The organism is Clostridium sp. YIM B02569, assembly GCF_022320765.1.
Lineage (GTDB): Bacteria > Bacillota > Clostridia > Clostridiales > Clostridiaceae > Clostridium > Clostridium beijerinckii.
On the sequence record NZ_JAKJJX010000032.1, the window covers coordinates 1 to 57671 of the forward strand.

Below are 57671 nucleotides of genomic sequence, written 5' to 3' on the forward strand. Positions count from 1 at the left end.
AGCCTGTGCTCCCTTCATTTGATAATTTATTATATCATTCTAATGAAGTTTACACAGACTATTTTACACTCTCCTACATTTTGGAATTTATATCCACAATGTAGCCTATCTTTACACATTCACTAAACAAAGCCCGTCGTGTAATTCCTCAGAGCTTATTTTTATCCTATAACTTCCTTTGCCATATTGATCATGTCATCCTTGCTTAGTTCAGTATAATCCATATTAATAATGCAATAAGATAGTCCATCTTCATACCACATAACTGATTGATTTTGACTAACCTTTATTTCATCTTTTTCACTTCCATATCCAATTTCAAGAAGCCCTTTATCTTCTAAGTCTTTTTCTTCGTCTGTTGGTTTATATCCTTCTGGAACTGATTTGTATTGACTGTTAGTGTATATGATTTTAACTCCATTATATTCTACTTCAGAAGCATTTTTGGGCATGTTTCCATAAAAAGATTTCTCATCTGTTTTTTCAGCAGACATAGCTAAAATCTGGCCTTTTTTAGAACCATCTTTTTTATAATCAAAATCTGCGCTCTTGTATTTTTCAGTAGCGTCTCCTTTTTCATTACGTACTTCATTGTTTGAATAATTAAATGTATCAAATTTAAATCCATTATTAAAGAATTCAACATATTTAGGTGTAAAGCCAACAGTCTCTTTTACTTTATCTTTACTTGGAAAAGTTTTAATTTCAGTTAAATGAGATGTTGAACCAAATATTCCAGAAAGATTAGTTGCTGCAACACATGTTACGGTTGTTGCAATAATGACCATTCCTGCAATTATGAATGTCTTTGGATTTAATAATTTATGTTTCATAGTAAAAACTCCTTTATTATCTTTTTCTCTTAATATTTCATTTCTAATTTTGAAAAACATATTTTCAGGTAATGAAGCATCATCTGCTTTATGAATTAAGGCCTCTTTAATTTTTTGATCTATATTTTCATCAAAATTTTTATCCATCAAGTCCCACCCTCTTCAAATTTCTATGATTATATTCATCGTCACATTTAATTAAACTGCTTTTTAATTTTTTTCTTGCACTATGAAGTCTCGATTTGACCGTTCCTTCAAAGCATCCCATTACTTTTGCAATTTCGCTAACTGTAAGACCATTAAAATAATATAGAACTATTACTGTTTTCTGTTTTAAATCAAGCTTTTCAATTTCTGCATAAAGATTATTATTTTGCTCTTTTCTTAAATATTGCTCTATAGAAGTATCAATATTTTTTTCATCTAATTTTTCAAAAATGTTATCAACTGGCAGTGATTTTTTATCTTTTTTTGCATATCTCCACGCAATTCTCGTAAGCATTTTAAAAAACCATGATTTAAAAAATTCAGGATTTTTAAGACTTTTTATATTTTTATAACAGCTTATGAATGCTTCTTGTACAATATCTTCACTTGTATACTTGCTACCTGTAATAAGATATGAGTATTTGAATGATTCATTTTTATATATTTCAAACAATTCACCTAATGCGTTCATATCACCAGACTGGATTTTTATGACAAGTTCTTCTTCAGACACTTTGCTCTCTCCCTTCGATTCTTATCGATGCATCTATATATTAGAGACATTAAGTTACTAATTGGTTCATTTTAAGAAAAAATTTTTATCGCCTCAATTTATACTATTTATAGTCACAGTTTTATGAAGATTAGCATCTGACTATAAATAATAAATAGAGTAGCATATTGATCTATTATTTTCTAGTTTCTCACTATGAGAATTATGGTAAATTTAAGATGAAAATTTTGAAGAAATGGTATACAATACCATTGAAGACAAAATTTCTTACAAAGTTTTACATACAAACTATAGTAAAGGAGATAGATATTTATGATAAATAAAAAATTGATCAAAACCCTTGGTCCTATATTTGGAATCATGACATTTATGTTAGCTTCCGGTATAACTTATACGTCAGCTTTTGCTGATGATACTATAGCAGCAACAGCCGCCACTACTGCTACAACAACTAGTGCCAGTGCTACTTATACAGATAATACAGCTACACCAATTAAAGATTATTCTATAGCTATAAATAAAAGTTCAGAAGAAAATGGGATTAAGGTGACTGTTAGTAGTGCACTAGCTACAAAACATAATTTAAGGGTAACTCTTAAAATTGAAGGAATCACTGATCCTAAAGCAATTGAACATAATAATTCGCTTTTTCAAGTATCATATGGGGACAAAGATTATGGCTTTAGCTCTACCTCTTCTAGGCAATATGCAGATGATAAAACTATGTTTTTAACCTTAGAAAAAAATAATTACGAAGGTGAATATTCTGAAAGTGGAAACCTAAGAGTTGATGTAGTCCTTTCAAATTATAAAGTTAATATTGGCATGGATGTACCTGTAGATTTCACTAATTCTATTAATAAAGTATTTACTAAAAATATTTCAGGAACAATACCTGAGATTAATTATACTTTGAAACAATTAGATTCAGATTCTATGGGGACAACCATAAGCTATACTCGTCCTAAACACAATGAAGATGAAATTGATGGCAATAATGATTTTTGGGATTCACAAATATTATTAAAAGTTGATAACAATTTTTATAAATTAAATTCTAGAATGAGTAGCCTTAGAGACGACGGAACATTTATTGGGTATTATGCATCTAAATTGCCAGATTATGATACTGTTAAAAATGGAAAGGATATAAGTGTAATTCCAATACTTTATAAAGTCTCAATGGATGATTCTCTTATGATATCTAATAATAGTAATAAAAACACTACCACCGACTCTGCAAACAACTTAACTTATGAAAAAGAGTTCAGCTCTTCTAGAGGATTGAAGGGTACAATATATAATGTCGAAAGAAATGATAATAGTGTAAAGGTATATTGCAAAGGGCAGTCTGAATTAGAAAGTTTAATTATAGCAAGCAATATTTCTTTGAACTACAATCATCTTAAAGGACAAAATGATCCTACTATTTATAATTACAATAAGTTTGCAAGCTTTTATAAGGATCCAAAAGATTCCCTTGGCTACATTGTAGAATTTGATAATGTTGATAAAAATAAGGCTGCTACTTTAAATATTAGTCCTACGATAAAAGAAATTACTACTTATAAAATGAGTGATGAAATAAAACTATCAAATTAATGAACTCTATATTAAATTTATGGAAAATTATATCCATATAAAAAATTATTAAAGTGAGGAGATTTTATGATAAACAAAAAAACAAATAGGTTATTAAGTTCCATGCTAGGAGCTGCTTTAATTATCGGACTTATTCAAATGCCTGCCTTTGCTGTTGATAATGTACAAGCTCAATCATCCTATGCAGTTAACTCTGGATTAATTGGAAATAACAATTCTGTTGAGCAAAATGGAGTTAAAATAACTCTAAATAGTGTTATTGGAACAAAAAATGACCTCAAAGCTACAATCACGATCCAAACCCCAACGCCTTTTGATAAAGATGACAGAGAAGAAGCAAATGTTTTATTAAATTATGGTGACAATAAATTTAATGGTGGAAGTACGTCATTTAGGCATACAGATGACAAGACATTAGTTATAACCATTGAATATAGATTGAATAAATCTGTATTACCTGAAAAAGGCCCTTTAAGAATTGATGTAGTAATGCAAAAATACAAGGTTAATGTTGGATTAGATGCAAACGTTGATTTTTCAGACTCATTAAAAAATTCAATGGAAAAGGATTATTCAATTAATATTCCTCAATTTGATTCTACATTTAATAAGTTAGAATCCGATATTTTGGGGACTCATCTTTCTTTTACTGAACCGGAAGAAACTTCTTTAATGAGAAATAATGATATATTAACAGAACATTCCTTTATCTTAAAAGCTGGAGATAAAATGTATTCGTTGAGACATTCTAATAGCTATTCATCTAGCAGTGATGAAAATGATAGGTCAATAGTAACTACTTATCAAGCAGAAGGAGCAACTTATGAAAAAATAAAAGATCAAACAGCTATAAGCTTAATCCCTATAAGTTTTACTATTAACTCAAAGGATCAAAAAAACTTATATAAAGAAGAACATAATGATAAAGACATGCAAACTATCAGTAATGTAAGTTATGCCAAGACTTTTGATTTTTCTGATGGAAGTAAAAGCGAAATCTATAATATTCAAAGAGACGATAATAGCATAAAAGTTTATCTAAAAGGTGTAAATGAAAAAGAAAGTTTATTACTTGCAAGTAGTTTGTTTATGGATTATAAAGATGAGAATAGTAAAAAAAATTATTATGATCATGATTATTACGATGGTAACGAACGCACTACTTTTTATAAGGACCCAAATGATTCTTTAGGTTATATTGTAGAATTTAGTGATGTAAAAAAAGACGTAAATACTCAAATAAACTATGACCCAACCATAAGTTTAATTAATGCATTTACTGTTGGAGATGAAATCCAATTATCCAAGTAAATATATCAAATCTATAATCTAAATCTAAACATATAATAATTACTGAAACAAATGAAGCCTCACTATAGTATCCAAATTATAGTGAGGCTTCATTTTATTAAGGATATTAAATTATTATCAAATATATAATTTCTTGCGTCTATTAATTTAAGAGACTCAAGAACATCTTAATGATTCATTCTATGAACAAAGTGTTTAAAACTTTAGAGATAGATTTCTCAAATTCAGATTCTATTATATACTATTAGAATTATTTATTTTAAACTTTAAATTTATTTGCTTCTTCTATCATTTCATTAGTCATATCACTAAGCATTTGTGCAGAAGATGCTACTTCTTCTGTTGAAGCATTCACTTCCTCTGATGATGCTGAAATTTCTTCTGCTGATGCCGAGACTTCTACTGAAATTGAAGATAATCCATTTATTCTATTCAAAATGGCATTCTTATCATTTTCTATGTTATCAGCAGAACTTTTAACTGTTTCAATTTTAGGAATCACTTCATCCACTGCTTGTATTATTTTCTTGAAAGATGCTATTGAATTATCTATAATTTTACCTTGATTTCTCATTTCATCATCCATAGTAGTCGATTCCTGAACTATGATATCAGCATTGTTAGATATTAAACTTATTAATTTACTAATATTTTCAGATGATTCTTTTGATTGTTCAGCAAGCTTTCTTATTTCATCAGCAACTACTGAAAATCCTCTTCCTGCTTCTCCTGCCCTAGCTGCTTCAATAGCCGCATTTAGTGCCAATAAATCTGTTTGCTCTGCAATACTATTTATAAGACTTGTAATCTCATTTATTTCGTTTATGTCTTTTCCAAGTGATATAACTTTACTATAAAACTCTTTAAATGAATTGCTCACATTTATTACTGATTGATTCAATCCTTTCATTTCACTACTGCTATCATTTGCCATTAAACTTATTTCTCTAGAATTCGAATCTACAACTTGTATCTCTTTAACCATTCTGGATAACTTATTACTAAATTCATCAAGAATATCTGTTATATTTATTAACTCTTCAGATTGATTACTTGTCCCTTTCGCAACTTCAGATATTGCTTCTGCAACATTTTGTGATACGCTTGCTATCTCTTCTGATATCGATGCTAGATTTTCTGATTGTGAATTAATATTTGAAGAATTTTCTTTCATTTTTTTAATCATTGTTCCTAAAGATTCTTGCATTGATTTCATTGCATTAGTCATAACACCGATTTCATCTTTTGAATTTAAATACCTAGTAGAAACTTCTTCACATAGATTACCTTCTGCTAGTAATTCCAAGTGCTTTGATGTAGACTTTATTCCTTTAGATATACTATTTGAAATTATGTATATTATACCAAGTCCAATTAATATGAATACTATGGATGATATCGCAACTGAAATTTCCAAAGTGCTTAATTCTGATAGTATTTCATTTTTTGTTATTGTTACCCCTACAGACCAATTAGTTTCTTTTACTGGAGCATAGCTTACAAACTTATCTACACCTTCATATTGATATTCGCCCAATCCTGTTTCTCCAGAGATCATTTTCCTTTCAATATTTGCTAACCCCTGTAAATTAGCATCCTTTTCTGCTGCCTCAATTCCATTATACATTTGAGTAACTAAGTCCCTATTTTTATGGGCTATTACTACTCCACTGTTATTTATCATAAATGAAGCGCCTGTTTGCCCAAACTTAACTTGATCTGTTAAATCACTTAAGTCATTACCATCTTGTGATTCCGCTAATACTCCTACAATCTCATTATTGTATTTAATGGGAACCGCATATATAACTAGAAGAGTTCCATCAGTTTTATTTATTAACGGATCTGATACGCTCTTTGTACCACTCATAGCTTTCTTAAAATAGTCTCTATCTTTTACATTAGATGTTAATCCCAATGTATTTATAAGATTTCCATCTTTATCTATATAACTTAGTCTATTGCAGCCAGTCCTCTTAACTTCGCCTGAAAGAATCGAAAGTTTGTCTTGTAATAAACTATTAGGATTATTTATATCTGGTCTTGCAGCAATAGCCTCTAGTGAATTTAATTCTCCCTCAATTCTTCCTTGAATATTACTTGCAGTTTGCTCTGCAATTCTAGGTAAAGTCTTATTTAAATTTGACTTTAATCCATTTAATGAGCTTATAACAGAAACTATGCCTAATCCAATACATGCAATTCCTATTATCAGCCCAAAGAATACTGTTAATTTTGTTTTTATACTTCTCATAATATCCCCCTTTAATATAATTAATACTTGAACTTAAGATGATTAATCCTCTTTAATATCGATCCTAAATTCATATTTTATACAATTTTTGACCTAATAATATTATTATACCATCTTTTCATCAAAATTCGTATTATTATCATCATTGGTTTTCATGAAATATTTTGTTATTTTAAAACCATTCTTTATATTATTGGAAAAACATCTCTATACATGGTCAAATTTGCTCCCACAAGTCATATTTCTTTAAATATTCCGTAGCAAACCTAAGATTTCTTATTATTTTTTAATAAAATTCATCATTACTGTTTTCATTTAATTCTAAGTTGCAGTTTGCCTATCTATAGGGTTAAAATAAAAAGACTCTAGGTTTAAATCCCTGAGCCTTTTTGCTTATATTTACTTTTTCAATCTAATTTAAGTTTTTTATATATAATACTTGTATTCTTATATTCATTATTATTATATATATAAATACACCTGCTTCATTTTTAATGTAATAAAATATTTATTGATCACTAAAATTAAACCATTCTATTATCTTATTTACATCATTAACATTTGAATGTCCAGCCTTAGGTGAAATATTTATTTGCGCATGTGGAAGTAAATTACCTAAACGCCTTGCAGTCTTATCTGAATGTAACATTATATCCTTTGCTCCTACAAATAACACTGTTGGCATGGTTAATAGCTTTAATTCATTATCAGAAAATACAGGAATTGTCTCTTTTCTATAATTGAAGCTCTTTCCTATAAGCTTTTGATATTTTAACATTTCTTCTGGTATCGGCTGATTTCCATTAACTTTATAATATAATTTATCTATGCCTTTTTCTCCCAAAATCCCATAAGCAATAGCTTTAAAAATGAAAGATTTCTTTTGTGGGCCTACGCCAGATGGGCAAAGCAATACAAGTTTAGATGCCATTTCTGGATAACTTACTGAAAACTTTATTGCCAGCCATGCCCCTAATGAAATCCCAATAATATTTGCTCTTTCAACTGATAAATTTTCAAAAACCTCCTTAAGCCATTCTGCATAAGAAGACCCAATTAATGAAGGACGATTTTCATCACTTTTCCCAGGCTCACCCAACATATCTATAGCATACACTCTGTAAGTTTTAGAATACTCCTTTATATCTCTTAACCACATTACAGAATTCATGCCACTGCCATGCAGTAATATAAGAGGTGGATTACTTTTTTCACCGCTAGCTATAATAAACGTCTTTCCATATCTCGTATTTACATAAAACTTTTCATATGATAGTGCCAATTTTTGAAGGAATTTATCATAAAATTTTATAACATCATTTTTTCCTTCATTTGTTTTAAATACTTTGCCCATCTCCATCTATTTTCTCCTTAGTATCATAATTTCGAAATCCAACTTTCAGCTTCTGCAGTGTCCTTAAAAGTTCTAAAATTGTTTCCTTTGTTAGATTCCATGATCATTTCTTTAAATCTATCATTAAGTTTTTCTTCATTTTCTATAATGGCTGCGACTTTCACGTGATAATTTATAAATTTTTGCAACGCCATACCCGCAATCCCAGTCTTAAGATTGAAAAAATCTTCAGATAATACATTTGAATGAAACATAATTGTATAAACGTCATTTTCCATACAAATAGATATACAATCCACCACATCTTGCTCTGAAGAAAGTTTCCATACTTCAGAAGCAAATTCTATATATTTAACATTATTTTTATTTACCACTTTATAATTCAAAACATTCACTCTCCTCTATATATTAGTTTGTTCCACAAGCATAGAAATAGATTTTAGCATTTCTTCAATGAAGCTTACATTCCCCCATAATAAAACCCTTAGCCTGTTTTCTTTTTCATCATATTTCATATTAATTGTTGATTTCCCCATTTTGGGGTCTTTACAATTCATTACTGCTATAAGCGTATTTGATATTCTAAAGTATTGTTCTTTATCCACATCATTTATATCAACAACAGTAGATACATTTATTTTTTGTTTTTCGTGTTCTTTAACTTCTCCATTAGTAAGAAAATCAATACTTGATTCATCACTAGCTTTTTTATTATTTATATTAACATTATTCTTTTCCATAAAAAGACTTAAATCATGACCAGAAATTCTCCATTGCTTTCCCACTTTACTTGCAGCAAGTTTTCCTTCTGTTATAAACTTTCTAATAGTTTTGTGATGCATACCTAATATTTCTGCTACTTTATCTATTGTATAAAATTGATTCTCCATAAAAAATCTACCCTTTCAAAATTGATCTATGGTCAAATTATAATAATTCTTTTTACTTACGTCAAGCATTTTATTGTATTTTATTATACTTTGTTGCACTTTATTGAACCATAATATAAAAATCTCACTACATTATTGCCTTTTCTCAACTACAATTTAGTAAAATTTATATATACCACAATTCACGATGCACATTTCACAATTACGGCTAAAATTCTTGTAATATTCTTAGAATTATGATGAAGAATTAGTTTTGCAATATATAAATCTTTATATTCACAACATTTATCATAAACTTTCTTGCATAAACAAAATAATAAGAAGGAGAACCTCATCCATAATCCGGACTTGGTTCTCCTCCATTACTTAAATATATTACAATTTATAAAGTAAACTCAACTTGTATACACTCGTTCAGTAGCAACAGCATAAGCCGCCATCATTTAATAACTTCTTTGGTTTTAAAAAATTATTTTAAGTTCAATTTTTCAATTGCCCACTCTGCCATTTCTCTTACCTTTGAATTACTATCATTACAAGCATACAGTATATGTTCTTTATATTGCTCTTTATAGTCATTTACCATTACATTAATAGCATTAACTTTCCATTTCCAAACACTTGATTTATCTATATACCAAAACTTAGGCTGCATAACTTCTTCTAAAAATTTATAATCCATTTTGATTATTTTTTCTAGAGATATCTGTTCGCTTAGCTCCTGCAAATTAGGAAATTCTTCTGTTTCCTGCCAACGATTTTTATTCATAGGACATGCATCTTGGCAGGCATCACAACCATAAACCCAATTTCCTATTTCTTCTCTATATTTTTCATTAGTCATATCTCTTCCCATAAATGTAGTTATACAAGATACACATGCTATAGGATTCATTGTATATGGTTTTGATAATGAAGCTGAAGGGCACGCCTTCATGCATAGATTGCATTTATCAGAACAAGGTCTTACATCTGGTATTTCTACTGCTTCTAATTCCTTATCAATAAGCCATGCATCCAAATACACTGATGAGCCATTTTCAGTATAAAAGAAATTATTCTTTCGAACTATTCCAAGTCCAGCTTTCATAGCTGCAAAACGTAATGGTACAAGACCAAAACCTCTTTCAGTTTCTGCTCTAAGCCCTAACTCTTGCATATATTCTTCAAATTTTACGCTATCTTGAAAATCTTTAGAATTCTTATCTTTTCTTGCATCAACCAAATAGTATTTTGCAATCATGCCTTTTAAATGTTCTGGAATATGATATTTGCCATATCTTCTCACACATATTACAATTGATTTTGCCCAAGGATAAGTATCTTGCAATTGTGTAAAACGATATTGACCTTGATAAAAACCTTTAGACTCTGGAACACGTTCAACACGTTCATCAAGTCTTTCTTTATAGCCATCTATATCAGATATTTTAATGATTCCGCACTTTTCATATCCTAAATTTAATGCTGCGCTTTTTATTTTATCTGCTAATAAAGTCATTTTCTCTACACCCTTTCTTAGGTTAGATAAAAGAATAATAAATTATATATGTTGCAATTGAATTTCTATATTTAACTCTTTATTGAGCTCTTTGTTTACTAGAATAATAAATGTAAGTTTATTATTGCAACATATATAGTATGCTTGCTTGTTATTTCTTTCACATAACCTAATTAATGATTATAATTATTCTCTTTCAACTATTAAGGCAGTCCCTTGACCTCCACCAATGCACAATGTTGCAAGTCCTTTTTTTGCATCCCTTTTTTCCATAGCATGTAGCAAAGTTACTAAAATACGTGCTCCAGATGCACCAATAGGATGTCCAAGAGCTATGGCTCCCCCATTAACATTTACTTTATTCATATCTAAGTTTAAATCTCTAGCTATTGCTATACTTTGTGATGCATAGGCTTCATTTGCTTCGATTAAATCTAAATCCTCAGCTTTTAAATTGATTTTATCTAAGGCAGCTTTTGTTGCATAAAATGCACCATATCCCATTATTGCTGGGTCTAATCCTGCTGATCCATAAGAAGTGATTTTAGCAAGTGGCTTTATTCCTAGAGCTTTAGCTTTATCTGCACTCATAATTACTAATGCTGCTGCTCCATCATTTAATCCAGATGCATTTCCTGCTGTAACTGTACCATTTTCCTTAAAAATAGGTTTAAGTTTTTTTAATGCTTCTATAGTATTACCGAACCTAGGGAATTCATCTTGGTCAAATATTATTTCACCTTTTTTAGTTTTAATTACTACAGGAACTATTTCATCTTTGAATTCTCCACTCTTTATAGCTTTTTCAGCTTTTTGTTGTGATAAAAGTGAAAATTCGTCTTGTTCTTCTCTTGTTACACTCCATTTCTCAGCCACGTTTTCTGCAGTTACTCCCATATGATAATCATTGAATGCATCCCATAAACCATCTTTTATCATTTCATCAATGAATTCTCCATGTCCCATTCTTTGTCCCCATCTTGCATTATCAAGTAAAAATGGTGCACTCGACATGTTTTCCATACCACCTACTACGATAGCATCAGCATCACCAGCTTTTATAATTTGAGCTGCTAAACTTATAGCTCTTAATCCTGAACCACAAACCTTATTAATTGTAAATGCAGGTATTTCTACAGGTAGTCCAGCTTTCACAGCTGCTTGCCTTGCTGGGTTTTGTCCAAGGCCTGCTTGAAGCACATTTCCAAAGATAACTTCATTAATTTCCTCTGGTTTAATATTTGCTCTTTTAACAGCTTCTTTTATTACTATTGCACCTAATTCAACTGCTGGTACATCTTTTAAAGTCTTTCCATAAGCTCCTATTGCAGTTCTTACTGCACTTACTATTACTACATCTTTCATTTCTTATTCCTCCCATATTGAAAAGTTCACTTGTTATTTTTTTAACAAATTTTGATATAAAAAATTTATTCGCATTAATTATTTAAGAGTTTTCATAAAACTTAATAGTTTAATTTGTAGCTGCTCTATGACTTTATATTATCAGATGATTATATATTTGTAAAATTGATATATTCGAATTGACAATTCGATTTTTTCAATATATTATTGAATTAACATAAAGATCGGAGTGAAATTAATGGATATAAGACATTTCAAAACTTTTAAAAGTATTATAGAAGAAGGTAATTTTTCAAATGCAGCAATGAAATTAGGGTATACTCAATCTACTGTTACCTCACAAATTCAGCAGTTAGAGCAGGAACTCTCAATAAAATTATTCGAAAAAATTGGACGTAATATGGTACTAACTCCTTTAGGAAAAGAATTAATACCATACGCCGATGAATTGCTTAATACAGTGAAAAAGATTGAAAGCATTGGTAAATATGGTGATAACATTACAGGAGAATTAAAAATTGCTGTTGCAGAATCTTTAATGTCTTATAAATTACAAAATGTATTAGCTATGTTTAAAGAAAAAGCTCCTAATGTAAGACTTTCTATGGTTGCGCTCAATTGCTATGACATAAAAAATATGTTAGCCAGTGGTGAAATAGACCTTGGCTTGATGTATAATGTGGGAAGTAAAAATGAAAGCTTAAATGCTGTGAAGCTTTCTGATTTTGATGTAGCTTTAGTATGCTCACCGCAATTTGAACAAGAAAAATTAGATTTCAGCACACCTAACCAAAAAATAAATACAAGCCTTATCATCAATGAAGTTGAATCCATTTATCGAAAAATACTTGAAAGTTATTTTTTTGATAAAAATATATTCCTAGATAATACAATCGAACTTGGCAGCATTGAGGCGATAAAAAAATGTGTTGCAAGTAATCTTGGAATTTCGTTTTTACCTCGTTTTACAATAGAGGAGGAGCTTGAAAATGGTAAATTAAAAGAACTCAAAGCAGGCGACTTAAATGCTAAAATCACGGCAATTTATGCTTATCACAAGAATAAGTGGATCAGCCCTGCAATGTCTTTATTTATTGAATTGGTGAGAAAAGATTTTAATATTCAATAACTATAGATAACCCAACTAAGACCTGAACTTATGCATATAACTCGCCGAAATGAATAACATACTTTTGTTCCAGTTTCTAGGTAATTCTGATGGGTGATTCTAAGGCTATAAAGTTGCACCCAAAGTGCTAGCCTCAAAGAACAAGCTTTGAACTAGCACATTTGGAACAACTTATAGCCAAAAAATCACTTCCATCAAAATTGCCAATGAAACATTCCACAAAAGTATATTACTCATTTCTGATTGGAATATATTTCATAGTCTAAGTATAGTTTATAATTATGTTATCTATATCTCTATAAAATGAACCTATCAGAAAATATGAACTTTTCTGGTAGGTTCATTTTATCAATTAGGTCACACTTCAACTACGCATCAATTTTTCTATTCTTACAAATCTTATATTTTTCTTCTACTATATATTTAGATCATTGAGATACTTCCCCTAAATTGAGCCTATCATTATTAATAGTCTACCTAATTTACCATTCAATGTTTTTTATTTTCTAGGTAGGTAATAATATCTTCTACATATCCATCATTAAACTCGTTTTCGCTTAATATATAATAATTATTTTTACTTATACCATCTATATCAACCTTGTCTTTTATATATGGAGATATTAAGAGTAAGGTATCTTCATCCTGAATTAATTTTTTTGGTCCATCATATGTAGAATCAACATAAACTTCATAATCCATATTTTTTTCTTTCAGAGTTTCAGAAAGAGATTTTTTAAAAATATTTAATCCTCTATCCATTCCAAAGGGATTTGGTCTAGCCCCTACTATTACTTTGGCGATGATAATAATATTTTTCAATTTTATTTCCTCCAATATTTTTACATATACTATATAATACCATAAATTAAATTTAATTCCATGCTCTTTATCAAATGTAGCAATGAATTGGAGTATATCCAATCTACTGTTTAATTCACGAATTTACAATCTATAGCACTAACTCTCAATCAAATTATTAGGAAAAATTGGACTTCTGAACTCCAAACAAAAAAATAGTAGCCCCATGATGGCACATGGATAGCTACTAATTTTTTAACTATTATAAAATTATAGTGATACCAGTTGCCTAAGTAACTAGAATTATATGCTATATTGTTTTAAAACATATTACCGTATGTTTATTTGCCAAATTGTTCTTCCGTAATATCAAGTGTCGGAAGGTTACCAGCGCCACTTTACTTTTTAAATTAGTCAACGCATATTCCTCATTTTATCTAAAATCTTTAGTCCAATCATAGTATTATTATCTGTAGCTTTTCATCAGTATTTAGCGAAACGGATACCAACGGTTTAATTATACTAAAGTACCGCCAGATGCTTCAATACGTTGACCTGTAACCCATCCCATTTCATCCGTGCATAGACTAGCGACAACACCTCCAATATCAGAAGCTTCTCCAATTCTTCCGAGTGCAGCATAAGAGCCAATCATATCTTTCAAACCTGGATTTTTAATATAAGTATCTCCACTAAATTCAGTGTTAACAGCTCCAGGCGCTATAGTATTCACTCTTATACCTCTAGCTCCTAATTCTACAGCTAAATATCTAGAAAAAACTTCTACTGCACCTTTTGCAGAAGCATAAAGTCCAGAACCTGGGAATGTAAAGCGAGTTAATCCTGTTGAAGTGTTCACAATTCCACCTTTGTCAGCAATAAGCGGAATTAGTTTTTGTGTCAAAAAGAAAACTCCTTTAAAGTGTATATTAACTATTTTGTCAAATTCCTCTTCTGTAACTTCTAAAATAGGAGTGTGATTTGAGATCCCAGCATTATTAATTAAAAAATCAAACTGCTCTCTATTCCATTTATCCTTTAAAACATCTGATAACTTAGATGCAAAGGAATCAAATGAAGATATATTACTTACATCAAGCTGAATAGCAGCAGCTTTACCACCATTTGCTTCAATTTCTTTTACAACTTCATCTGCTTTTTCTTTTTGATTATTGTAAGTGATAATTACATCTATTCCTTTTTTGGATAATGATATTGCAGAATTTCTGCCAATTCCACGACTTCCACCTGTAACTAATGCAATTTTATTATTGGGGTTCATAAAAACCTCTCCTTTAAATATTTATTAACCATTTAGAAATTAATATCTCATTATTTATACTGCTACTTATATTTCAAAGATAGTATTAGTCATCAGTTTTAATGTTAATCCAAGAAGGTATAAGTTACTTGAAATTTAATTTCCTATGATTTATACTCATGTTAATACCTAGAGATATCTCTAGGTCAAGCTTTTTTTAATAAATTTTAAGGGGGATTTTAAAATTGACTTATACAATAAAAGATATATCAAAAATGTTTGGAATTTCTATATATACAATTCGTTTTTATGATAAAGAAGGACTTCTACCATTTGTCATGAGAAACAAGTCAGGAAACAGAGTTTTTACTGAATCAGATGTAGGTCTGTTTAGAACAATTTGCTGTCTAAAGAATACTGGCATGCAACTTAAGGATATAAAAAAGTATATTGATTTCTGCATGGAAGGTACTAGCACCATAGATTCACGAAAAGAATTACTTTTAGAACATCAAGAAGTAATTTTAAACCAAATAAATGAACTCAATGAAAATTTAGACCTTATTCATTTTAAAATAGAAAGATATTCATCTCCTGACTCAGTCCAAATTATTAACGAAGAAAGAAAAAAATTTTATGATGAAAAACGTGAAAATAACTTGATATAGTAATAAAACTTGCTCCGTTTAAACCTCTTACTTCCTCTAAATATTTATATATGTACTATAAAACAGTTTTAATAGTACATATTTATATTTGAAACTATTCTTCTATAAACATATAATAAGTTATAAAACAGTTCATATGTAAATGCATTGCAATTCTTCATAAAAATTACAATAGATCAAATATTCAATGTCTAACCATTATTTCTTCTACTAAGATTAGCTATTTACAATTTTTCAAGAAGATATTATTAAAACATATACGCTAAATTCTGCTAACTATTAATTGTTATATACTAATTTCACATTACTTATGATACGGTATTTTTACCTATAAAAATAGTCCGAAGCAAGTCATATACATACCTCAGACTATAAATCTTATTTACTTATAATATAATTCACTCTTTATTATTCTAAACTCTTTTTACTGATTAAAAAGTTTGTATAGTCATATAAATTTCTGACTATATAGTTCTTATAATTCTTTTTTCCAGATATAAAATAGTCTAAGTTATTATCATAGGCGCCTTATATTGAAAGATATACATTAATCAAATCTATTAATCTGAAAAAGTTTCAAATCTTCAGAAGCAGTTCCTAAATACAATTGACTAAGCATAATTCCACCCAGTATAGCAAATAAAATACCATTTGCTCCATAACCTAAGCAATACCATAATTTTTTATTGTTTGGGTCCTTTCCTAAAAAGCCTAAATTATCTTGTGTTGATGCAAATGCTCCACAATACCTATAATCTATTTCTATATTCAAGTCCGGAAATAAATTTTTAAGTCTTTGTTCCAATTTATCATATTGTTTTTCACATAATTTCTCATTAAATATGTCTGGCATAAAATTTATATCTTTTCCTCCAATTATTATCCGATTGTCATTAGTAGTCCTAAAATAATTGTATGGAACCTCATTATCTCTAATTACTACATCCTTATAGATTTCTCTAAGGTTTTCTATTGGTTTTGTTGCTATATTGAATGCTGTGGTTTTGATTCCAAATGCTCTTTTTGTAAAAAGTTCAGTATTATATCCTGTTGCTACTAATAAAATTTTACCTCTAACTTTATGCCCATACACGGTTTCTGATATAACTTCATTTTCAGTGTAATTAATACATGTTACTTCTGAGTTTTCATATACTCTTAATCCTTTTTCACAACTTGAATCAAGTAGTGCATGAGTAAATTTATATGGATCAAATTGCGCTCCTCCACCTTTGCTAAGTACTCCAGCCTTTACATCAAAAGAAAAAGGATTATTAGTTTCATCAATAAATTCTACCGGAAATCCAGACTCATATCTAATCTTATATTCCTGCTCAATTTCCTTTATCTCAATCTTTTTATCTGTATACAAGAAACTATCAGTTTTCTTAAAGTCGCATGTATTTCCATACTCATTTATAAATTTCTCTATTTCATTCAATGCTTTTATTCCTAATTTATATGACTTTATAACATTATCTATAGATGTATAGGCTTTTAATTCCATAGCCTTACTATCGAGTTCATATTGAAGAAGTGAAGTAGTTATGCTAGTACTGCCATGGGCTATTCTTGATTTCTCTAGAATAACAGCATCAATATTATTTTTAGTAAAATAATACCCTAAGATTGCTCCAGTGACTCCCCCTCCAACTATTATAACCTCTGTATTAATATCTTCTGTTAGATACTCATATTGTTTTTTAAGTTTATTAATTCTTCTAAAGAAACAATCTCCCTGCACATACTGTATATTCATAATAACTATCTACTCCCTTAAGTTTTAACTAAATTATAATAAAATTATTATTTGCCAAAATACTTTTAATATGTATAACAATAAATTGATACACATAACGTCAGCATCAGAAGTCATATTTCAAGAAATACTCACTTATGTGCTCTTTTTAATGGAGTAGGTAATTTTCTATAAAAAGTATGTCGATATAATCTCCATTGAGGAGTAGAAGCATCGTCTCCAAAGAATTATAAATAGCCTTAAACATTTTATATCAATGTTTAAGGCTATCTATAGCATTTATTTTATATATCATTTAGTAAAACTCTCTATCGAAAGTAATGATACTCCTATAAGAAGGATTAATACCATATATCACATCTTGTATTTGAGCTTGTAGTTCCTTTTTTTCGCTATCTTTAAAACTAGTCTTGTCCAATACCACATCAAATAATATGGTTTTTTCTTCACTTTTTCCAACAACTCTAAAATCATGCATAGATACTACGCCCTTTATTACTTTAATCTTTTCATAAACTTCTTCTTTTAAGGCTGTAATCTCAGGGCTGTCTGTGTTAATTGGGTCCATATGAATTGAAAGATATACATTCATTCGTTTACCAATTTCCTTCTCAGCCTTATCTATAACATCATGCAGTTCCATAATAGATATATTACTTGGAACCTCAGCATGCAAAGAAGCCATATATCTACCTGGACCATAATTATGAATTACAAGATCATGTACTCCGCATATATATTTATAACTTATTACGCTGCTTTTTAGTTCTTCTACAAATTCCTTTTCTGGTGCTTTCCCAATTATAGTACCAAGCATTTCTCTTCCAAGTCCTATACCTGAATGGAGAATAAAGAGAGATACAATTAATCCTATATATCCATCAATGGGAAAGGTTGTAAACTTTGTAATAAGCAAAGAAAATGTAACCATAGATAGAACTAATATATCAGTAAATGATTCTAATGCTGATGCTTTGAGTGCAGACGAATCAATAACATTACCTATATAATTTGTAAACCTGTTAAGAAAAATTTGCAATGGTATTGCACACAGCATGCAAATAAAACTTACTTTATCAAAAGGTATAGTTACAGGATGTAAAACACGCAAAAATGAGCTTCTTAGAAATTCAAATCCTACTACAAGTATGGCACCAGAAAATAAAAGCGCAGTTATATACTCTATTCTTCCATAACCAAAAGGATGCTTATCATCTGCCGGACGATTTGCAAGTTTAAAACTAAATATTGTAACTAACGAAGATAATGCATCTGTTAGATTATGAAAAGCATCTGCCGTAATGGCTATACTGTTTAGAAATAAACCAATAACAATTTCTAGAATAAGAATAGAAGAATTTATTATTATCCCGACATTTCCTCCAAGAGTCCCGTAAGATTGCCTTACTGATTGGGAATTTACATTTTTGTGGTCTTTAACAAATTTTCTTATTAAAAAATCAAAAATAGATTTCATATATTTCGCCTTCCACCGTTTTATCTTATTTATTCCACGTATGTTTATATATGCGTTTAATCAATAAATTAACACTATAAACTAATTCAATAATTCAGCGTATTATTAAATATTATACCATAAAATTCCTTATACAGCATAATAAACAGCTCATATGCTAATGAGCTGTTTATCTTATATATATTTAGAGCAACTGATAGGCAAAAAAACTAATTTATTTAATTAATCCTAGTTTGCTACTACTTGATTATTTTTTATTTTATTATTAAAAATAATATATAGTATTGCTCCAGTTAAAAAGGTAATTATTTCTGTAATGGTCATAGACCATATAACACCATGCAATCCATAGAAATTATTCAATACTATTATGACAGGAATAAAAAGAATTCCTTGTGTAATTCCCATAATTGTTGATGGTATTCCTTGACCTGATGCTTGAAAAATTCCTGTAAATAATGTAGTAAATCCATTGAAAAGTGCGGAAATAAGCATGGCTGCCATGATATAAACTCCGACACTTAATACTGCTGAATCATTAGAAAACAGACGAATAATTACATTTCTAAAAATAAAAACTAAAGTAACAAATCCGCCTGACAATCCTAAAATCCATAAAGCTGATTGTTTTATACTGTCTTTTAATCTCTTAAAGTTTTCATTAGAAAAATTATATGCAATTAAAGGGATGATTCCTAATGCGAGTCCCATTGCAAGAAATTCTGGTACTTGTACAAGTCTCAAGGCAATACCAAAACTAGCTACCACACTTTCTCCATATCTAATTGAATAATTATTCAAAAGAAGAGTTGTAATAATTAGAAAACCAGCTAGGAACAATTCAGAAACTCCAACTTTATATATCTCTATTTTATCTTTAAGGGAAATATTAAAATTCTTAATAAATCCTTTTAAATTCTCACTTTTTGTTTCCAAGTAGTAAATATAATAAATTGATGAAGCTATATTAGCTAAAATCATTGATACTGCTACTCCAATAACATTAAATTTAAATACTAGTATAAATAATGGGTCAAATATAAGACCAAAAATTGTACTTACAACCATTCCGAACATTGATTCTTTTGATGCTCCTTCTGCTCTCACAACTTGCTCCAATGCGAAGTTCATTATAATTGCAAAACCACCAATAAACATAGTTAAAGAATAACTTTTTGTATAATTAATAATAGCGGAAGTATCTGCCCCCAAAATCTTAACAATAGGATTAAGTGCTATTATAGAAATTATTCCAAGCAAAATTCCTATGATAATACTGCTATAAAAAGAATATCCAGCTATCTTCTTAGCTTTCTCTTTATCTTGTTTAGCAATAAGACGAGTTATAAATGTTCCGCCTCCAGCCCCTAACATATTTCCAAAAGCCATTAGTATAGTGAAGATTGGTAGTCCTAAAGTGATAGAAGTTAACATATCTGTATTGTTTAATAGTCCAATAAAAAAAGCATTAATAACGTTATATATTGTACCTACTGACATACCGATCATCATAGGAATAGATAAATGTGCAATTGCCTTAGTAATCGGTGCACTTTCTAAATAATATTCGTTTGAAAATTTTTGTTTCATAATTTCATCCTCCATAATAAGTATTATTAGAATTCGTATTCTTAGAATTCTAAGTTTTTAGTTATAAGTTATTATATTAATAACTTATAGATTTCTATCTACTTTCAATAACAAAGCTAACAAAGTTTCCTTCTCTTGTTCCGTCAAGTTTGCAATAATATTTTCCTCTGCCTCAGCTACCAATTTATTAAAATCTTCTATGAGTTCAGCACCTTTAGGCAGTACATATATATATTTTTGTCTCTCATTTTCTTTAGGAATTCTTCTTTCAATATATCCTTTTTTCTCTAATCCTTGCAGCATACTTGTAATACTTGCTTCTGTACGTTGAAAGACTTTTGCCAAATCTTTTTGAATAATACCACTGTCTTGGTGTTCATAAATATAACCAATCATACGTCCTTGTTGAGAATTCAATCCTAACTTTTTTACTTTTTCATCAGAACTGAGTTTCATTTTTATCGCAATACTTCTAATTACTTCTGAATATGGTGTTTCTATAGAGTATCCAGAATTAGTCATTCAAATCCCTCCTAAACTTCACTTAGAATTCTAACTATTTATAGTTTAACAATTAGAGTTGCAAGTGTCAATATTTATTTCTTATAATTATTTTTATATTTATAATATTTCTTTTTTACATGCTATCTTTTACTTATGATACATTTCACCGTATCAGTAATAAGTGATAACAACTATATCTGTACTTTACAGATTTCTTTTAATTCGTTAATATCATCATTATTCATAGTATAAGTATCATATCCTACTACAGTATCTTTTGTTTCCCAATTTTTTATTTCAAATAACTTTGAAATACTATTAGGAACATCTCTATCATTAGTGTTTCTTCCTATCTTTCTCACAAGATATAATTCCATAAAATATAATGAACCCAATGAATTTAATAGATTTTCAAATTTTCCCACTTCATAATTTTCAATCCTATTGTGCTTTACCTCATTATAATCTCTCCACCAAAATAATTGACTTGAATCAGTACCTCCATCAAAGGACAAATCTGCTTATTTCCGTCTTTTGCAACTTGTATATACACAAACCTAACTTCAAGTGACAACGCTATTAGTCCGATATAAGTTACTTTAAATACATAAATTAGTTTTAAAAAACATTGAGCCAATATCCAACTTATAAAAGTTATGGCACCATTGGTAAATTCAGTGTATAATGTAATAAGTTCTCACGTTACTCGAATTATTTTTAATAGTTGACATTTATTACATAAAAAAGCGTAATGCATTAATAAGCTCAGATGAAAGTTAGTTTAAGTGGATTATAGAATAATTGGTCGAACTAAAATACATAGATTATATCTGACATCTTTTTTACGAGGGGGATGAAGTAATGATAGTTGAGGATTGTAGTAAAGAGAATCTTATGCTTGAATTGGTCAAGTTAAAGAAGAGGAATAATGAACTAGAATTGCAATTGAAAGAAAAAAACCTTCCTAATTCTATTGAAATGGATCATATGGAATGCAGGTTCCATATGAACACTCTTTTAGAAAGCCAGGCACAGCTTGAATCAGAGCTTGAAGATGCCAAACTTTTACAAAGTATAAGCATGGAGCTTGTTTCTGGTGGAGATATTCAATTACTATATGAAAGAATTATTGCTGCTGCAATGCAAATAATGCACTCGGATTACTCAACCCTGCAAGAATTGCATACTGAAGAAGGCGGCGTTGGCAGGCTTAGAATTATAGCCCTTCGAGGATTTGACCCAGAAGATGCAAAATTTTGGGAATGGGTAGACGGCAAAACCGCCTGTACTACTTGCGCAGAAGCCTTACGAAGGGGACACCGAATCGTTGTGTCTAATATGGAAGAGTCAGATTTGCTAAAAGGTAGTGAAGACCTTAAGACATTTTTGGAAGTTGGCATTCATTCTGCCCAGTCAACTCCTCTAATTTCCCGAAGTGGTAAAATGCTAGGAATGTTCTCTACTCACTGGAAAAAACCTCATGAGCCATTAGATCGTGAATTGAGACTTCTTGATGTTCTTGCTCGTCAAGCCGCTGATTTAATTGACCAAAGACAATACGAAGAAAGTCTTTGGAGAGCAGAGAAGGAAAAAAGGGAAACCATTGAAGCTGCAATGAAGTTAAAGGATGAATTCCTCTATCTTATTTCCCATGAATTCAAAACACCAATTGCTGTTATTAGCTCGGCCCTTCAGACAATAGAAGCAGTGCTGAAAGATAGCATATCAGAAAGATTAGGTAGATACTTAAATATTATAAAAGTGAATACAAATAGACAATTACGACTAGTGAATAATCTTCTTGACATTACACGATATAATTCTGGACATATTAAGCTGAATAATAATATTAGAGATATAGTTTCTATTACAAAATCCATCGTAAGCTCAATAGAAATATTCGCAAGACAAAAGCAGATCAACCTAAATTTTATGTCAAGCTTGATAAAGAAGGAAATTTATGTGGACGACGAGAAATTTGAACGTATAATATTAAACCTATTGTCAAACGCCTTAAAGTTTACACCAAATGGTAAGGATGTACATGTGTCTCTTTCGATTACAAATCATAAAAACAAAGAGTTTATTGGTGTGAGTGTAAAGGATGAAGGAATAGGCATACCCATTGATAAGCAAAGAGTTATCTTTGAACGTTTTGGACAAGCTGATACAAGTCTCTCTCGAAGGGCAGAAGGTACTGGTTTAGGCTTGTACCTTGTAAATCTTTTAATAAAAGTAATGGGGGGAGAAATACTTTTAGACAGCGAACCAGGACAAGGAAGCACATTCACGGTTCTTTTACCTATAGAAGAACCAGGTGCGTTTGAAGAAAAAAGCTTTTGTAATGCAAGTAGCCAGTTTATAAGCTACGACGAACGGGTTATCCAAGCTGCATCAATTGAATTTAGCGACATATATTTCGATTAATTGTAAAATATAAATTTAACCCATACACTATAGCATCTACAACATAGAGGAGCAAATAAAAAAGAGCAGATTTTCTCTTTTTTATTACTTAATTTAGGAGCTGCTACCATCATTGGTTCTCCTAAAATAATTTTCATAAAAACCTCATTTACTTATGGTACGCTTCACCGTAACTATTGTAAATGAGGTACTTCTATTCTATTCCACTATATATATTCTACATAGCACTTAAAACAAAAATTCATTTTCCCAATCAAAATCACCAGACTCTTCATAAGATAATGGCCAATGACCACACCACTTAGGCACTTTAGGTTTTTCTACCCTATCTATACTTGGAGTATAAGGCTTTATATCTAAAATACTGCTATTGTTCATTGCATCAATATAAGTAATATAGATTCTGCTATTATCATAATCAATATGTGTTATTTCAGCTATGGATAATGCTATTGGATTCGGCCTTTGAGGTGACCTAGTTGAAAATACTCCTAACTTTTCAGGAGCTTTTTTATAAGGTTTATTTACTTCAATAGCTGCTCTACTTTCATTATTATCACATTTATCAAACCACCAAAGTACGTCAATGTGAGAAAACTCTTCTAATCCCTGAAGCCCTTTTACATACTCTTTATTGATTTGAATAAACATCCCTTCTCTTTCCACATTAATTTTACCAATTTCTTTTAATTGCATAATATTTACCTCCTAGATATTTATCTTACATAAAAATAATAGACCCTCACATGATGTGAGAGTCAACAATTTTATTTTAATGGAATCTGTATTTCAGTAAGATATTCATCTGGATTGTTAGTGTCATTTTCACCTATATGACATATCTGTCTAGAAGGACTTTCTGCCATTTGTTCATTATAACTTTCAAGATAATATGCAAGCATTTCATATACCTTTGCTAAATTTTCATATTTCCCATAAACCATTGCATATGCCATTTTCTCTACTTCCTCTATTTCTCTATATATAAACTTGTCTTTGTTTTCTCCTAATTTATCTACAATAATCCCGACTTCAACATCAACATTTTCATCTTTATGTTCAATATCATGATACATTGCAACATTATTGTACATATCCTGCTTTATAGAAATTTTTTCTTTATTAATAAAATCACATAGCCTATTCCATAAAACTTTCTCATGAAAATAAGTTGGAATTATATCTCTAGTAGATAGCATCAGTATCTTGTCCACTTTCTTAAAACTTATACTACAATGTATTTCAAAATTCTTTTTTCCAATTTCATTTATTGCATTATTTATTTTTTCTATTCTCTGTTTTTCAATATCTATCCCTTTATTAATCTGCATTTTCTTTTTTTGTAATTCATCCACTATATTTAATTCTTTATGGCCTAATATAATTTCTTTTATTTCTGCTGTTGAAAATTTTGTATCTCTCAATAAGATTACTTTTTGAAGCACTGATATCTGTTCAGCAGAATACATTCTATATCCTGTAAACAAATCAACATTTGCAGGTTTTAATATTCCGATTTCATCATAATATCTTAACATTCTAATTGAAACCTGAGTCAATTTTGAAAACTCTCCAATTTTAAACATAATATTCCCTCACCTTAACTAACTACCAATATATAAATAATCCTCACTACAAATTGTTTTTTGCCTATTCCTCAAATTTGTTTCTAATTGTATTATAACATATTTTGCAAATATACTATTGCTTATGATACAGTATTTTCACCTATAAAAATAGCCTTAGGCAAGCTATCTGCATCAATGCCTAAGGCTATAAACCTCATTTACTTATGATACGGTTCACCCTTCATTATCCTAAGCTTTCTTTATAAATTAAAAATTTTATTTAGTTACATTAAATTACCTATTGCAGACATTCCTATAATACTTTCTTCTAAATATAAAACAATCCAATCTATAATCATAGACAAGGCTTCTAATTATCCAGAGCATCTATTCTTTCGCCAAAGGTTTATCTCTTTATAGATTACATCTTGATTTCCTCATTAATAATTCCACCATGAACTCCACAATTTTATTATCTACTCAAAATTTTTTCTCTCTCAATATAAAAATCTGTTTTCATATCACAAAAGCAAATTCACAATAACTTTTTTAATTCCACGCCTTCAAACCCGCATTATACAAGCATATTCTTCAGAATATCAGAATATATATTCTAGTATTCTGAAGAATAAATATTGTTAAGAATATATCTTCTTAACAATATAAGAATGTTATATATGTTGCAATTCACAATGCACATTTCACAATTTACAATTACGACTAAAATTCTTGCAATATTTTCAGAATTATGATGAATAATTATTTTTGCAACATATATATGTTACAGATTGTGTTAATTCCTGGGTTTCTTTTTTATAGAGCATATTATTGAATATCTAATAACGATATCTAGAATCTCATTTTCATTATGAATAAATAAAATAATATACGGGGTAATGCAATAACAGATAGTATTGCAATTGCAGTATGTACTTTTTTCTCATCTGGTAATATAAATAAGAAAAACTTATATCCTAAAATGCCAATGAATCCACCCATACAATTTAGAATTATGTCATCAATGTCTGATGCCCCAATGCCAAAAATCCCCTGAATGATTTCAACAAACAAACTTACTATAAATACAAACAACAAATTTATTATTACTCTTTTATCATTTTTGAATAATAACAAATATGCACCAAGAGGAATAAAGATAACTATATTTCCAACTACATTACCAAAAGCGAATTTTTTTATAGAGGCAGAGCTACTAAATAGATATCCCTTTATACTATAAAAAGGAATGAGATTGATTGACCTATGCTCAAAATTAGAGATTCTTGATAAAAACAATATTTTAATTAATAAAAGTATGTAGCAAATGAAAACACCGTATAAAAAGAATGTTTTGATTCGTTTCCGTTTATTCATAATTACCTCCTTGAAGTAGAAAATGAATATTCAAAGCTTTTATCTCTCTAAATATTCATTTTTCACAAGATTATTAATATATATGTTGCAATTCACAATACACAATTGCGGCTAAAATCCTTACAATTCTTTTATAATTATTATGAAGAATTATTTTTGCAACATATATTTTTTTTATTCTAATTTAGTTCGTTATATTTTAACATAATCCAATTTACTTAATAACTAATTTCATTTATTTGTAATAATCATTTAAGACTTCTATACTCTTATACTTAAATCTTATATAAAAATTTAAGTTATCATTTAAATTTAATCTCTAATTGTGTTTAATTTATGAAGGAGATACTCTTTTTTATTCAATGGATCATAAGTTACTTTCTGACGTGTCTTTGCAAATTCAGCTGGAACTTCCTTATATCCATAAATTTTTGTTATAAACATCCCCTTACCTTGTGTATATGAAGCTATTTTCATTTTATATTCTTTTGAATTTTCTACTGGAATTAGTCCTTTTATTGAAAATTCATCCTCTATAACAACAGGATTATCAAAAGTTGCCCTCATAGTTTCCAAATCCCAAATAGCTTTACTTAAAACATTTTGAGGAATCCTTAATTCAAACTCGTGTAATGGTTCTAATAAAACAGTTTGTGCTTCAAATAATGCTTCCATAAATATCATAGGTGTTACATTCCTAAAATCTGCTGGAGTACTTACTGGACTAAAAAATTCACCACAGGTAAGTGTAACTTTTGCATCCGTAACTTCCCATCCAAACAGCCCTTGTTTGCTAGTCTTAATAACTGCCTCTTCAATTGCATTTTGAAAAGATTTTGGCAGTGATCCTACTGAAACATTAGAAATATACTTAAGTCCTTCACCTCTTCCCAAGGGTTCTATTTTCAAGCCTACTGTTGCATAAAAAGGATTTAATTCGTCATTCATATACATTATTGCTGTTCCAACACCTTTAGGTGCTTCCTTATAAATGGTCTGAACATTTGAAAATTCTACTTTTATTCCATAGAAATCATCTATTATAGAACTCAGTATTTCCATTTGAACTTCACCAAATAAATTAACATGAATTTCTTTATCTAAATCGTTCATTTCTAATTGTAATAACGGGTCTTCCTCTGAAAGAAATGTTAGCGCCCTAAATAACTCAGTATTTTTTTCTTTATCTATTGCAGAAATAGTTGTTTTTAATGTTGGTTTAGCCATAGATATCTTTTTAACTTTATTATTTGAAATTCCAATTATATCCCCAACTTTGAAACTTGCAAGTCCATATAAAATACCTATATCCCCTGCTTCTATCCTCTGCACCTCAAGAACTTTCCCGTCTTCTAAGCTATTAATTTTCTTTACCTTTTCTGCTGCCTCCTTATTAGGAATTTGAATTTTATCTCTTACAGATATTTTTCCTTTAAATAATCTTACATAAACCTTCTTCTCGTTGGTATTTGTCCTCTCGATTTTAAATACCACTCCAGATAAATCATCTTCAGAATCACCATTTGCGCATGGAAAATAACTGCAAATACCATCTAATAAATCTTCAATTCCAAGGCCAATCGCTGCTGCACCACAAAATACTGGATATAAACCTCCTTCTTTTGCATATGATACAAACTTTTCATGTAATTCTTCTTTTTTAATTTCCATACCACTAATATATTTTTCCAGAAAACCTTCATCTAAGTCTGATAAAACATCAATAACATTGTCATTTATCATACCTGAATCAGATAGATTTTTTATATAAACATCTTTACTTCCTTCATCATATGCTTCTTGTAATTTAACTACTTTATTGGACATATTCTTCTTTATCTCTTCTAGTACTTTATTAGAATTTGCTCCAACTCTATCTAATTTATTTATAAAAATTATTGTTGGAATGTTTAACTGCTTTAAGGTATTAAATAGTATTCTTGTTTGCGATTGAATCCCTTCTACTCCTGATATAACTATTATTGCCCCATCTAAAATGCTTAATGAACGTTCAACTTCTGAAATAAAATCTACATGACCTGGTGTATCAACAATATTTACTTTAACATCATTCCAAGTGAAAGATGCGGTCGACGATTTAATAGTAATTCCTCTTTTGCGTTCAAGCTCCATGGAGTCTGTCTGTGTATTCCCTAAATCAACTCTTCCAACTGATTTTATAGCTCCACTACAATATAATAGATTTTCTGTTATAGTTGTTTTCCCAGCATCTACGTGTGCAACTATTCCTATATTAATTATTTTCTTCATAATCGCCACCTCCTACTCTATCAGCCACCTTTTTATCCATTCTCATAGAAACAATATAAAGCGCTAATACTGGCGTTACTAATAACGAAGTACATGCTATACCAACACTTACTGAAATATTTGTAGCTATAATTCCTATAATTGGTCCACCTAAAATTTGACCTAAAGAATTTATTTGTCCATTCATAGAAAGGACAGTAGCTCTAGCCTTATCATCTATATGTCCATTAAGCCATGCGCTGAATATAGGCTCATTTGTAGCCCTAAAAGTATTAGTTGCTAAATAAGCTATTAACATTAAGTTAAAATTTTTCGTAATAGCAAATATAAACATAAATAATATATAAAATATATTTATACCTAGTAGAAGCTTTCCATTATGCTTCTTATTATCATCAAGCCTCTTTGACATAAAATGCATAACTATAGCACTTAATAGCATTCCTGCAATTCCAAAAATCCCAAACCAAGTTACTGGATTAAGATTCCAAAGCTTAGGAAGCATAGTATCTTGCAGAAAATGTGCATTAGAAAGTCTATCATACCCTTCGCTAGACAATCCATAAAACAAAGTTACAGAAAGTAAAATCATAATTATAGATTTACTTTTTGTAAATTTAAGGCCAGACTTAAAAGTATACCCCATCTTTTTAAATGTATTTAAATCATCCGGAGCAGCTGGCTTAAAATTATTTTCAGGCATGTTTATTCCTAAAAATACTGAAAAAATCATAAATACAACACCACTAATTATAATAGGCAGTCTTATAGAAAAATTAGCTATTATAGTACTTAGTACTATTCCAATAACTGAAGCTATTTGTCCTACTTGTGCTCCCTTCATATAAATTCGATCCAAATCCATAACTTTTTCTTCTTCCGCAATCCATGCTTCAAGAGATCCGCTAATAAAAGTAGCGCCTAATCCCCATACAATCTGTGCTGCTAGTACAAAAACAAAACTTGAAATAGATCCTTCTAAAATAAAGCCTAGTCCTGTCAAAACTACACCTATAATAATGGATAGTTTACGACTATAAACATCTGCAACTATACCTGTTGGAATTTCAAATATAAAACATGCCGTTTCTAAAGTAGTTCCAACAAGTATAAGCTGAAGTGGATTTAAATGAACATTTTCAATGTGATACACTATCATAACTGTTGCTGTCAATGAAAAACACATTGCAGTAATAGCTGAAAATAATAAATAAATTTTATATGCTGAAAGTTTATTAACCATTAATAATCACCATCCTAGTATTTCTTAAAAAATTTGTCTTTCTTTTGCAATCTTCAATTTTAAATATATAAATTATCATAACATTCTCCTTAAAAATAAATAAAAAAGGCCGCAAATGAACATAATAATTCATTTACAGCCTTATAATCATATAACCTAAATACAAACATGAAATATACAACTTTAATTCATATAACTTATGACTAAGGTAAACTATATAAATTAAAATCTCATAACATATCTATAAATGTAGCAAAAATAGGCATAAAAATACCGTGTCTAGAACACGGCTTCCTACTATGCAGATAAAGATGTAACATGCTCATTATAATACCGATTATTTTTAGAGTACACAAATAAAACTTGAGTCATTCAAGCTTTTTTTCATATACTTTTTAAAATAATCCTTATTCAGTTAGTTTAGTTAAAAACTACCTCTTTGCGCATATTTACATCACCTTTACATTTATATTCTTTTCATGTTTATATTTTAGTATAGTTACATCATATATGAATTTTAAATTTTTTTCAATGCTTTTATTTTTTAGGCTATATTAAATAATAGTGTTAATAATGAAGGATATTATGAATAGAACTCATTCGGTGAGTTCTATTCATTTTCTATAACTTCAAAATATACTCTTTACCCTCGTATAAGTTTTCTCCACCATTACATTCATATGGTATGTTCCTAATATATAAAAATCCTAACTTGTCCAATATTTTACCAGAAGCAGGATTTTCTTCTGCATATCTCCCCATTATTTCTTTTATCCCTAAATCTTCTTTATCAAATTTTATAACTTCCTACATTGCTTCTGTTGTGTAGCCAAAGCCCCATGCTTTTTTACCCAAATTATATGCTATCTCAAATTTCTCATACTCTTCTTCAACATAAATTAGTCCAGTTCCAAGCAAATAACCTGTTTCCATTAATCATTATTAATTTCATAAAAGTTGGTCATTTTCAGTAAGTTCTCAAATATATTTTACTGGTAATATATCACCTACTTATCCATTAACTAACAAAACACTTTCTTTACAACAATAGAAATAAGTGCTAATATTAATATAACGATAATTATTATCAATTAATAATAATTATAAATTTAAGAATATAAATAATAACATTATTTTAGATAAATTAATAAATAAATAAGGAGGTTTTTATTATGAATTATAATATTCTTATTGGAGGCGCTGCAGGTCAAGGCGTTGATACCACTGCTTCCATACTTGAAAAATTGTTAAAAAAGTCAGGATATAGTGTTTTTACTGTAAAAGATTTGATGTCTAGAGTAAGAGGCGGTCATAATTTTTCACTTATACGATTCGGAAATGAAGAAGTACTTTCCCATACTTATGAAGTTGATGGAATTATTGCATTAAACGAAGATACTGCTGAACTTCATAAAGATAAGCTAAAGGAAAATGGTTTTATATTGGGTGACTCTGATTTTGATATTAATGATGATAGAGCTATAAAAGTTCCTATGAAGAAAATAGCTAAAGAACTTGGAAATCCTAAGGTTACTGGTACCATTGCTGTTGGTGCAGCTATAAAGCTTTTTGGAATTGAAAATACAAATATAGAAGAATCTCTAAAATCATCAGTAAAAGAAAGATTTTTAGAAGTTAATATTAAAGCTGCTTTGATAGGTTACGATAGTGTAGAATCTAAATTTAGCTCTCAACCTGGGAGCTTCTCAGATTATTTGATATTAAACGGTAATACTTCTTTAGCTTTAGGAGCTATAGCTGCAGGATTAAAATTCTATTCCGCTTATCCTATGTCTCCTTCTACATCAATTCTAGAATATCTCGCATCGATTTCACAAAAAGCAGATGTGCTAGTTGAGCAAGCAGAGGATGAAATCGCAGCAATAAATATGGCTATAGGAGCTTCTTTTGCAGGCGCAAGAGCTATGACCGGAACTTCTGGAGGAGGATTTTGCTTAAAGGTTGAGGCCCTTGGACTATCTGGTATGGCCGAAATACCTTTAGTAGTCGTTGATGTTCAAAGACCAGGCCCCACTACTGGACTTCCAACTAGAACAGAACAAAGCGATCTTAAGTTTGTCATTTCTGCATCACAAGGTGAATTTCCAAGAATGGTTATAGCAATACGTACGATTGAAGATGCATTTTATCAGACTATTAGGGCTTTCAACATGGCAGAGAAATACCAAATTCCAGTAATACTCTTAAGTGACCAATACTTAGGTGATGGTATAGCTTCTGTTAAGCCTTTCGATTTAAATAGAGTTAAAGTTTATAAACCTGCTGAAGTAAATATAAAAGATGGAGAATATTTAAGATATAAAATAACTGAAGATGGTGTATCTCCAAGACTTATTCCAGGAAAAACAAAAAACTTTGTAACAGCAGATAGTGATGAACATGATGAAATGGGTAAGATTACTGAATCTGCAGAAGTAAGAAATGAAATGATGGATAAGCGTATGAGAAAACTTAGTAATTTAAAACTTGATTTAGAAGAGCCAGAATTTTTTGGTGATGAAAATTGTGATAATTTGCTTCTAGGCTGGGGATCTACCTATGGTGTTATAAAGGAAGCAGTAAAATTGTTAAATGGAAGAAATGTTGGCAGTTTTGGAGCCCTTTTATTTGGAGATGTGTATCCATTACCTCAAAAAAAACTTAATGAAAAGGCTAAAGTGGCTAAAAAAATTATTGATATAGAACAAAATGCTACTGGTCAATTAGCGGATCTTATAAGAGAACAAACAGGAATAAACTGCGATTATAAAATTTTGAAATATGATGGTAGACAAATATCTGCAAATGAAATTGTAGATAGAATTATAAAGGAGGTTTAGGATATGAGTGAACAATTTCATACTTACGAAACAGCTTGGTGCCCAGGCTGTGGTAATTTTAATATATTAGAAAGTTTAAAAAGAGCGTTAACTGAATTAGGAAAGGACCCTTATGAAGTTTTAATGGTTGCAGGAATTGGCCAAGCCGCTAAGTTGCCTCAATATATAAGTGCTAATAGTTTCTGTGGTTTACACGGTAGAGCAATACCTGCTGCAGTTGCTGCTAAAATGGCAAATGATAAGCTAACAGTTATAGTAGATTCTGGTGATGGTGATACCTATGGAGAAGGTGGAAATCATTTTATCCATAATATAAGAAGGAACACCAATATAACTCATTTTGTTCATGATAACCAAATATATGGTCTTACAAAAGGTCAAGCCTCTCCTACTTCTGGAATAGGTCTAGTAACTGGGGCTCAAACTACTGGAAATATCAATGCCCCATTAAATCCTGTAGCTTTAGCTATAACACTTGGAGCAGGCTTTGTTGCCAGAGCCTTTAGTGGAGATATGGATCAGCTTGTTTCAATTATGAAGGAAGCAATTTCTTATAAAGGATATGCTATGGTGGATATTTTTCAACCTTGCGTAACTTTTAATCATATTAACACTTTCTCCTTCTATAAAAATAGAGTTTATTCTTTAGATGAAAATTACGACCCTAGCAATAAACTTGCTGCACTAGAAAAAGCTATGGAGTTTGGAGATAAGATTCCAACTGGAATTCTATATAGAGAAGATAAGGAAAGCTTTAGTGAAAGAAATGTTGTTTTAACTAAAGGTACAGCTCTTATTGACAGACCTTTCAATCCTTCTATTATAGAAGAACTTACTTCTCAGCTTGTATAATTTAATTTATAGTTATGAGCATTAAAGATTATTTCAACAAACAAACTTGATATAAAAGAGCAATAACAAATTTGTTATTGCTCTTTTATCCTTTTTGAATAATGACAAATATAACCAAAGGAAATAAAACTAATTTCACTTATTTGGTCTATTTAATAATTTAGTTTTCAAAAAAGGAAGCTGATAGCGGTTGTCTTTCTGTAAATCTTTTAAAGCTATGTTTAGGATATCCTACCATTACAACTCCTGTTATTTTCTTTTTCTCTGGAATGTTAAAAATCCTGTACATTGGTGAATTATCACCACGAGCACAAATTTCAAATACTCCTGCCCAACATGATCCAAGTCCAAGAGATGGAGCATACAATTCAAGATACGATAATGAAAGAATTGAATTTTCTCTACCATTACGAAAATCTTCATCAGCCAAAGTTATAATTATACTAGGTGCATCTCTTAAGATAGTGTCAACTTTAGTATTCTTGTAGCCACTAATCATTCCTGCTAATACCTTGCTCAAAGTTTCATTATTTTCAAACCAATTAATGCATTCCTCAACTGCTAATTCAATTGTTTTTTTATCGTCTACTATTAGATATGATATACCTTGTGAATTACTTGCTGTTGGGGCCAAATGTGCAACATCAACAAGTTCCAATAACTTTTCTCTTTCAACTGGTATATTCTTATATGAACGAATAGATCTTCGTGATCTAATAAAATTCTTTACTTCTTCTGGATTTAGCCTTTTGATTTCTCCTATCTCACTTTGCATAGCTAATGGAGATTTCTTATTATCTATAGCCTCTTTTGGACATACAGCCACACAATGACCACATTCTATGCATGCATTAGGATTGACTTCTTTTGGGCCATCCGCTTCTAGTTTTAATACTCCTGTTGGACATTCCACCACGCACATTCCACATTTTATACATTTTTCTTTACTTACAGTTATTAAGCTCATTTTTATTCACTCCTTATTAATTTTTGCACTCGCATAATGATACGAATACACTTAATTTTTATTTAATTTATAATACATGTTAAAAAATTTTTCCAAAACTTGCTTCTTTCCATTAATTTTTCATTTTAACTCATGTCCATTACTTTTCCACAAATGTATCACTCTCATTATCACCTCCTTTAGCCATGCTTAGTATCTTTTTGAGAACAATCATTCTAATTGATCTAAAAAAATTATGTATTCAAAAAATCTACAATATTATTCACTTTTCTTTATTCACTAAATTTCTTATATTATTGGTTTGAATAGTGTCTATACTCTTCTAATATGCAAAAGGGCTCAGCGGAACATAAACAGTTTTGAGAACGTTCATTCTAATTAGCATAAAAGAATTAGCTATTTAATAAATCCATAAAAAAATCTGCTATACGATGTAATTTTTCTTTGCTCGCTGACATTCTTAACTGCACACGAATTCCAAGCAATGTATTTTGAAGTATTTCTGATAAAACTTCTGGATCATACTTGCAAGAAAATTCACCTGTCTCCATGCCTTTTCGAACAAGATCAGCAAGTAGTTGTTCTGTTTGCATAAATATCTTTTCAATTTTTTCTTCTATCTCTTTATCCCTAAGAGCCATCTCTGTTGCTGAATTTACAATTAAGCAACCCCATTGTTTATCTTCATATCCTTGGATTGTAAAATCAAATATAAATTTTATAGCTTGTTTTGCTGTTTCTGCATGTGAAATTCCAGCCTGCATTTTATTTTTTATTAATTCTGCATAAAAATCTACAGTTCTTAAGAATAATGTGTGTTTATCACCGAAGGTATCATATAAACTTCTACGATGTATTCCCATATGCTCTACTAAATCATTTAAAGATGTCTTTTCGTAGCCTTGCTTCCAAAATAATTCCATAGCTTTCTGAAGAACTACATTTTCATCAAATTCTCTGCTTCGTCCCATCAAGTTCCCTCCTTTATACAATTAATATTAGCATTTTGAGAACGATCGGTCAAGAATTATTTACATACTTAATCATACCTATATTTTCGCACATTACATGCTGGAAAGAAAAGTTACCTGGCACAACACAAGAGCCCCTACCCTAGCCTACAATTTTCTGCCTAAAACACTTCACTAAATAGGTTTATACTAATTTCTCTTTTGATCTTGATCTTAATATAACGTCATCCCTTTGAAGCCAATTCTTCTGCATATGCTTTTCCAATACCAGATGACGCTTCTGTAACCAAGATAACTTTTCCCTTTTAATTAAACATTTTCTTAACCTCTTAAAATAGATCAATTATTTGCCTCTATTATTTCCTTCAATTTAACATTTTGATTAATAAATCTAGCTTTACTTTTTTCTTGCTTAAGCCGTATATCATTCTGTGGACAATGATTAATACAGGCTAAACACTGCTCACAATTTCCTTTATAAACAGGTTTAGTATCTACATTAATATTATTTACTGGACAAACTTTCTCACAAACTTTGCAGCTATTACAGGTATCTTCTACATAGAAATTCTTATCATATTTAGCATTAGCCTTAGTCTTAGAATGAAACTTTTTTATTATTGCTTCAATACATTTTATAACTGCAGAATGTCTCTTGATATATATTTTTTTAACTTGGATATCATTGATTATTTGTGCAAGACTTTCTTCTATATTCTTCTTCGGCTCTTTTTTTATCTCTTTAGCCATATCAAACACTGGAAGGTAATTGTCAACCATAAGTATTTCATTAATGTATGAAAACTGGATTTGATTTCTTTTTCCAATTTCTAAAAGCTCAGGTATGACTGCTCCTGAAAAAGATCCAAAAGACACTACGGCAAAAATATATTTACTTTTTAGTTCAACTTTATTTAGAAACTCCTCAACAATTTTAGGAACTCCTCCATAATAACTCGGAAATACAATACCAATCTTTTCATCTTCAAACTCAAACTGTCCTAGTTTCATTAACTTAGGAATAGAATAACTTTCTCCTACAATTCTCTTTGCCACATATAAATTGTTGCCAGTTCCTGTAAAATAAAATATTTTCATAATGCGCTCCTTTCAGATGTTTCACTTGTAACTCCTTATGGACTATAGTATAATTTGATAACATAAATAATTCAAGTGAATATAGGCTAGCTGTTACAAAAGGAGGAATATTGTTTATGACTAATAAATACAATGCTGAACAGAATAAGATTACAAAAGAGAGTATTTTAGGTGCTCTTATGTCTTTAATGGAGAAAAAGGACTTCAAGAATATATCTATTACAGAAGTATCACAAAAAGCTGGTGTATCACGGATGGCTTTTTATCGTAATTACAGCATAATGGAAGATATCCTTATTGATCATCTAGACGATATGTTTAGAGAGTATTCAACCCTTTTAAATCATAAAGAAATAAGTAATTATGAAATGACACGTTTATTTTTTTACTATTTTAGACAACATCAAAAATTTATTGAAAACCTACTAAGGTCTAAATTAACCCACTTAATACTTGAACGATCTATTGAATTTCTTAATATATACTCAAAAACTATAACATGCACCATGGATTGCTCTCCTGAATTTGAAAAATATAATATTGGATTCATTGCAGGCGGATTTTTTAATGTATTGATGATTTGGTGCAAAAGTGGTATGACAGAGAGTGACGAGAAGATGGCAGAAATTGTTCATGAGAGGCTTTCAAATCATATTGCTGGAATCACCTTAACAGATTTCTGATTAAATCCAAGATATATACGAAGTATGGGAAATGGATAAGAAAGATTCGCTACTGACTTAACTCTAATTTAAGAATATATTAATAATGCATTATTGGAGTCATCCTCCCATACAATGTCTAAAATATTATCATAGAAATGCATTTACATAAAAAGTCCCCCACTTTCTAGTCTGAGCTGACTTTAGTTGATACATTTCCTTAAACATAATTTCTCATTTGTTTATTTCAAGAACTGGATACTCCTAATTTCATAAAATAACTATTGAACATCCCCTAATATTTTAAAGTACTTATATGATAGCCATAAACTTCTTCCTACCATTGAAGCACACCCAAATGCGAGAATTCCTATACCTATAAAGCTAGTTATATTTCCGCCAATATATCTAAAAGCCGATTTTACAACGATAAGGAAAACATAGACTCCAAGACTTAAATACGATTCATTATAATAAACCTCACCTCTAGCTTCATCCTTACTATATTTTAATGTTCTTCCACGAATTATTCCCACTCCTAGACCAATAATTGAACAAATAATTATTATCATAATCTCTTTCAATGAAAAACTTAATGTTTTTGCATAGTCTTCAACAATCATTAGAATAAGTAGTATAGGTAACAACCATAAATTAGGGAACTTAATTCTTTTATTCTTCCCATTAAGTATCCTTAAAAACTTTAATACTATAAAAATCAATAAAATATAAACCATTGACACTAATTCCACCTCTAAACTTTATTTTCTATTACTCAAAATTTTCTGATATAATAATGCAAACACTTTGGAACTGTAGATAATAACAATCTCTCAATAGCTTATCTTTTAAAGTCTCATTATTAACAGTAATTGTAAACCTAATTTTTATGCCTACCTTGGATACAGTTGTCTCTAATAATGACACCTTTACTAAACCTAATAATTTCACTTAGTTAAGCACGCTGTAATAAATATTATAAATTTAGAATATATGTGGAATTAACGCCCATGATTCTTTTATGTATTTCTCATATTCTTTACCAAATTCTAATACTAAAAATCTTTGTTCCCTATTTATTTTTATAATATAAGTAATTAAAATGATACAAAATCCAATAATAGAAGCTAAACTTCCAAATGTAAGAAAAGTTCCAAAAAAGCCACATACTATTCCTGTATAAATAGGATTTCTTATATATTTATATGGGCCACTACGAACTAATCTTTGCTCCTCTACTTTTTGAATGGCTCCACTCCAATTTCTACCTAATACTATTCTAGCCCATATTGCAAATAAAAGAGAGAATATTAAAATTGCGATACCTATATAGTCAACATATTCATAACTAGGTAATATCCTATTCCATAAGAATATACTTTTAAACTGAAAAAAGGTAATGGCATAAGAGACTATTACTAATATTAAATGCACTACTCTTGGTATGTTCCCTTGACCACTTGATTCTTTTTTTACATTTGACCTAGTTTTTATCGCTGCTAATATCCAGTAAATCCAAAATATGCCCCAAATATAGCTAACTACAGTAATATTACTCATAAAATCCTCCTCATATTTTATTAGACTTAATCACCACTTTTAATATATTTTTCTGCAATTTCTATAAACGTATCCTTTGTCACTGAATTCATGTCATGTAAAAATTTTAATATGGTAGCTTTCTCCTCATCATTATATTGAGCTATAATATCTTTTTTCTTATTATATGATTTCTCATGAATTTTTTTATGAATTTCAGACACATTTAATCCTAATTCCGTTAAATCATAATATACTTCTTTATTATTCCCTTCCTTTTGATACTTCGATACATAGCCTTCGTTTAATAACTTTTTACACATTTTAGTTATAGCACCTGTTGTCATTCCTAATTCTTGTGATAGCTTAGTTATATTTGCATCTTCGATATATTCTATAGCTGCAATACAATGAATTTGTGAAAAAGTAAGTTTATTCTTTATATTAGGAACATCTATTTCATTATTTTCTTGTATTTCCTTTAGTGAAAATATAATTTCATTAACAATATCCATATTAATTTCCTCCCCAATATTACTTCCTCGGAAGTAATATCATATTATAATATTATTTCTTCCATGTCAACATTTTTTACTTTAAAGACTTACTCTTAGATTTAATTAAGCACTTGTAATACCTAATGAACAGATTCCACTGTTTAAAATACCAAAACTATTCAATCAACCTTTTTTAAGTTATTCCCTCAAGGAGTGCCTCGTCCACAGATTTTACTGGAATATAAATTTCTAAAAAACTAAGAAACCACCGGCTTAACCGGTGGTTCTGATTCATATTCACTAACGTTACAATTTAGAATTAAAGAACTAAGATGATTGTAATGAAAATTGTTCTAAATACTTGGATAAACTTTCAATATTAAATTGCATATGACGATTATTCCCCTCAAGTTTACTTAGCATTATCCCACCTTCTAAGGCGGAAAAAATGAAAGTAGCAAGAGCGTCGGTATCAAGATTTGGCTTTAACTCACCGTTCTGTATACCTTGATAAAGAATTTCCTTAATATATTGCAGCATCCTTTCAAGGCTTTGCTGGGCTTTTTTTCGTAATTCAGAGTGAGTATCATCACTTTCAATAGCCGTGTTTAATACAGGACATCCTCCAATGAAAGGGGGAAACTCAACAACTTGTTCATAAACCTTGAATATAGCTAGAATTTTATTAATCGCTGATTGTTGTTCATTTACGGCTTCGGTAAATTTTTCATTAACAATTCCTACTGCGTAATCATATGCCTCAAGCGCAATCTCATCCTTACATGCAAAGTGACGATAAATCCCCCCTCTCTTGATTCCAGTTACTTCAGTAATATCAGAGAGCGAAGATCCTGCGTAACCTCGCTGGTTAAAAAGTTCAGCCGATTTCTTAATTATATACTTGCGTGTATTTTCTCCTTTAGTCATAGTATCTATCCTCCAAGGAATGTAATTCTTCGTAATTTCCTCCTCATTGCACATGTTATTTTTTTAATTATTATAGCATATCTCCAAAAATTTAAATAGTTATTGCAAGCCAGGGTTTATTTCTTGGATGAACCTGATCTATTAATCCAAAATGCCAATTATATAATTATAAATAATAAAAAATATTCTCAACACCAGAAATATGAATATAAATTTGCACTTTCTTAATGGTTGTGTTAACATAGTAAAAAAGATATCGTTCAGTATCTTTTTATTATATTAAAATGAGGTGAAGAAAATGAACGACACATGGTTTAAAGAACGTAAGTATGCTTGGATCGGCTTGGCTGCTTTGTGGATTATCGGCTTTATTGGCGCATTATTGCGTTTCATTATGGCTACTTATCAAGTTCAAATTTCTCAAGATTTGAATATAAGTAGAAGCTTGATTTCTATGGCATGGTCAACCAACCTACTAATTGCAGCATTATGCACCCCAATAGGAGGATGGATTGCGGACCGCTATGGACCTAAGAAATTAATGCTACTAAGTACAATGTTTAGTATCTTAGGGACAAGTATCGTTTTTGTGGGGCATAATTCTACTTTGTTTTTTATCGGATATGGAGTCATATCAGGTTTTTACGGTATAGGAGCCTCTGCCACATATATTCTAATATTTGACTGGTTCCAACATCATCGAGCAAAAGCTACTGCACTTCTGGCAAGCTCATCATCTATTGGTCTCGCCGTTTGCACTCCAATTTTTATCTCGAACACTTGGTTAACATGGAAGGACGCATTTCTGATTTCTTGCCTGCTCAGCCTTTTTGTTGCATTGCCAGTTATTCAGTTTCTTATTCGGAATCCTCAAAATCCACAGAAGAAAGCAAAAGAATCCGAACAACCAAAAGTGAAAATGCTTTTCAAAGGTTCTCATATGTTATTATTTCTATTTATTGGTTTTGCATTATTTACATGTGGGTTTAATATGGGTACTGTAGAAATGAATTTAGTGGCTATTTATCAATTGTCTAGCGTAAAGCCTGCTTTGATTGCCGTATCCATGAGTACCTTAGGAATTATGGAAATAATCGGTTCCTTTATTTTCGGATATCTTTTGGATCGTATCAATAAATTTACAGCGATGTCGTTGTTGTACGGGATACGCATCTTAGCGTTTATAATTTTGTTTGTACATTCGCCATGGTCGCCAATTGTGTTTGCAGTCTTCTTCGGATTTACTTACCTAGGTGCTGTACCAGGAGGAATGTTAATTGCTAACGAGAATACAAAAGAAAAAGGAAAGTTCATTGGAAGTCTCCTTCTATTCCATCAAGCAGGCGGGATCATTGGTAGCTTAATCGGAGGTGTTTCCTTTGATATCAGTAAGAGCTATCAACTACTCATTGGTTTTGATATGCTTCTATGCATTTTAGTTACCATAGGGTATTTTACGAATTATTGGCTACGATACAAAAATACTTTATATGTAAGTAGATATACAAATGAAGTTAACAAACTACACTCAAATGATCAATAATTAAGTATCAATATATTTTAAGTTTCCATCTACATGTTCTAAGTAATGAGAATTTGATCTTAATGATTTACATTTTAGCCAATAAAAAAAACGCTATAATTTTATTATCACCCAAATATTTTTCTTTTCTAATCTAAAGATCTGTTTTTCCATCTTAAAATTATGTAAAAACCTAGGGCTTTCTCAAGCAAATAATCCTCAAACCCGCATTATACAAGCATATTCTTCAGAATATTAGAATATCAGAATATATATTCTAATATTCTGAAGAATAAATATTGTTAAGAAGATATATTCTTAACAATATTTTAGAATTGTGTACTCAGTTACTAATCATATTATTTTTATCTAATCCATTCTTTACAAGAATAGAATATAACGCACCATCTGCTTTCATATCATTAATTGCTTTATTTAATGCGTTTAATAAGAAAACATCATCTTTTTTAACTGCTATTCCCATTACTCCTTGTAATTCAGGCGTATAGCCTTTTAGCTGCCTTAACAAAGGATCTTTTTCCTTTATATAGTAGTTTATAATAATAGAATCAGCTAAACCCGCATCAATTTTCCCGCTACTTATAGCATTAAATAAATCAGTTGTACTATCAAAACTTAATACATCTTTTATTAAGTTATTTTCCTTCCACTTTTTCGCTAGATCTTCAAATATTGTTCCTTTTTCTACTCCAACTACTGCACTTTTTAAATCACTCATAAAATTAATTTTTGAAAATCTTGGTACAATAACAGTTTCTGATTCTTTATACAATGGCTTAGTAAACGCTACTATTTTTTCACTTTCAGGAGTCATAAATATTCCACCAACTGCTATATCTATACTATCATCAGCATTAAATTTATCTAACAAATCTGCAAATGTTACTTCCTTAATTTCAACTTTATTAATTCCAAGCCGCCGTGTAATTTCATTCATAATATCCGCATCAATTCCACTCATCTCATTCGTTTCTTCATTTATCCAAAAGAATGGAATTTCCTTTGATGGTGCAGCAATAGTTATTATTCCTTTTTCTTTTATCATTTCCAATCTATCTTTTTCTATTGAACTATTTGCCATTATAGTTTCCCTAGGTGCTATCATAAATCCAATTATTATTCCAATAATATTTACAATAACAATTGAAGTAAATATTTTTTTCATAAATAAAAATCTCCTTTAAAACGATAAACATATCTTTAAATTATTATTTGGAACTTAAATTTAAATTATCCTCATTTGAAAAAAATTCAAACTTTTAAAAATAATACTTTGCCTTTTAGGTTAACCTTTAAATAAAATAAAGCCTTTCAAACAAAAAAATTGGAGAGGTCGCAACTTCACTCTGAATATTGCAACCTCTCCCAATTTTATATTTAGTTTTTTCTTAATAGCTGATTTTTTTTATTCATAAGTTTTGAATTAAATTCTAAATTTCTTTTATATGAATAATAGCAAAAACTCATCCCCAAAAATTCTGCAGTTATTAAAATAGATATTAGCTCTATAATTGAAGCAATTTTTTTATATACAAAATAGTAGTAAATAGATGGTAAACAGGAAATCCCCCCTATTACTATAAATACACAAACAAAAGCTAGTAATGCACTTTTTTGTTTTATTCCAATTAGATAAATAAAAACAAATCTAGAAATAGTACCAATAACACCTCCAATAATTGAAAACATAATTAATTCTTCTATAATTCCTGCATTTATATTTTTAACAATCATTTGAGTCATTCCAACAACTATTCCAAGGAGCATGGATATAATAAGATTAAATAAAAAATCCTTTAAATTCTGTTTCATTATTTACACACCTCACAATCCGAGATATTGCTTAAAGTTATTTAGATATTTTCTTGTGACATATACTTCTTCATCCATATCTATGAGCTTTAGTATAAGCTTGCTGTTAAACCATGAAATTATTCTATCTACTTTCACTATATTTACAACAAAGCATTTACTTACTCTTATGAAACCTTTTGCTTCCAATCTTTCTTCAAGTTCATAAAGCTTTTCTTTTACTTTATACTTTTTATCCTTGGCCATGCAAAAGACCTCATTTCCCATAGCCTCAAAATAATATATCTCATCAAAATTTAATACTTTAAGCTCATCCTCGTCACATCTTCCTGTGATTATATTTTTAACTTCTTCTTTGCTGCCCGAAATAGAATCTAAATAACCAATCAAAATATTTATGGTTTCTATATCAAAGTATATCCCTATTTTGCCGCTCTTTAAATCAAATCCTTTTTCAATTAAACATACATCAGCATTTTCATTAATCTTTATTTTGCGATTTGTAAGGATTTCTTCCAGCATTCTTTTTAAATTTTCGCTGCAAATTAAATCTAACTCCATGTAATTTCCCCTTTTGCTTTAAACTTTAAGCAATGCCTTTCTGACAAGGATATATTAAAAACTTAAAATCTATCCTCTCGAGGATGTTCAAAAAAATAACAAATCAGTATGCTAGTCTATTTTGTGTTATACTTCGCCTATAAATCTCACTAATATCCTGCAACTTTAGCTCCTTGTCTAACACAAAATTTACACCTTAAAAATAGCAGTTATGCTGCATATAAGAATTTCCCATTGCATCTTTTACTTGTTATTTTCCTTCACATCCCCTACTTTAAACTTCAGGCAATACCCCTGGAATTATAATTGATAGCATAATTCCTAAAATCACCAGCCCATTCATAATTATAACAGTCATAATATTGTGCCCTGATAATTCTATAATAGCATTAATCAAATAAATTGTAGCCCATATTTTTGTTATTACTATATTAACTTCTATAAATAAAGAAGATTTTCCAAATTCCTTTTCATATCCTCTTCTAGCATCATACATTGTATAAGGTCTTCCCATCATAATTGAAATGAAACCCGTTAAAGCTAATACCGTATATGAAGTTAAATATTTATATTCCATAACAGAATTAATTCCTAAATAAAAATACAATATATTAGAAATAGCAAAATAAGCTACTAGAACGCTTGACATAATTCCTATATTCTTATTAATTATATCTCTTATAAAAAGCATCAGTATAGAAGCAAATCCTAAAACAAGGCATAAATTACTCGAAATACTCCAAAAAAGCATTAAAGGCAGAAAGCTTAGGGTTACATTTAAAAATGCTTTTAAACTGCTACCCATTATTCTTTCCTGTATCTTTCTCAAGTGCCTTCTTATGGCCTGTGATCATGAAATCAACCATATTTTTCTGTACATGCTCCTTGAATTTTTTTCTTTTCATAAGGTATCTCATTACTTTCCCTTGAGCTTTTTCTTTTAATGGAACTTTTTTAATCAGCTTATTTTTCTTATAATATTTATAGTCTTCTATAAAAATAGCTCCTAGTTCTCCTTCCAATGCATCTGCAAATAATTTACTTCCAGCTATATTTAAAAAGGTTTCAGGCTTGAAGTAGTTTCTTTCAGCATAATTTATACTCATTTTAGCCAACGCATATATTTGATTATCTATAAGAGAGTTATCTTCAGCTTCATCAGTGACAAATCCTATTAAATTGCCTCCTTGTGTATGAAACTCTAGTATCTCTCTTAAATTTTGATTTTCACTTAATTTCCCTGAAATTATATATCCTATGTGTTTACCTCTGAATATAGGAACATGGTTATAACGAAAACTTCTATCATAAATAAGCTTAAAACGTGAAGATAAATATCTATCTTTTATACTTCCTGCAAAAATTATGATATCTGCATTATTAATAATATGGTCTAAAAACTCCCTATAACCATCTTTACCATCATAAACACATTTATTTTCAGCAGCACATTTGCAGCAGCCAAGACATGGCCCTTTTATATCAACATCATTAAGATTAAGAATCTCTACAGAACCTTTTATACAACTTTTATATTTGTCAATCATCTCATTAAGACTCGCATCTTCTTTAGTTGCATCTGTAATTATAATTATTTTTTTATTTGTATCAATAACTTTGTCTGTTACTCCTCCACTATATTTAAAGTTACTTTTACTTACTGAATTATACAATTTACTAGTTGTTAAACCTTCATTTGCAAAATCAAGCAAATTTTCAAAAAACACTTTAAGCTCTTTTCTTCTATTTTCCTTAGTTAAATCTTGCATCTCATGAGATAAATATTCTACATAGTTCATGCCTAAATCTTCAGAAATTGCCCTGATATAATTATGTGCATGAATATCTGCATAATGAATAGATGTAGAAAATGCAGCAGTATACTTATCCTTAAAATAGCTTTCAAATTTATTTTCAAATATAAGTTCAATAAATCTCTTATAATTAGAATGCACTAAAGCATGATATAGTGGAAATGCCCATATAACTGCATCTGCTTCCTGAACCTTTGTGCATAAAGCTTTTAACTTTTCAGCATCTTCTTCATAACTTTTTACTTCTTTAACAATATGGATATACTGAAATTCATGTTTTTCATAATTTTGTTCCAAATACTTCATTGATTGCATTGTAACACTTTTCTCAAACTTCGGACTCCCATTTAAAACAACTATTTTCATAACCAATACCTCCGTTTTTTTATATTTCCATTCTATTAGAAAACATGAATTAAAACCATAGATTTTGCTTAAGATGCAATTTAAATAAAATAAGATGCATTAATGATCTGCAAAAATTAAGAGAACCTCCTCTATATGGATTTGGCTCTCCTCTGATACTTAAATTAATAATATACTAAATCAATTTGTGTATCTCTTCAAATAATATCTGAAGTCCTAACTTTATCTTGTCTTTTGTAAGTTTAGATATGCACAATCTAAAACAGCTTATTCTTGAACTATTATCTATAAAAAACGCCTTTCCCTCTGCTATATAAATCATTTTTTCATTTAATCTTTTATTTAGCGTTTCCATATCAATATGCTTAGTAAACTGCATCCATATAAAAAATCCTGTATCTGGAATAAATAGTTCCACTCTCTCTGTATCTATGTTTTTTAAGCAATCCTTTAAATAATTCATTTTTTTCATATATGCAAATTGGATTTTTTGAATATGCTTTTTATACATCCCACTATTAATATAAATTTCTAAAGCTCCTTGTTCTAATGCTGATGTACTTAAATCATAATATCTCTTATGTTTCAAAAATTCACTTTTTAATTTTTCTTGAAGTAATACTGCTCCTAGCCTTATTCCAGGCATAAATGTTTTAGAAAAGCTTTTTAAATATATAACCCGTTCCCATATATCATAATAATAAATTGGTAATGATTTTTTGTTTTTATCTAAATCAGCTAAATAATCATCTTCAACAATGTAAACATCATATTTTTCAGCTAACTCTGCAATACATCTCTTATCTTTTTCCGAATAACTTGTCCCTAAAGGGTTATGTAATCTTGGGATTGTATAGAAAAACTTTATATCTTGATTTTTAAATATATTCTCTAGTTGTTCCAAATTTATGCCATTAAAATCTCTGTTTATTCCTATTAATCTTTCTCCATTAATCTCTACCAATTTGTGTATCAAACTATATGTTGGCTGCTCAACTAAAATATTCTTTTTCCCATTTGGAAAAGACATTTTTGAAAGAATGCTTATTGCCTGTTGTGAACCTGATGTAATACATATTTTGTCCATGGAGGTGAATATTTGATATTCAGAAAAGAAGTTAACCAATGATGCTCTTAAAGATTTAAATCCTTCAGTATCACCATATATAAACAAGTCATTCTTATATAACTCAACCGCTCTATTTATACAATGATTAAATTCCTTATACGGAAGTAATCTAGAATCAGGAACTACTAAAGAAAAATCAATAATGCCATTTTCATCATTCTCTTCAGAATTATTTTCCACAAGGTAATATCCACTCTTAGGAATAGAGTATATTCTATGATTCATTTCAAGTTCTTTATAAGCTCTTATTATTGTGGACTTATTACATTCAAACTTATCAACCAAAGTTCTTATTGGCGGTAACCTTTGTCCTTGCTTTAATTCATTTCTTTCTGCAAGTTCCTCAATATATTCTATGATAATTTCATATTTCTTTTTCATAATCGTATCCTTTCTATTTATCTTAATTTCCCAAGCATCTTAACACTTTTATACCGGTACAAAATGCTTTTTTAAAGATTGTACTGCATACTCTAAATTCTTATAATTCCATTATATAGTTAATGAATAATAAATTGTAAATTAATTACTCATTTAATTTCAATATATACTATTTAATCTATCTTTTAATAAAATTACAACAAACATAAAGGAGTTAAGTATGGAAAAGTATCAAAAAAAAGCAATATTATATCTTGTAATTGCATCAATTTTATGGAGTATCGGAGGCCTATTTATCAAATTAGTAAATTGGAATCCTATTGCTATTGCCGGAGCACGTAGCGGTATAGCTGCAATAGTTATGTTATTATACTTAAAAAAGCCAGTAATACACTTAGGAAAGACAAAGCTATTAGGCGCATGCACGTATTCATCCCTTCTCATATTTTTTGTTACTGCTAACAAACTCACAACATCTGCAAACGCTATACTTCTACAGTTTACAGCGCCTATATGGGTATTATTATTTTCAAAGTTCTTCCTAAAGGAAAAGATTAAAAAATCTGATTTGGTCGTAATTATTTTTGTTATACTTGGAATGATTTTATTCTTTATAGGAGATTTAGGACGTGGCAATATTATAGGAAATTTTATTGCAATACTCAGTGGTATTTCAATGGCTGGAACTGTTATATTTCTAAAACTTATAAAAGATGGTTCTCCTGTTGAAATTACTTTTCTTGGAAATATAATTACATTTATTATAGCTATACCTTTTTTCTTTCAATCAGTTCCAAACTTAAATAGCATTTTAGGATTATTAATCTTGGGAATATTCCAATTAGGAATTTCTTATATATTTTATACATTAGCTGTTAAGCAGGTTTCTCCTATTGAAGCAATTCTAATTCCTGTCCTAGAACCTCTGCTCAATCCATTTTGGGTCTTTTTATTCACTGGTGAAATACCAGGAACTTATGCCTTTATAGGAGGATTAATTGTACTTACAGCTATAAGTGTAAGAGAATTATGTATAAAAAAATAGTACTTTATGCTCTTATACATAATTCTACTTCCATTTACCTCCTCAATTAGTTGCTGATAGAATAAGAAAATTTGAAGACAACAGTTAAACTATTTATAAACTAGAATTTTTCTTATTAAGATGTATAATTGATGTAGCTTTAAGGCAAGCTCTAAATCATTAAACAAAAAAATAGTCATATCAATGAGTCTTTAGCTAGCAGTAACTTCTACAAAGTCATGTACTAAAGGCTTTGATACGACTATTTTTTCTTAATTTTCATATATAAACAATTTACAATAAAAAATAATTTAATTAGAATTATGACATTGATAATTTTGCCATGATTTTTTATAAAGAACTAATATTATAATCATTGTTTACATACATTTTAATATACCACTTTTTCAAATCACAACTATAATGCACCCATATCTCTAGCAATATAAAGAGAAGGATATTTAGTATTGAAATTTAGTTCACTTTTAATACGCGATGTATCTAATATCATATCCCATTGGTTAAAACTTGGCCACCCACCATTTGGAGGTACCTGCTCTGATTCACCTTGTAGCTTATAAAATTCACTTACAGTAATAGGATTATCATCAGCAACATTATATATGCGACCTCCAATACCTGGTGTACTAGCAGCGATCAGTAATGCTTGACTGACATCTTGGTGATGCACTACAGACATCGCTTTTGAAGGATTCCAGTTACTTAGAAACGGTAACATTTCTTGAATGTGTGGGTCATTGTCCCCATAAACAAATCCTAGTCTCATAATACGAATATCTAGTCCTTGTTCACTATATAACCTAAGTAGAGCTTCTTCTGCAGCCATTTTTGTTTTAGGATATAATGCCGTTGCTGTAAGAACATCGTCTTCCATACATGGTCTATTTACTAGAGAATTGTTATATACATTGCCCGTGCTTGTAAAAACAAATCTTGTGACACCTGCATCTAATGCTGCTTTAGCGAGTGTAATAGTTGCATCTATATTTATGGCTTTAGCCATTTCTTCACTAATACCACCTCTAAATTGAGCTGCTATATGTACGACAGCATCAACACCTCGTACGGCTTCAATTAGATTTTCATTATCTAAAAGATCTCCTAATACTACTTCTGCCCCCTGTTCTTTTAAAGTGGATGCACCTTCTAAGTTTCTTACAAGAATACGAACCTCATGACCTTGCTTAAGTAAATACGGTACAAATCTACTTCCAACCTTGCCTGTTGCCCCTGTTACAAATATTTTCATAAATTAATTCACTCCAATCTAAATAGTTTTGTTTATCAGTTATTTTTATGTTATATTGCTAATATATCAGAGTTAAAATAATTCAACCATATTGTGGTTATCCTACGATTGAGAGTAGTAGGATAAGAGGAGGAAAACAAATGAAAGAAATCACATTACAGCAGTCGTTAGGTGAATTTTTGCGTGCAACTAGAGAACGACTTACACCTGAACAGGTTGGCTTGCCATCACATGGACGCCGCCGTACACCTGGACTTCGTCGTGAAGAGGTCGCTCAGCTTGCTAATGTGGGGGTTTCTTGGTACACATCTATAGAACAAGGGAAAGATGTACACCCTTCTTATCAAATATTGGAGAGCTTAGCTACTGCCTTAAGATTATCCGAAGATGAACGCCGATATCTTTTTTTATTATCTAAATCTGATGAAATAGAAGAATCAGAAATTTATAAAGAAATTAGTACAGGATTGGAAAGAACCGTTTTCGCATTGGAACCTAATCCTGCATATATAATGGATAAATACTGGGATGTACTCTTATGGAATCGTTCGGCAGAATTTATATTTGGATTCCCTTCATATTCTGCAAACATAAATCCAAAACCAAACATATTACATCAATTTTTAATTGATCCATTTAAAAAAGAAATTAATCCAGATTGGGAAGAAAGAGCTAAAATCATGATTGCAAGATTTAGAGCAGATTGTGCTAGGTTTCCCCAGGATGCAAGATTAAATGAAATGATTGAGAAATTTAAGCAAGAAAGTGAATTCTTCAGCAAATGGTGGCCTCGTTATGAAGTTAAAAATGTTACCGATTGTCATAAATTTTGGAATCACCCTGAGATTGGAGAATTGGAATTTGAACATGTGAATTTGCAAGTATCAAACTGTCCTGATCTTAAATTGATGATTTATACTGCTTCACCCGCTACATTAGAAAAGCTTAAACAAAAAATATATTCAACTAAATGAAAAATGCCATCATAATTAACAGCTTAATCATAAAAGGACACTTTACATTGCAAATTTACTATGTAGGTCATTTTCTCACATTACCTTAATAAATACGCAAAAGCCACTTTCCTTCTGCGTATTTATTTCTATCTGATTTTAAGCTTTAAATCTAAGTTTGCAATTGTTTCGCTGCAAATTTAAAATTTTTCACTACACTTAAATTTAAATTAAAAACATAAGAGCAAACCATAAATGTTATTTCAACACAATGCTTAATATCTAGTAAATATGACGCTTCTCCTTTTGCGTAATTATCTAAAATATTTTCAATTGATGATTTTATTGATGACAGGCAATTTTTATTAGCTCTTTTATTATTTAGAGGATTTTTAAACTTATCTTTTAATACCTGAAAGTTTTCTAATAAATATTTTTGCAAATCACGCTCATATTTAATATGAGCTGCGATATTCCCCACTGATCCAGACTTATGAGCATTGCAACAAAAATCACATAAATGGTGAATAATTATTCCTAATTCCAGTGAAGAATATGCATTGAAATTTTTAGCTGAAATAAGCTTTTCTATCTTCTTTAGCACATAGTCAAAGGATTTCTGCCTATAATGAGGGTGGGTCTTAACGTGCCAGCTTTGATCAACCATAACTAAACCAAATTTAAACATAAAATTTGAAAATCCTTGAGGTATCATTTTAATATTATTACTAAATGCAAGTTCCGCCAGTTTAACATGAGTTCTAACTTTCATAATAAAATTCTCCAATCTACTATTAATTTTTAGTTAAAAAGCTATTTATAGATACCCAATATATAATTCAGACTTATGTTATACCTTACCGAAATTATAAATATTTTGATTCCAAAAAAACATGAAAATATCGATGAGATTTCTATACAGAAACTTTTTCATATTGTTTTTGCCTTGTAAGTATATCTTTATAGGCTTGTTCTACAGTGTACGCAAAATGTTCAGATGAAAATTTTCTTGTTGATTCCATAGCACTAGCAGATAATCTTTCTCGTTTTAACTCATTATAAAGAATTGAATCTAGCTTTATAATAAGATCTTCTTGATTATAAAACATGTATCCATTTATATTATCTTTCAATACCCCCTCCAAGCATTTATCTGCTTTTGCTACTACAGGCAGCCCTGATGCTAGGGCCTCAATATAAGTAAGACCTTGAGTTTCGCTTTGAGATGCACTTACAAAAGCGTCACCTATTTGATAATACAGATGAATTTCATTCCATGGTCTTTCCCCTGCAAAAATCACCTTATTACCTATTCCTAATTCCTTTGCCTTATTCTCCAAAACACTCTTCTCTGGTCCATCACCAATAAGAATAAACTTAACATCTTCTCTATCACTAAAATAAGATTTCATAGCAATTAAGATTTCATCAATATTTTTTTCTTTTGATATCCTGCCAATATAGAGTAAAATCTTATCTTTTTCTTTAAATCCTAAGTTTTTGCGTAATTCTTGTACCATTTTAAGATTGTAATTTTGTTTAGAAAACTTATTAAGCTCTATTCCAGTAGGAATAATAGAAATATCCTTTTTTAACTTGTAAGATAGAAGCAAATCCTTCACCTTTCTTGTAGGAACAATCACTTTATCTGCTGAGCTGCAAAATTTAATACTTAACTTCCTTACTGCTATTTTTGCAATCGGATCAAATACTTCAAGTTTTGCTATATAGTGAGTATAATCTTCATATATAGTATGATAAGTGTGCACAAAAGGAATATTTAATTCCTTAGCCATAGCTCTTCCAAAAATACCAAGTGAAAATTCTGTATGAGTATGAATAACGTCAAGCCCTAACTTTTTTATAAATTTCGATAAACGTGGATTATAGAACATTCCAACACGCCTAGCGCTAATAAAGGGAATACTTGGCACTCTGTATACATTTTTTTCTTTACTATCTGCCTTAGGATCTGTTGTTGTAAATACATAAACTTTATGCCCTCTCATTTCAAGATTTTTTTTTAACATCAATACAGAAGTTGCTACCCCGTTAATTTGTGGATAATAAGTGTCCGTAAAAAGCCCTATTTTCATTTTCGTCACTCCTCATATCACACTCTCTTATAACCATAGTATAGGATAGAAAGTTAAAATAGAAGCAAATCAACGTTAAACTATTTATAAATTACCTTTAAAAATTTTTACTATTATTTATGCAGAACAAAATCCCAGGTGATTATTGAGCCGGAGATTCTTTACGCATCTATCTTTTCGAACGCATGTGAGGAAAATCTAGCAGGCGAATATATTTTCTTTTTTCACTCTCTTTTAAAGAGCACTCTTCCGAATCGGCCTTTCTCATAATTTACCCGCAGATTGTCCAACTATATAATTTCCTAGATAGTCAAAAAAGCAGTTTCTATACTTCCTAAGAAACTGCTCTAATCAACTATTATATAAAATTCGTCAAAAGAATTAAACCTAAAAAATAGAATTTGTAATATCCTATCCTTTAGCATTATATATTTAAGACTTACGTAAAGAAAACATTAAAAATCTGGTTAATATATAGTTGCCATATATCTGTTGTAATAATAAATTTACATTTAAAACTCTAGTAAATCAAACTATCAATTAAGACTAGAATGTAGAAATTTAATTGCAACATATATATTATAAATTATTAAAGGTAACTAAATCTAATTTAGATTCAGTTACCTTTTTAATTTATCTATAATTGTAAGTTTAATATAAATTTTACTTAATAGTGTCAAACATCAGTTTTTAAACTGCCAAACCTCTTCTTTTAGCATATAGTCTAAAAACTACTTCTTCAACAAATGAGAATAAGCTTGTAGTTATAAAATATATTCCTAAAGCAATAGGCGCTTTAAAAGTAACCAATCCACTTATTACAGTTGTTATTATGATGTTGGTTTTGCTTAGTTTAGCTTGAGCTTTTAATCTAAGAAAAGGTATATAAGGTAATATGTTTGGACTAAGCATTGAAAATGCATATATTGCAGGTACTATGAATAAACTATCTGACATCTTTAAGCTAACAACCCAAGGTATAAGTGCCGTTCCAACCTGCATAGGCATATTTAAAATCACATTATACAGCGTAAAGACTATAGGTATCTGAAGTAAACTTGATAAAATACCTATCATTCCCTTTGCATTTTGCTTACAATACTTTTCAGTCTCAATTTCTAGTATTTTTTTATTACTTTTATATTTTTCTTTTATTTCTTCCAGTCCTTTAGAAAACTCTTGCTGACTATACATATTTAACTTTTGCTTAAATGATATTGGCATAAGAAGTAGCTTAACTAATATAGTTAATATTATAATTGCTATTCCTAAGTCTCCTGTAATATTAAAAAAGTAATTAAGTGACAAATTTAATACATTTGAAATGATGTTCATAATATTCCTCCTGAAATTTAAAATAAATAAAAAAGCATCATTTCGTTTAAAATTGTACACAATACCGCCAAATATCATATTTTTCATATGATATATAATCATTTATTCTCATAAACCTTGAATAATCCAAGTATTTAATATAAATATTACTTACAACATTATAATTTATCTTTTTTCTATATTTTCTTAAATATGTAATTGTACAAGTAATAATACTTATAAGAAACACCAAAATAAAAAATAAATGCATAGTGTTCATTAACTCTGCTCTCATAAAATTACCTCACGAAATTCTATATATTCATATAGTATATCACTTTAGAATTTATTTACAATAGCTCTAAAAAACCTTTAATCACTTTGATATTAGCCTATTTTCTTAACTGGCTTCACAACAGTTTCAACATGCGTTTTGGTAGTAATATGATACAAATGCTCAGATCTAACTGGCATTTTGAATAAAAAAACTATATCACTCTAACACGTCATTTAATAAAATGTAGCAAATCCTAATTATATTTAAGCACGGCAATCCCTGAGTACTCTTTAATATTTTCCTTAGTTAATACCAGTTCTGAATACTCTATTGCTTTTAATCCTGAAGCTGATATAAATTTATCAACCTTGGCAAATATGAAACCGAATATCCCTAATGCTTTAGTTCTGTAGTGCATAGGTACAACCACTATAGGGTTTAACTGCTTCATTACATTAACTGCATCAACGGCATCAATTGTAGCCATCCCGCCGACAGGAAGAAGCAGTATATCTACATTACCTATTTCCTTTACAATATTAGCATCCAGAGTATGTCCAAGATCTCCGCAATGACAAATATTTATTCCATCAACCTTAAAGTTATATATGGTATTTTTGCCCCTCTTAGCTCCTGAAGCTTTGTCATGAAATGTCTGTATACCCTTTATCTCAATCCCATCTTTTGAAAAATTCCCTAATTCATTTATATGCATAAAGTCACCGCTGACTGCCTTTATATTATTGTGATCACTATGTTCATGACTAGTAGATACTATATTTGCTTCAATTTCAGGCAATTTATACCCTAACATTTTTTTATAAGGATCTGTTAATATTTTTGTTCCATTTTTAGAAGTTATCATAAAACATGATTGTCCAAACCATTTAATCTTCATTTAAATTATCCTCCTCTAAATATTTTCTCTTCTTTCATATATAATTATCTCCTAATTATAATCATGAAAACCCATTTATTCCATGCAAGATTTTAATATCCATGGATATTTTTAAGATAAAACTCTAAAGGACTTATGCCCTCAATTTTTTTAAATATCCTGCTAAAGTAAAATTCATCGGTAAAGCCAAGCATTTTAGCTACTTCTTTTATTTTTTTATCACCAGCAATAAGCAATTCTTTAGCTTTATCAACTTTTATTTTATTAAAAAACTCTATAACAGAATATCCTGTAGTCTCCTTAAAAACTTTAGATAAATATTGGGGCGACAAGCTCACTAGCTCAGATAAATCCCTTAAAGTAATTTTATTATCTATATTATTTAGCATATACTCAATTACTTTATCAACCTTTAAGGACACTGAATAATTATTTTTATTATTTTTTATATTTTGGAAAATCTCAAATAATAATTCCCGAAATAAAGTTTTCGTTACGAACTCATAAATTGGAAGTTTTGCCATCCAATTATCTACTAATTTCTTAAATGCATTATTAACCAAATAATAATCCTTTAATTTTTGCACAAAATCTAAAGGCAAAGTATCAACTTTATCTGTAATATCCCATTTATTATTATCAAATCCTACTATTGCATAAGTGAAATGTACTGAAAAAAAGTAAATAGGATCCACAGATTCAACTTCTACAGAGTATTGAACATTTGGACAAAGATATAACAAAGTGCCTTCCTTAAGTTGATAGCTTTTATGTGGAGTTCTAATATATCCATTACCCGTAGTAATTAAAATTAATACATGATGCTGAAGTGTTCTATTAATTCTACTTAAATGTTTCATTTCTTCACCTAACTGTTTACAATTACAGTAGTGAATATGAAAAATTAAGTTTTTCATTATATTCATAATTTCCTCCATGATAATCTAAGTTAAATTCAAAAATTAGTATACTGCACTTATAGCATTCTAAATATGAGTCAAGTCTTCTAACTACTCTAAATTTGTTACTTGTAAAGAAATCTCTTTATTTAACTGGTAATCTTACTTCAAAAATAGTTCTATTATCATCACTATAGGCTTTTATCGTCCCTTGATGCAACTCTATAATATTTTTTGTGATAGCTAGCCCTAATCCAGAACCACCTATATCACTATTTCTTGATTTTTCTACCCTATAGAATCTATCAAATATGTATGGCAAATCTATTGCTGATATCGATTGACCATAGTTTATAACTTGAACTACTGCCATATTCTCTTCCATTTTTGTTATTACATCAACATAAAAGCCATCTCTGCCATACTTAATTGCATTGGACAGCAAATTTTCAAATGCTCTAACTAGTTTTCCTGCGTCTGCATTTACTATTAGCTTATCCTCAGAAAAGTTGATTCTTGATTGCATTTCTGCATTTTTAAATTGATATTCAAAATACGCAACTACCTGACCTAATAATTCTACTAAATTAATATCAACCTTATCTAAATTAATGGTGTTATTTTGCATTTTAGTGAGTTCAAACAAGTCATTAATAAGTAAATTCAATGCTTTTGCTTTTTCAAATGCTATATTAGCATAATATCTTAGTCTTACTTCATCTTTATACTTATCAGCATCAATTATTTCCAAATAACCTATTATAGACGTTAATGGAGTCCTTAAATCATGAGAAACATTAGTTATCAAGTCATTTTTAGTTTGTTGAGCTTTTCTTTCTACTATTGTTATCTCTTTAAGCTGCCTTGAGATATTATTAATATTTTCTGCTAAATTCCTAATATCATTTTCTCCATCAACTTCTATTAATCTGTCCAAATCACCACTCGCCATCATTTCAGTTTGATCTATAATAGCTACTAAACTTTTAGTTTTTCTATAAGTAATGAGTAAATATACTCCTACAAATAATGAAATTCCAGTAATCACATAGGTTGCACCTTCAAACATTACAGAGTC

General features: G+C 29.6%; 54 protein-coding genes (1 of these 54 running past the window's edge). 11 read left to right on the plus strand and 43 right to left on the minus strand.

Going from position 1 to position 57671, the window contains the following annotated elements:
• Positions 1-161: 161 nt before the first annotated feature.
• Together L3B96_RS23115 and L3B96_RS23120 are read right to left on the minus strand one after the other, a co-directional pair.
• Positions 162-980 (minus strand): hypothetical protein, encoded by an 819-nt coding sequence (locus tag L3B96_RS23115; protein WP_238948692.1) that lies wholly within the window; start codon positions 978-980, stop codon positions 162-164.
• On the minus strand, positions 973-1554 hold the full coding sequence (locus L3B96_RS23120) for an RNA polymerase sigma factor (RefSeq protein WP_077830586.1): 582 nt from the start codon (positions 1552-1554) through the stop codon (positions 973-975). The genes L3B96_RS23115 and L3B96_RS23120 overlap by 8 nt, the downstream gene beginning before the upstream one ends.
• Positions 1555-1866: 312 nt before the next feature.
• Between L3B96_RS23120 and L3B96_RS23125 the strand changes: the two genes are divergently transcribed.
• Both L3B96_RS23125 and L3B96_RS23130 read left to right on the plus strand, forming a co-directional pair.
• Positions 1867-3156 carry a hypothetical protein gene (locus tag L3B96_RS23125; protein WP_238948693.1) on the plus strand — a complete coding sequence of 430 codons (1290 nt, stop codon included), beginning with the start codon at positions 1867-1869 and terminating at the stop codon, positions 3154-3156.
• A gap of 66 nt (positions 3157-3222) precedes the next feature.
• On the plus strand, positions 3223-4467 hold the full coding sequence (locus L3B96_RS23130; RefSeq protein WP_238948694.1) for a hypothetical protein: 1245 nt from the start codon (positions 3223-3225) through the stop codon (positions 4465-4467).
• 259 nt (positions 4468-4726) lie between these two features.
• On the opposite strand, the gene L3B96_RS23135 is transcribed toward L3B96_RS23130, so the two are convergent.
• The 6 genes from L3B96_RS23135 to L3B96_RS23160 form a co-directional block, all read right to left on the minus strand.
• Positions 4727-6721 carry a methyl-accepting chemotaxis protein gene (locus L3B96_RS23135; RefSeq protein WP_238899949.1) on the minus strand — a complete coding sequence of 665 codons (1995 nt, stop codon included), beginning with the start codon at positions 6719-6721 and terminating at the stop codon, positions 4727-4729.
• Between the two features lie 508 nt (positions 6722-7229).
• Positions 7230-8081 carry an alpha/beta hydrolase gene (locus L3B96_RS23140; protein ID WP_238899948.1) on the minus strand — a complete coding sequence of 284 codons (852 nt, stop codon included), beginning with the start codon at positions 8079-8081 and terminating at the stop codon, positions 7230-7232.
• Between the two features lie 17 nt (positions 8082-8098).
• A complete protein-coding gene (locus L3B96_RS23145; RefSeq protein ID WP_238948695.1) occupies positions 8099-8461 on the minus strand; it encodes a DUF4180 domain-containing protein in 363 nt (120 codons plus the stop codon).
• Between the two features lie 15 nt (positions 8462-8476).
• Positions 8477-8965 (minus strand): helix-turn-helix domain-containing protein, encoded by a 489-nt coding sequence (locus L3B96_RS23150; protein WP_171787844.1) that lies wholly within the window; start codon positions 8963-8965, stop codon positions 8477-8479.
• Positions 8966-9434: 469 nt separating this feature from the next.
• Positions 9435-10466, minus strand: a complete 1032-nt coding sequence (locus tag L3B96_RS23155; RefSeq protein ID WP_238899946.1) for a 4Fe-4S double cluster binding domain-containing protein — start codon at positions 10464-10466, stop codon at positions 9435-9437.
• Between the two features lie 186 nt (positions 10467-10652).
• Positions 10653-11831, minus strand: coding sequence for an acetyl-CoA C-acetyltransferase (locus tag L3B96_RS23160; protein ID WP_238892769.1), 1179 nt, complete (start codon positions 11829-11831; stop codon positions 10653-10655).
• Positions 11832-12069: 238 nt separating this feature from the next.
• On the opposite strand from L3B96_RS23160, the gene L3B96_RS23165 reads away from it, so the two are divergent.
• The gene (locus L3B96_RS23165) at positions 12070-12960 is read left to right on the plus strand and encodes a LysR family transcriptional regulator (protein WP_103697966.1); all 891 of its coding nucleotides are present in this window, start codon (positions 12070-12072) and stop codon (positions 12958-12960) included.
• 489 nt (positions 12961-13449) lie between these two features.
• On the opposite strand, the gene L3B96_RS23170 is transcribed toward L3B96_RS23165, so the two are convergent.
• Complete coding sequence (locus tag L3B96_RS23170; RefSeq protein ID WP_238948696.1) at positions 13450-13782, minus strand: hypothetical protein; 333 nt, start codon at positions 13780-13782, stop codon at positions 13450-13452.
• Between the two features lie 496 nt (positions 13783-14278).
• The gene (locus tag L3B96_RS23175; protein ID WP_238899944.1) at positions 14279-15043 is read right to left on the minus strand and encodes an SDR family oxidoreductase; all 765 of its coding nucleotides are present in this window, start codon (positions 15041-15043) and stop codon (positions 14279-14281) included.
• A 224-nt stretch (positions 15044-15267) separates the two neighbouring features.
• Here L3B96_RS23175 and L3B96_RS23180 point away from each other — a divergent pair, with 224 nt between their 5' ends.
• On the plus strand, positions 15268-15690 hold the full coding sequence (locus L3B96_RS23180) for a MerR family transcriptional regulator (protein ID WP_238899943.1): 423 nt from the start codon (positions 15268-15270) through the stop codon (positions 15688-15690).
• Between the two features lie 547 nt (positions 15691-16237).
• On the opposite strand, the gene L3B96_RS23185 is transcribed toward L3B96_RS23180, so the two are convergent.
• From L3B96_RS23185 to L3B96_RS23205, 5 genes are all read right to left on the minus strand, one after another.
• Positions 16238-17449 carry an FAD-binding oxidoreductase gene (locus tag L3B96_RS23185; protein WP_238899942.1) on the minus strand — a complete coding sequence of 404 codons (1212 nt, stop codon included), beginning with the start codon at positions 17447-17449 and terminating at the stop codon, positions 16238-16240.
• Between the two features lie 295 nt (positions 17450-17744).
• Positions 17745-18926, minus strand: coding sequence for a cation diffusion facilitator family transporter (locus tag L3B96_RS23190; protein WP_238899941.1), 1182 nt, complete (start codon positions 18924-18926; stop codon positions 17745-17747).
• A 228-nt stretch (positions 18927-19154) separates the two neighbouring features.
• On the minus strand, positions 19155-20516 hold the full coding sequence (locus L3B96_RS23195) for an MATE family efflux transporter (RefSeq protein ID WP_238948697.1): 1362 nt from the start codon (positions 20514-20516) through the stop codon (positions 19155-19157).
• Positions 20517-20600: 84 nt separating this feature from the next.
• Positions 20601-21038 carry a MarR family transcriptional regulator gene (locus L3B96_RS23200; protein WP_171787836.1) on the minus strand — a complete coding sequence of 146 codons (438 nt, stop codon included), beginning with the start codon at positions 21036-21038 and terminating at the stop codon, positions 20601-20603.
• A gap of 173 nt (positions 21039-21211) precedes the next feature.
• Complete coding sequence (locus L3B96_RS23205) at positions 21212-21535, minus strand: hypothetical protein (RefSeq protein ID WP_238899940.1); 324 nt, start codon at positions 21533-21535, stop codon at positions 21212-21214.
• A 346-nt stretch (positions 21536-21881) separates the two neighbouring features.
• On the opposite strand from L3B96_RS23205, the gene L3B96_RS23210 reads away from it, so the two are divergent.
• Positions 21882-23447, plus strand: a complete 1566-nt coding sequence (locus L3B96_RS23210) for a GAF domain-containing sensor histidine kinase (RefSeq protein WP_238899939.1) — start codon at positions 21882-21884, stop codon at positions 23445-23447.
• On the opposite strand, the gene L3B96_RS23215 is transcribed toward L3B96_RS23210, so the two are convergent.
• The 8 genes from L3B96_RS23215 to L3B96_RS23250 form a co-directional block, all read right to left on the minus strand.
• A complete protein-coding gene (locus L3B96_RS23215) occupies positions 23444-23584 on the minus strand; it encodes a hypothetical protein (protein ID WP_238899938.1) in 141 nt (46 codons plus the stop codon). The two genes, L3B96_RS23210 and L3B96_RS23215, sit on opposite strands and share 4 nt — an antisense overlap.
• A gap of 91 nt (positions 23585-23675) precedes the next feature.
• Complete coding sequence (gene tsaA, locus L3B96_RS23220) at positions 23676-24143, minus strand: tRNA (N6-threonylcarbamoyladenosine(37)-N6)-methyltransferase TrmO (RefSeq protein WP_236896781.1); 468 nt, start codon at positions 24141-24143, stop codon at positions 23676-23678.
• 71 nt (positions 24144-24214) lie between these two features.
• Positions 24215-25033 (minus strand): MerR family transcriptional regulator, encoded by an 819-nt coding sequence (locus L3B96_RS23225; RefSeq protein ID WP_077829770.1) that lies wholly within the window; start codon positions 25031-25033, stop codon positions 24215-24217.
• An 831-nt stretch (positions 25034-25864) separates the two neighbouring features.
• Complete coding sequence (locus tag L3B96_RS23230; RefSeq protein ID WP_171787835.1) at positions 25865-26389, minus strand: VanZ family protein; 525 nt, start codon at positions 26387-26389, stop codon at positions 25865-25867.
• 312 nt (positions 26390-26701) lie between these two features.
• The gene (tet, locus tag L3B96_RS23235; RefSeq protein WP_238899937.1) at positions 26702-28660 is read right to left on the minus strand and encodes a tetracycline resistance ribosomal protection protein; all 1959 of its coding nucleotides are present in this window, start codon (positions 28658-28660) and stop codon (positions 26702-26704) included.
• The gene (tetA(P), locus tag L3B96_RS23240) at positions 28644-29903 is read right to left on the minus strand and encodes a tetracycline efflux MFS transporter TetA(P) (protein WP_238899936.1); all 1260 of its coding nucleotides are present in this window, start codon (positions 29901-29903) and stop codon (positions 28644-28646) included. The genes tet and tetA(P) overlap by 17 nt, the downstream gene beginning before the upstream one ends.
• A 621-nt stretch (positions 29904-30524) precedes the next feature.
• Positions 30525-30665: a hypothetical protein gene (locus tag L3B96_RS23245; protein ID WP_238899935.1), complete on the minus strand. Its 141-nt coding sequence runs from the start codon at positions 30663-30665 to the stop codon at positions 30525-30527.
• Positions 30666-30710: 45 nt separating this feature from the next.
• Entirely contained in the window at positions 30711-30836 is a 126-nt protein-coding gene (locus L3B96_RS23250) for a GNAT family N-acetyltransferase (RefSeq protein WP_143765762.1), read from the minus strand.
• Positions 30837-31075: 239 nt separating this feature from the next.
• On the opposite strand from L3B96_RS23250, the gene L3B96_RS23255 reads away from it, so the two are divergent.
• Together L3B96_RS23255 and L3B96_RS23260 are read left to right on the plus strand one after the other, a co-directional pair.
• On the plus strand, positions 31076-32743 hold the full coding sequence (locus tag L3B96_RS23255; protein ID WP_238899934.1) for a 2-oxoacid:acceptor oxidoreductase subunit alpha: 1668 nt from the start codon (positions 31076-31078) through the stop codon (positions 32741-32743).
• 3 nt (positions 32744-32746) lie between these two features.
• Positions 32747-33595, plus strand: a complete 849-nt coding sequence (locus L3B96_RS23260) for a 2-oxoacid:ferredoxin oxidoreductase subunit beta (protein ID WP_238948698.1) — start codon at positions 32747-32749, stop codon at positions 33593-33595.
• 160 nt (positions 33596-33755) lie between these two features.
• On the opposite strand, the gene L3B96_RS23265 is transcribed toward L3B96_RS23260, so the two are convergent.
• From L3B96_RS23265 to L3B96_RS23275, 3 genes are all read right to left on the minus strand, one after another.
• Positions 33756-34562: a nitroreductase family protein gene (locus L3B96_RS23265; RefSeq protein ID WP_238899932.1), complete on the minus strand. Its 807-nt coding sequence runs from the start codon at positions 34560-34562 to the stop codon at positions 33756-33758.
• A gap of 392 nt (positions 34563-34954) precedes the next feature.
• On the minus strand, positions 34955-35533 hold the full coding sequence (locus tag L3B96_RS23270) for a TetR/AcrR family transcriptional regulator (protein WP_238899931.1): 579 nt from the start codon (positions 35531-35533) through the stop codon (positions 34955-34957).
• Positions 35534-35872: 339 nt separating this feature from the next.
• Positions 35873-36631, minus strand: coding sequence for an EFR1 family ferrodoxin (locus tag L3B96_RS23275; protein WP_238948699.1), 759 nt, complete (start codon positions 36629-36631; stop codon positions 35873-35875).
• Between the two features lie 116 nt (positions 36632-36747).
• On the opposite strand from L3B96_RS23275, the gene L3B96_RS23280 reads away from it, so the two are divergent.
• Complete coding sequence (locus L3B96_RS23280; RefSeq protein WP_077829761.1) at positions 36748-37314, plus strand: TetR/AcrR family transcriptional regulator; 567 nt, start codon at positions 36748-36750, stop codon at positions 37312-37314.
• A gap of 260 nt (positions 37315-37574) precedes the next feature.
• On the opposite strand, the gene L3B96_RS23285 is transcribed toward L3B96_RS23280, so the two are convergent.
• The 4 genes from L3B96_RS23285 to L3B96_RS23300 all read right to left on the minus strand — a co-directional run bounded on the left by L3B96_RS23285 (position 37575) and on the right by L3B96_RS23300 (position 40256).
• On the minus strand, positions 37575-38030 hold the full coding sequence (locus tag L3B96_RS23285) for a DUF1453 domain-containing protein (RefSeq protein WP_238899929.1): 456 nt from the start codon (positions 38028-38030) through the stop codon (positions 37575-37577).
• Positions 38031-38277: 247 nt separating this feature from the next.
• Positions 38278-38853: an isoprenylcysteine carboxylmethyltransferase family protein gene (locus L3B96_RS23290; RefSeq protein ID WP_238899928.1), complete on the minus strand. Its 576-nt coding sequence runs from the start codon at positions 38851-38853 to the stop codon at positions 38278-38280.
• A gap of 26 nt (positions 38854-38879) precedes the next feature.
• The gene (locus L3B96_RS23295; RefSeq protein ID WP_238899927.1) at positions 38880-39347 is read right to left on the minus strand and encodes a MarR family transcriptional regulator; all 468 of its coding nucleotides are present in this window, start codon (positions 39345-39347) and stop codon (positions 38880-38882) included.
• Positions 39348-39656: 309 nt separating this feature from the next.
• Positions 39657-40256, minus strand: coding sequence for a TetR/AcrR family transcriptional regulator (locus tag L3B96_RS23300; RefSeq protein ID WP_238948700.1), 600 nt, complete (start codon positions 40254-40256; stop codon positions 39657-39659).
• Positions 40257-40554: 298 nt separating this feature from the next.
• On the opposite strand from L3B96_RS23300, the gene L3B96_RS23305 reads away from it, so the two are divergent.
• A complete protein-coding gene (locus L3B96_RS23305) occupies positions 40555-41799 on the plus strand; it encodes an MFS transporter (protein ID WP_238899925.1) in 1245 nt (414 codons plus the stop codon).
• 322 nt (positions 41800-42121) lie between these two features.
• Here L3B96_RS23305 and L3B96_RS23310 read toward each other — a convergent pair whose 3' ends face one another.
• The 6 genes from L3B96_RS23310 to L3B96_RS23335 all read right to left on the minus strand — a co-directional run bounded on the left by L3B96_RS23310 (position 42122) and on the right by L3B96_RS23335 (position 47862).
• Entirely contained in the window at positions 42122-42964 is an 843-nt protein-coding gene (locus L3B96_RS23310; RefSeq protein ID WP_238899924.1) for an ABC transporter substrate-binding protein, read from the minus strand.
• A 212-nt stretch (positions 42965-43176) separates the two neighbouring features.
• Positions 43177-43611, minus strand: coding sequence for a hypothetical protein (locus L3B96_RS23315; protein WP_238899923.1), 435 nt, complete (start codon positions 43609-43611; stop codon positions 43177-43179).
• A gap of 12 nt (positions 43612-43623) precedes the next feature.
• Positions 43624-44172 (minus strand): LytTR family DNA-binding domain-containing protein, encoded by a 549-nt coding sequence (locus L3B96_RS23320; protein ID WP_238899922.1) that lies wholly within the window; start codon positions 44170-44172, stop codon positions 43624-43626.
• A gap of 274 nt (positions 44173-44446) precedes the next feature.
• Positions 44447-44977 carry a hypothetical protein gene (locus L3B96_RS23325; RefSeq protein ID WP_238899921.1) on the minus strand — a complete coding sequence of 177 codons (531 nt, stop codon included), beginning with the start codon at positions 44975-44977 and terminating at the stop codon, positions 44447-44449.
• Positions 44970-46352 (minus strand): NAD(P)H-dependent oxidoreductase, encoded by a 1383-nt coding sequence (locus L3B96_RS23330; protein ID WP_238948701.1) that lies wholly within the window; start codon positions 46350-46352, stop codon positions 44970-44972. The genes L3B96_RS23325 and L3B96_RS23330 overlap by 8 nt, the downstream gene beginning before the upstream one ends.
• A gap of 175 nt (positions 46353-46527) precedes the next feature.
• Complete coding sequence (locus L3B96_RS23335) at positions 46528-47862, minus strand: PLP-dependent aminotransferase family protein (protein ID WP_238899919.1); 1335 nt, start codon at positions 47860-47862, stop codon at positions 46528-46530.
• Between the two features lie 220 nt (positions 47863-48082).
• Here L3B96_RS23335 and L3B96_RS23340 point away from each other — a divergent pair, with 220 nt between their 5' ends.
• The gene (locus L3B96_RS23340; protein ID WP_238899918.1) at positions 48083-48907 is read left to right on the plus strand and encodes a DMT family transporter; all 825 of its coding nucleotides are present in this window, start codon (positions 48083-48085) and stop codon (positions 48905-48907) included.
• Between the two features lie 397 nt (positions 48908-49304).
• On the opposite strand, the gene L3B96_RS23345 is transcribed toward L3B96_RS23340, so the two are convergent.
• Positions 49305-50156, minus strand: a complete 852-nt coding sequence (locus L3B96_RS23345) for an NAD(P)-dependent oxidoreductase (protein WP_238948702.1) — start codon at positions 50154-50156, stop codon at positions 49305-49307.
• Positions 50157-50296: 140 nt separating this feature from the next.
• Between L3B96_RS23345 and L3B96_RS23350 the strand changes: the two genes are divergently transcribed.
• The gene (locus L3B96_RS23350; protein WP_238948703.1) at positions 50297-51130 is read left to right on the plus strand and encodes a helix-turn-helix transcriptional regulator; all 834 of its coding nucleotides are present in this window, start codon (positions 50297-50299) and stop codon (positions 51128-51130) included.
• Between the two features lie 151 nt (positions 51131-51281).
• Here L3B96_RS23350 and L3B96_RS23355 read toward each other — a convergent pair whose 3' ends face one another.
• The 6 genes from L3B96_RS23355 to L3B96_RS23380 all read right to left on the minus strand — a co-directional run.
• Positions 51282-51881, minus strand: coding sequence for a zinc dependent phospholipase C family protein (locus L3B96_RS23355; RefSeq protein WP_238948704.1), 600 nt, complete (start codon positions 51879-51881; stop codon positions 51282-51284).
• A gap of 142 nt (positions 51882-52023) precedes the next feature.
• Positions 52024-53205, minus strand: a complete 1182-nt coding sequence (locus L3B96_RS23360) for a glycosyltransferase family 4 protein (RefSeq protein ID WP_238948705.1) — start codon at positions 53203-53205, stop codon at positions 52024-52026.
• A gap of 690 nt (positions 53206-53895) precedes the next feature.
• The gene (locus L3B96_RS23365) at positions 53896-54540 is read right to left on the minus strand and encodes a YidC/Oxa1 family membrane protein insertase (RefSeq protein ID WP_238948706.1); all 645 of its coding nucleotides are present in this window, start codon (positions 54538-54540) and stop codon (positions 53896-53898) included.
• Positions 54541-55049: 509 nt separating this feature from the next.
• Entirely contained in the window at positions 55050-55694 is a 645-nt protein-coding gene (locus L3B96_RS23370; protein WP_065417725.1) for an MBL fold metallo-hydrolase, read from the minus strand.
• Between the two features lie 92 nt (positions 55695-55786).
• Entirely contained in the window at positions 55787-56620 is an 834-nt protein-coding gene (locus tag L3B96_RS23375) for an AraC family transcriptional regulator (protein WP_238948707.1), read from the minus strand.
• 118 nt (positions 56621-56738) lie between these two features.
• Positions 56739-57671 carry the 3' portion of a HAMP domain-containing sensor histidine kinase gene (locus tag L3B96_RS23380; RefSeq protein ID WP_238948708.1) on the minus strand. Its footprint extends 171 nt past the window's final position, so 933 of the gene's 1104 nt are visible here — the last part of the coding sequence; its start codon lies off the right edge, out of view — the gene reads right to left on this strand; its stop codon occupies positions 56739-56741.

What these genes read in the sequence shown, in the direction of transcription:
- L3B96_RS23115 (WP_238948692.1), bottom strand. Translation starts at nt 980, where the DNA reads ATGGATAAAAATTTTGATGAAAATATAGATCAAAAAATTAAAGAGGCC.
- L3B96_RS23125 (WP_238948693.1), top strand. Translation starts at nt 1,867, where the DNA reads ATGATAAATAAAAAATTGATCAAAACCCTTGGTCCTATATTTGGAATC.
- L3B96_RS23130 (WP_238948694.1), top strand. Translation starts at nt 3,223, where the DNA reads ATGATAAACAAAAAAACAAATAGGTTATTAAGTTCCATGCTAGGAGCT.
- L3B96_RS23135 (WP_238899949.1), bottom strand. Translation starts at nt 6,721, where the DNA reads ATGAGAAGTATAAAAACAAAATTAACAGTATTCTTTGGGCTGATAATA.
- L3B96_RS23140 (WP_238899948.1), bottom strand. Translation starts at nt 8,081, where the DNA reads ATGGAGATGGGCAAAGTATTTAAAACAAATGAAGGAAAAAATGATGTT.
- L3B96_RS23150 (WP_171787844.1), bottom strand. Translation starts at nt 8,965, where the DNA reads ATGGAGAATCAATTTTATACAATAGATAAAGTAGCAGAAATATTAGGT.
- L3B96_RS23155 (WP_238899946.1), bottom strand. Translation starts at nt 10,466, where the DNA reads ATGACTTTATTAGCAGATAAAATAAAAAGCGCAGCATTAAATTTAGGA.
- L3B96_RS23160 (WP_238892769.1), bottom strand. Translation starts at nt 11,831, where the DNA reads ATGAAAGATGTAGTAATAGTAAGTGCAGTAAGAACTGCAATAGGAGCT.
- L3B96_RS23165 (WP_103697966.1), top strand. Translation starts at nt 12,070, where the DNA reads ATGGATATAAGACATTTCAAAACTTTTAAAAGTATTATAGAAGAAGGT.
- L3B96_RS23175 (WP_238899944.1), bottom strand. Translation starts at nt 15,043, where the DNA reads ATGAACCCCAATAATAAAATTGCATTAGTTACAGGTGGAAGTCGTGGA.
- L3B96_RS23185 (WP_238899942.1), bottom strand. Translation starts at nt 17,449, where the DNA reads ATGAATATACAGTATGTGCAGGGAGATTGTTTCTTTAGAAGAATTAAT.
- L3B96_RS23190 (WP_238899941.1), bottom strand. Translation starts at nt 18,926, where the DNA reads ATGAAATCTATTTTTGATTTTTTAATAAGAAAATTTGTTAAAGACCAC.
- L3B96_RS23195 (WP_238948697.1), bottom strand. Translation starts at nt 20,516, where the DNA reads ATGAAACAAAAATTTTCAAACGAATATTATTTAGAAAGTGCACCGATT.
- L3B96_RS23200 (WP_171787836.1), bottom strand. Translation starts at nt 21,038, where the DNA reads ATGACTAATTCTGGATACTCTATAGAAACACCATATTCAGAAGTAATT.
- L3B96_RS23210 (WP_238899939.1), top strand. Translation starts at nt 21,882, where the DNA reads ATGATAGTTGAGGATTGTAGTAAAGAGAATCTTATGCTTGAATTGGTC.
- L3B96_RS23215 (WP_238899938.1), bottom strand. Translation starts at nt 23,584, where the DNA reads ATGAAAATTATTTTAGGAGAACCAATGATGGTAGCAGCTCCTAAATTA.
- tsaA (WP_236896781.1), bottom strand. Translation starts at nt 24,143, where the DNA reads ATGCAATTAAAAGAAATTGGTAAAATTAATGTGGAAAGAGAAGGGATG.
- L3B96_RS23225 (WP_077829770.1), bottom strand. Translation starts at nt 25,033, where the DNA reads ATGTTTAAAATTGGAGAGTTTTCAAAATTGACTCAGGTTTCAATTAGA.
- L3B96_RS23230 (WP_171787835.1), bottom strand. Translation starts at nt 26,389, where the DNA reads ATGAATAAACGGAAACGAATCAAAACATTCTTTTTATACGGTGTTTTC.
- tet (WP_238899937.1), bottom strand. Translation starts at nt 28,660, where the DNA reads ATGAAGAAAATAATTAATATAGGAATAGTTGCACACGTAGATGCTGGG.
- L3B96_RS23245 (WP_238899935.1), bottom strand. Translation starts at nt 30,665, where the DNA reads ATGGGGAGATATGCAGAAGAAAATCCTGCTTCTGGTAAAATATTGGAC.
- L3B96_RS23250 (WP_143765762.1), bottom strand. Translation starts at nt 30,836, where the DNA reads ATGGAAACAGGTTATTTGCTTGGAACTGGACTAATTTATGTTGAAGAA.
- L3B96_RS23255 (WP_238899934.1), top strand. Translation starts at nt 31,076, where the DNA reads ATGAATTATAATATTCTTATTGGAGGCGCTGCAGGTCAAGGCGTTGAT.
- L3B96_RS23260 (WP_238948698.1), top strand. Translation starts at nt 32,747, where the DNA reads ATGAGTGAACAATTTCATACTTACGAAACAGCTTGGTGCCCAGGCTGT.
- L3B96_RS23265 (WP_238899932.1), bottom strand. Translation starts at nt 34,562, where the DNA reads ATGAGCTTAATAACTGTAAGTAAAGAAAAATGTATAAAATGTGGAATG.
- L3B96_RS23270 (WP_238899931.1), bottom strand. Translation starts at nt 35,533, where the DNA reads ATGGGACGAAGCAGAGAATTTGATGAAAATGTAGTTCTTCAGAAAGCT.
- L3B96_RS23275 (WP_238948699.1), bottom strand. Translation starts at nt 36,631, where the DNA reads ATGAAAATATTTTATTTTACAGGAACTGGCAACAATTTATATGTGGCA.
- L3B96_RS23280 (WP_077829761.1), top strand. Translation starts at nt 36,748, where the DNA reads ATGACTAATAAATACAATGCTGAACAGAATAAGATTACAAAAGAGAGT.
- L3B96_RS23285 (WP_238899929.1), bottom strand. Translation starts at nt 38,030, where the DNA reads ATGGTTTATATTTTATTGATTTTTATAGTATTAAAGTTTTTAAGGATA.
- L3B96_RS23290 (WP_238899928.1), bottom strand. Translation starts at nt 38,853, where the DNA reads ATGAGTAATATTACTGTAGTTAGCTATATTTGGGGCATATTTTGGATT.
- L3B96_RS23295 (WP_238899927.1), bottom strand. Translation starts at nt 39,347, where the DNA reads ATGGATATTGTTAATGAAATTATATTTTCACTAAAGGAAATACAAGAA.
- L3B96_RS23300 (WP_238948700.1), bottom strand. Translation starts at nt 40,256, where the DNA reads ATGACTAAAGGAGAAAATACACGCAAGTATATAATTAAGAAATCGGCT.
- L3B96_RS23305 (WP_238899925.1), top strand. Translation starts at nt 40,555, where the DNA reads ATGAACGACACATGGTTTAAAGAACGTAAGTATGCTTGGATCGGCTTG.
- L3B96_RS23310 (WP_238899924.1), bottom strand. Translation starts at nt 42,964, where the DNA reads ATGAAAAAAATATTTACTTCAATTGTTATTGTAAATATTATTGGAATA.
- L3B96_RS23315 (WP_238899923.1), bottom strand. Translation starts at nt 43,611, where the DNA reads ATGAAACAGAATTTAAAGGATTTTTTATTTAATCTTATTATATCCATG.
- L3B96_RS23320 (WP_238899922.1), bottom strand. Translation starts at nt 44,172, where the DNA reads ATGGAGTTAGATTTAATTTGCAGCGAAAATTTAAAAAGAATGCTGGAA.
- L3B96_RS23325 (WP_238899921.1), bottom strand. Translation starts at nt 44,977, where the DNA reads ATGGGTAGCAGTTTAAAAGCATTTTTAAATGTAACCCTAAGCTTTCTG.
- L3B96_RS23330 (WP_238948701.1), bottom strand. Translation starts at nt 46,352, where the DNA reads ATGAAAATAGTTGTTTTAAATGGGAGTCCGAAGTTTGAGAAAAGTGTT.
- L3B96_RS23335 (WP_238899919.1), bottom strand. Translation starts at nt 47,862, where the DNA reads ATGAAAAAGAAATATGAAATTATCATAGAATATATTGAGGAACTTGCA.
- L3B96_RS23340 (WP_238899918.1), top strand. Translation starts at nt 48,083, where the DNA reads ATGGAAAAGTATCAAAAAAAAGCAATATTATATCTTGTAATTGCATCA.
- L3B96_RS23345 (WP_238948702.1), bottom strand. Translation starts at nt 50,156, where the DNA reads ATGAAAATATTTGTAACAGGGGCAACAGGCAAGGTTGGAAGTAGATTT.
- L3B96_RS23350 (WP_238948703.1), top strand. Translation starts at nt 50,297, where the DNA reads ATGAAAGAAATCACATTACAGCAGTCGTTAGGTGAATTTTTGCGTGCA.
- L3B96_RS23355 (WP_238948704.1), bottom strand. Translation starts at nt 51,881, where the DNA reads ATGAAAGTTAGAACTCATGTTAAACTGGCGGAACTTGCATTTAGTAAT.
- L3B96_RS23360 (WP_238948705.1), bottom strand. Translation starts at nt 53,205, where the DNA reads ATGAAAATAGGGCTTTTTACGGACACTTATTATCCACAAATTAACGGG.
- L3B96_RS23365 (WP_238948706.1), bottom strand. Translation starts at nt 54,540, where the DNA reads ATGAACATCATTTCAAATGTATTAAATTTGTCACTTAATTACTTTTTT.
- L3B96_RS23370 (WP_065417725.1), bottom strand. Translation starts at nt 55,694, where the DNA reads ATGAAGATTAAATGGTTTGGACAATCATGTTTTATGATAACTTCTAAA.
- L3B96_RS23375 (WP_238948707.1), bottom strand. Translation starts at nt 56,620, where the DNA reads ATGAATATAATGAAAAACTTAATTTTTCATATTCACTACTGTAATTGT.